We start from the raw sequence: 57,671 nt of genomic DNA, 5'->3' as shown, positions 1-57,671 counted from the left end.
TTCTCTTCATTGGGTTTGTTCTTAAAAAAAGCTCTATGTTCCCTACGGTTTTTTTTACCGAATTAGGAAGATTTGTTGTCAGGGTAGCACTGCCCTCTTATTTCTTTGTACGGATGTCACAAACAGATCTGGAAAGCATTTTGAGAGCAGTTCGTTTTCCGGTACTTGCTATAGTAGTATCATTAATAGCCACAAGTATCGGCTTCCTGGTTTTCAGGCTGCAGAGGATGGAGTCATCCGACAAAAAAGCCGGTATCGCACTCTCTGGCTTCGGTAATGCCAGCTATCTCCCTTTGTCAATTACTGAACTGGTACCCTTGAGCCTCCCACTGATTGCAGAAATTATCTCCATTGAATCTGCTATATTCTATATTGCTGCATTCGTTTTTATGTTCAGCCCACTGTTGTGGAGTTTTGGCATGCTCTTTATTTCAGGAGGGAGTTTAAAACAGCTGCATCGAGGATTTATCTCCCCTCCCATGATCGGGATAGCGGCAGGATTACTTGCCATGCTCCTGGGGATCGGACAGTACATTGATAGTCCGGGAAATGTTATTTCAGCAATTTTCCCTGCACTGAGCAGAATTGGCGACATGACCATTCCAGCTATTCTGATAGTACTTGGCTCAATGGCTGGCGGGCTGAGAATTCACGCAGAAAACCGACGGGAACTGCTCAGGCTCAGCCTTAATGTCTCAGGAGTAAGATTCATCGCCTTACCAGCTGTCTTTTTCCTGATTATTCACCCTCTGCTGACAGGCTGGGGCTGGTCAATCACAGAAATATGGGTTGTTTTTCTGCAGTTCACGACGGCTCCGGCAACCAACCTCTCTGTCATGGCTGCACACCATGGAGTTAATGAGGAACATACCACCTTCACACTGTTATTTACGTATATGTTATACCTGCTCGTATTCCCCATATACCTGCTTATTTTTCTGCAGCTCTATGGTTACGCCTGATCATACTTGTACTTGACTGGATGCTGCGCTAATATATGCCTATTATGATTAAAATAAATTCTCACTATCGAAAACTACAGTCGTCATATCTGTTTGTAGAAATAGCAAAACGGGTCAAGAGCTTTCAGGAAACAAATCCTGACAAGAATATTATCAAGCTGGGAATTGGTGATGTCACCCGTGCCTTGAGCCCAAGCATTATCAAGGCTTTCCAGGAAGCTGTAAACGAGATGGGCCAGGACAGCAGTTTCCGCGGCTACGGACCGGAACAGGGTTATGCATTTCTGAGGGAAGCAATTGCCGAGCATGACTATCTGAGCCGCGGAGCTCATATTTCTGCAGATGAAATCTTTATTTCTGATGGTGCAAAATGTGACACCGGAAATATTCTGGAAATTCTTGATCAGGATATACGGATCGCAGTACCCGATCCCGTGTATCCAGTCTATGTCGACAGCACTGTCATGAGTGGCCGAACCGGAGCAATTGACAACAAGCGTTACAGCGGCTTGACCTATCTTGAAGGAAATCTGGAGAATGGGTACGTACCAATGCCCGGAACTGACCTCAAGGCTGATGTTATTTTTCTCTGTTTCCCGAACAACCCTACAGGAGCAGTTGCCAGCCGGGAGCAGCTGACAGCATGGGTTGAATATGCTCATCAGAATGGAGCTCTCATTTTATTTGATGCAGCATATGAGGCATTTATTCAGAATCCTGATATACCTCACTCTATATATGAAATCCCGGGAGCCAGAGATGTAGCTATTGAATTCCGGAGTTTCTCCAAGACAGCTGGCTTTACAGGTACACGCTGTGCATTCACCGTAGTACCAAGCTCACTGCAGGGCCAGGATTCCGAAGGAAACCAGATTTCACTATGGGAACTGTGGAACCGAAGACAATCAACCAAATTCAACGGAGTTTCATACCCTGTACAGAAAGCGGCTGCTGCAATTTACAGTGAGCAGGGAAAGAAAGAAACCACTGAACAGATCAAATACTATCTGGAAAATGCAGCGATAATCAGAGAAACCATGGAGGCGGCCGGCTATACGGTTACCGGCGGAACTGATTCACCATATATCTGGATTTCAGTCGCGGGTGACAGTTGGGATTTTTTTGACAAACTGCTGAATGAAGCTGCAGTCGTATGTACTCCGGGTACCGGCTTTGGACGCGCCGGTGAAGGCTGCATCCGGATCAGTGCCTTTAACCACAGAGATAAAGTAATCGAGGCGATGGAGAGAATCCGCCCGATCTTATCGAGGTAGTCAGCACGCACCAGACAGCAGCAGTCAGATATGTTTTTCCAGCTCCAGTTCAGCCTCTTCCAGAAAGCGGCTGAACTGATGGTGCAACTGTTTGAAATAATGCAGGGCAGCGCCTTTCTGCCGCTCTGCACAGCTCTCCTCTACCATATGCGCAGCTTTCGCAAGGGGAATTGCCTCCAGGTGCCCAGCGCCGCCTTTCAGGCCGTGTGCCATTATTCTGGCATTATCAAACTGGCCAGCCCGTATGTCGCTTTCAATTGTTGACACCTGCTCACGTCCCCGCTCACAGAATGATTTAAGCACCCTGTGAAGCACATCTGTTTTACCCATGAACGTATCAAGAGCCTCATCGTAAGAGAAAACCAGTCCATCAGTCTCATCATTTATGTCAACAGCATTAGCACCATCAGATATATTGTCCGGATCTTTCTCCAGATATTCCCGAAGTAATGGATAAACATCCTTAGCCTTGAAAGGCTTCGGTAAATATCCGTTCATACCGGCTTTCAGGCATTTTTCGCGTTCTCCCTGCAAGGCATTAGCAGTCACTCCGATAATCGGCATACTCCGCCCGATGTTCCGGATTCTGGCACTTGCGTCATAACCATTCATTACCGGCATTTGCACGTCCATAAATACTATGTCGTAATCCTTACCGATGCATTTTTCTACAGCATCCAGACCATTCACCGCTGTCTCAACCTTCAAGCCGCAGTACTCCAGAATAGTGACGAAAAGACTTCTATTGACTTCATGATCCTCTACAATCAGCGCAGATGAACTCAAACGAGGTGCAGATCCCGAAAGATCCCGGACTGGTTCATCTGCACTTTCCTCGGTTGATTCAAGCGATGGTAGATCCAGTTCCTCCAGCAGTACGGACTGGGTTTTCTGCAGCAATTCACTTACACGCAATGGCTTGGTAATATAGTTATCAAACCAGCCTAGTCGCTTCATTTTGGCATCGGCACCAAGCTGACCGTTCGGCACCATAAGAATCAGACGTGTCGCATTTATCTCTGTGTCTGAATTAATATCACCAGCGATCTGCCAGCCATCCATTCCATCGAGCAGAAGATCGATTATTGCGAGATCATACGGCGCTCCGTCTGAAGCTGCCCTTTTCAGGCTTTCAAGCGCTGCAGTTCCAGTAGCAACTGAATCAGCATGCAAACCCCAGGAATTCATATACCTGGAAATAACACGTGATGATTCTCTACGGTCGTCAACGATCAGAACACGTTTACCAACCAGATCCGGTATATTCTGAAGGGGAAATGTCCGGATTTCAGCCGGGTTCATTGGAATTTCTACCCAGAAGACCGATCCGGTGTCAATTTTGCTCCGAACACCAATTCTCCCCTTCATAAGTTCCACGAGATTGCGGCAGATAGAAAGTCCGAGGCCTGTCCCTCCGAATTTTCGCGTTGTAGAACTATCTACCTGCTGGAATGCACGAAACAACTTATTGATCTGGTTTTCCGGAATTCCGATACCTGTATCTGCAACCTCAATCCTCAGCCAGTTGTTACCTTGCCCGGTTTGTCTGGCAGTTCTCACCCTGACTGATATTGTGCCGCTGGAAGTAAATTTAAGAGCGTTGCTGAGGAAATTGACTATTACCTGTCTGAGTCTCAGCGGATCACCATAAAAACGGCTCGGGATATCAGGTCCAAAGTCAACAACAAGCTCAATACCTTTCCTGTGAACATCCTGACTTACCATATCTGCAGCATCCTCTATGGTCTCATGCAGATTAAAATCAATTATCTCGAGATGAAGCTTCCCGGCTTCAATTTTGGAAAGATCGAGTACATCGTTTACAAGCGCTAATAATATATCAGCCGAGAATTGAATCTGGCCAGCATATTCACGTTGTTCTACATCAAGGCTGGTATCCAGCAACAGCTCAGACATTCCCATGATTGTGTGAATAGGAGTCCTGATCTCATGGCTGACATTAGCAAGAAAATCAGATTTTGATCTGGTTGCCTGTAGTGCCCGTTCGCGTTCCTGAATAAGCTTCTGTTCGCTCAGCTTCTGATGCGTGGTATCTCCAACAACAGCAAATACAAAAGGTGTAAGACTATCTGACTTGATACTGCTGATATTCAGGCTCCACCAGCCGCATCGCTCACCAATTTTATAGGAAACATCACTGGTAAAATTACAGGTACTGCTGCTCTGCATTGCGGACTTGAAAATATCCCTGAAAACAGGTCTGGAATCCGGATGAAGAAAATCCTCAAACACTGCCTGCTTGACTTCAGAGCTCGAGCAGGCAAGCAGCTCCAGCGCGCTTCGATTGGAATACAACACCCTGGTGTCGGATCCAAGCACAAGAACTCCTTGCGGCAGATAGTCAAAAATAAGCTGAAATTGCTCTCCGTACGCGCTCACCTATCCTCCATATGAATAATTACTGTCAGGAAAAATCAATCTGAAGAACTTCTACAGCTTTAGTCCTGAGCTGCTGAGGTTTCAATGGTTTGATCAGATAACTTTTCACACCATTCTGCAAGGCAGTAATTACCGCATCCTTGCGGGAGACTGCAGAAAAAACAATAACAGGGGGCAGCTCATCTGAACTGTAATTTTTGCGGAGATGCTGAAGAACCTTGAAACCGTCCATTTCGGGCATCATAAGATCCAGAAATACCAGATCGAAATTACTGAAATCAGCGTCCTCAATAAACCGCTTTCCATTATTGAACACCTCAACAAGGCACTTTGCGTCTTCAAAAGTTGACCGTGTCAGCTCCTGAATAACTGGATCATCATCTACGATTGCTACCCTGGCTCCGGATAGAATAGATTCGTTTATTTCAACCTCTGCCTTTTCCGTGGAGAAACGCATATTTATTGCTTCGGTTTTTCCACTGCGGCTACGGTTAATAAATGTTTCACTGTCCTGCTGCCCTGCCTGCAGAATTGGCATAGCTTCCGCCAGTGATCTTACAAGCTTCATTCCGGAAAAATCGGAGTTGTTATGCAGCATTTTTTCCACTACCGGGGACTGGGTCAGCATAACCACATTTCTGATTTTTGCACCGGAGCTTTCGATTACTGTTTCAAGCAGACTGCGAAGCTTGATTGAATCAGCAGAGCTTATATCAACACCGCTCAACATTATGAGTATGCGAGGACTGTTAATATTATAAAGATCCACGAGTTCACTGATCTTGAACTGAAGCAGATCAATTTTATCTACATTCAATCCCAATGCAACCTCCAGAAAAAGCATTCCGTCATTTACATGAGCTTCTATCAGAGACGGTGTATCATCAACACTGATATTCATTTTCAGATACAAACCAACGGCAGCAATAAATTCATCAAGTTTTATTGGTTTGAAGAAAAATTTCTTGACTCCATAACTGCCGATTTTCACAATATCCTCACGGCCTATCTTGGATGAAACCATAATCACCGGCACTTTGGCCGTATTAGGATCGGACATTTTTGCCTTAAGTACTTCTTCAGCGCTTATACGGCTCAGATGAAAATCCATAATAATCAGATCGGGATGAACCGAACGCATTTTCGAGATTGCATCTACTCCGTTTATGGCGAGTGATACAGAAATATCCAGTCGTTCCAGTTTTTGAGTTACAAATCGCCTGAATGGCTTGGACTCATCTATTAAGAGTACTTTCCTCATATAATTATTTGTACTTGTTCGCGAGCAGGATTTCAAGCTAATATGCCTTATGAGGCGATTTTATTTATTTCTCTTCCTGATTATAACAGGAATGATTTCTCCACAGCTGATTGCCGCCGAGCAGATAATGCCTCCTGCCGTCAGTTTTGACCTTGATCCAAGAATATTCGGTGCAAATCTTAATATCAACTTCGGGTTTCTATCAGAGTATACAGACAGCTGGACCCAGCTTCATACCAGAATTGGCGCTGCCTGGGAAAAAGAGGAATACCATCGCACAAGTGACGGCAGTCTCTACTTCGCGGAATCAGAAGCGGACATAGCCAGAACACAGCACAATAGATTCGAGGCAAACACCGGAATAGGTATTTTACAGGGAATAGGATGGAACACAGTTGCGAATCGTCCGGATATAATTCTCTATCTGTATGTTAACAGCAGTTATGATTACCATATTCAGGATGAAAACCTGGATCAACTGGTTTTTGAATCAGGATACCCGGACAGCGAATCAAGCCTGACCAACAGTATACGGGCAGGTCTGTATCAGGACAATATCAGAAAGCAAAACAGGGTATCCCAGGGGTTCTACAGAGAAATCGCAATAGAATATGGTCCTCGATGGCTGGCAAACACACTGTTTGGAGATGCAGAATATCTCAGACTGCATGGCCGATACAGTATTCATCAACCACTGTTTACACCAGGCTTGTATCTGGTGAATACAGTGTTTGCTGATGTACTCTGGGGCACAGAACTGAATGGCTCTACCGTCCCACTGAATCAGCGTGCACGCCTCGGTGGATTCAAGGGCAGACGGGGATTAGGAGGCACTGTAAGAGGTTTCGGAAAAGGTCGATTTGATGCAGATATCAAACTGGCAAACGGCCTGGATATTCGATACAGTTTCCCTGAGATCCAGGCTATACAAACCCGGATCAGTCTCATAGGATATTGGGATACAGGATACTACAGAGGCCTGAGAGGGATGCCAATTGCCGACGAGAGTGAAGAAAGTCTGGATAAACCGGCTGCTGGATGGCTGACATCCAATGGCATCGGTGCGGCGGTCACTATTCTCGATCAGGCAACTATTGCTGTATATCTCGACTATGCATGGTTCGGCCCGGTTGTGCATGAAAGCACAAGAATCCACCCCTTCTCGATAGGCTTCGGTTTCCATCTCTGAAGTTTTTATGCTATATTTCATTCATGAATGACCACACTGACAACAACTCCAGTCCGATTGAGGGACTGTCTGCAGGCCACAGTTTTATAAAGCTTCCGGATCTTGATTCGGTCGATTTTTCAGAACTGCTGAACACAGCAATAATATCTTCCTCTGGCTGGCGATTTATTGCTGCGCCAGACGGGGAAGAAGATGACTCCGAAGAACTTTCGGAAGCAGGTGCTGCTCTTGTCTGGCTGATGTCAAATGCTATCGCAGAATATTTTATTGAGAATCATGGTAAATCCTGCCGTTTGCTGCTAGCCTGCGACTCAAGACCTACAGGGGCATCAGCAGCAAGCATAGTCATGAGGGTATGTACAGCTCACTCTATTGATATCAGGTATGCATTTATCTGTGCATCCCCTGAATTGATGGCTTATGCATCTGCCGATCCGGAAGCGAACGGTTTCATCTATATTTCTGCAAGCCATAATCCAGTCGGTTATAACGGCTTCAAACTTGGAGGTTCGGGAGGAGGAGTATTTTCCGGTACCGAGTCAGAGATTCTCTCATCAAAGCTTTTCAGACTGGCTCAAGACCGACAGAGCCAGGTGAGCTACCTGGATGCGTATAATCAGGTATCTGCACAAAAAATCAGCGAATTACTCGAACAGTCACCAATATGGAAAAAAGCTGCCATGTCGGCTTATCACAACTGGACTAATATCATCGCGTTTGACAACAATGACAACCTGTCAAACCAGCTGCGGGAACAAATCTCCCGGCAACCCATTGGAATAGTACAGGACATGAACGGTAGTGCCCGCTGCTGCAGCATAGATGATGAGTATTTTTCCGGATTAGGCTGTAAAATACACGGACTCAATCCCGGTGTCAGAAATTTCACCCATGCAATAGTTCCTGAAGGTGATTCTCTTATTCCCTGCCAGAAAGAGCTGGAACGGGTACATGAGTCCGAACCTGAATACATAATCGGTTACGTACCTGACAATGACGGCGATCGGGGCAATCTGGTAATCCACGATGGAAAGAAAGCGCGAACCGTCGGAGGTCAGGAGGTATTTGCACTAGGCATGCTGGCAGAACTTACCTGGCTGGTGTACAGCGGACAGATCAGCTATGACAATCAAGGCAAACTGACTACACGCGCTGCAGTTGTCGTGAATTGCGCCACCAGCCTGAGAATAGATACTCTGTGTGCCATATTCGGAGTAGAAATTTTCCGTGCTGAGGTAGGTGAAGCAAATGTAGTAGAATTAGCAGAGAAGCTCAGAGCAAAAGGCTACATAGTCAGAATATTAGGAGAAGGATCCAATGGTGGTACAATTCTACACCCTGCCAGAATAAGGGATCCACTGAATACTCTGACCTCATTAATTAAATTCCTGCGCCTGCCGCCTAACCCTGTTGGAAAAACACCCTGGCTTATCTGGCGGGAGTTAAGAATGAGCTATGCTCAGCAGCAGTATGAAAATGACTACAACATGCCTGAAGAAGGCGACCTGAATGATGCGCTGAATAGTATACCGGTATTTCAGACGACCGGGGCATACGAGGATCGGGCTGTCATCCGTGGAACCAGTAAAAACCACGGCCGTCTGAAAGAAGAATATGAAAAGCTGCTTCTGGAATACTGGGAAAGAAATCACCAGAAGCTCCTCGAAAGATATGGATTTTTTACGTTCAGAGTCTTTAATACTGAGGGCACAGAGCTACGCGGTGGAATGGGTAAAGAATATCGCAGGGGAAATCAATCTGGTGGGTTTACGGTCTTATTCAAGGACTCGCAAGGTAAACCACTGGCTTTTTTCTGGATGAGAGGGTCAAAAACCGAACCTGTTTTCAGAATCATGACGGATATAGAATCCCGAGACCCCCGGGATGAAATTGATCTATTCAACGATCATCGAGAGATGGTCATGGCGGCTAATAAAGCAGCTATACAGGACGAGCAGGAGCAGACATGAGTTTACAGCCAAGATTTCCACTACATATCTATAATTCCAGAACCAGGAGCCGAGAAGAGTTTACTCCGCTCCATGATGATCACGTAGGGATGTATGTTTGTGGCCCAACGGTTTATGGTGATACTCATCTCGGTAATGCCAGACCGGCTATCACATTTGATGTCATTTTCAGATTTTTCACACTTTATGGGTACAAGGTGCGCTACATCCGCAACATAACAGATGTAGGACATCTTGAGGATGAACAGCGGGAAAGCGGAGAAGACAAGATTGCCAAAAAAGCAAGAATTGCCAAGCTTGAGCCAATGGAAATTGCACAGACATATACAAATCAATACCGGAGTCTGCTCTCACGCATGTCTGTTCTGCCTCCAAGCATTGAACCGACAGCAAGTGGGCATATTATCGAACAGCAGGATATTATCCAGCGAATAATCGATGCAGGATATGCCTATGAGAGTCATGGCTCTATCTATTTTGATTTGCATAAGTTCGCGAAGGATCACCCATACGGCGGTCTTTCAGGCAAAAACATGGAAGAACTCCTGTCAGGCACAAGAAATACCCAGGGCTTGCAGGAAAAAAAGAGCCCGCTGGATTTTGCACTCTGGAAATCCGCTGACACAGCCCACATCATGCGCTGGAAATCTCCATGGGGCATTGGATTCCCCGGCTGGCACCTGGAATGTACAGCAATGAGCACAAAATATCTCGGCGAAAGTTTCGATATACACGGCGGAGGACTGGATCTTCAGTTCCCTCATCACGAAGCAGAAATCGCACAGAACCGGGCTGCCTTTGGAAGCGATCCTGCCCGCTTCTGGATACATAACAACATGTTGACTATTGATGGTCAGAAAATGAGTAAGAGCCTTGGAAACTTCGTAACGCTGCATGAGCTCTACTCCGGGACGCACAAGCTGTTCCCCCGTAGATTCAGCCCGGTCAGCATCCGTTTTTTCATGCTGCAGGCGCATTACCGCAGTCCGATTGACCTCTCAGCAGATGCCCTGCAGGCTGCTGAAAAAGGCCTACATCGTCTGGCTGAAGGAAATCGTCTTGTTGCGGAAATCTGCGGTGAAAGAGCACTTGAAAAACTCTGTCCTGGTGATAATTACGGATTTATCAGCCTCAGCAGCAGCGGAAAGCTAGAATTCGAACTGGATGAACAGCTTCACGCGGCAGTATGGGATTCGGTTTTGAATGCTGAGAGCGAGGATACAGCTGCAGAAAAGAATGCAACGCCGGAAAGCAGCAGAAAGCACATAATTCTACGTATTGCAAGGTTCTACAAGCACATGGCTGAAGACTTCAATACTGCCAAAGCAATAGCCGATCTCTTCGAACTTGTACATATGGCAGGCAGAATATCAGCCGGTCAGATTCCTGCTCCGGATCAAGAATGTCTCAGACTATTATATGAGAGTTTCACAGTATTTTACCTGGGTGTGTTAGGCCTCGGCGGTGAACAGAATACCGAGAACGATAGAGTAGAACAGCTTGTCAGTATTCTGATTGACTTCCGCAATCAGGCAAGGGCCGATAAGGACTGGGCTGCCGCAGATAAGATCAGAGACACTCTCAAGGATCTTGGGATAACTATTCTGGACAGCAAGGAAGGAACCAGCTTCCGCTTGTAGGCAGGCCGGCTCATACGGAATTAAGACCGTCAGGTTTCATTCAAACGGATATGCTCATTCTCTGCTACTATGAAGCCCTCAGCAGTGAGGGCTTCGGCAGCTGCCTCGACACGGTATAATGGGAATCCGGTCTGCTCGGCAGCAATGCGAATGGTACTTACTCCTTCACGCTGCAGTAGCCGAAGAATTCGACCTCTCAGCTGACGCTGGGAGTTTTCGAAAGGGGCCTGTTTAATGTAGTGCCTGCTCCTTCTGTTGGGATTATCAGGCATCATCTTCATAGCTGCTCCCAGATCCATCAAGGCATAATACCATTCCCTGGGATTCTCCTTATCAAGCGAGGCTTCGATCAACGGTAAAAGCTGCTTGTCAGAAACATCAGAAACATCAGGATAATAGTAGTGCAGGAAGACCCTGCGGATATTCGTCTCAATAAATACGATCGGAAGATTATGAGCAAATGCAGTCAGGCTGCCTGCTGTATTCGGGCCGATTCCAGGCAGTTGAAGAAGCTCATTATATTCCAGTGGGAGCAAGCCCGAATAATCACTGACAATGATCCGAGCTGATTCAAGAAGAAATTTGGCACGGCGGTTATACCCGAGACCTGTCCAGAGCGCCAGCACCTCCGGCAAATGCGTCTGTGACAGAGAAAAGAAATCAGGAAACTGCTCAAGAAATGCTTCGTATTTGGGTAAAACACGAGCTGTCTGTGTTTGCTGAAGCATGATTTCGCTCAGGAAAACAGAGTAATGGTCCCGGGTCTCCCGCCAGGGGAACTTCCGTCCGTTCTCACTATAATAATCCCAGACCATAGAGCGGAAGTCAGAGAGGGAGAAGTTTCCATTCAGCTCAGGAATTACCATTTGATGATTTTCTTCGCTTCTCTGCTTTTCGCTGAATCCTGTTCCAGACTCCGGTAAGGCCCATTGCTTTTTTGGCCTCGATCAGCGTGTCTCTGGCTACTTCCCGCATTCTCTGGGTGCCTTCAAAAATCACCTCATCTACAAGGCCGGAATCAGCCTCAATCTTTACCCGTCTCTCCCTTATGGGATCGAGAAAATTATTGATTGCTGCTGCCAGTTTATCTTTTACTTCGACATCTCCAACTTTACCCTTGCGATAGCGGTCTTTTAGATCCTCAACTTCTTTCACATCCGGATTGAAGATATCATGGTACATGAATACCGGATTCCCCTCGACAGTACCAGGGACATCAGCACTCACACGATTCGGATCTGTATACATGGAACGGACCCTCTTCTCGACTGTTCTGGAGTCATCGGACAGCATAATTGTATTACCAAGAGACTTCGACATTTTAGCATTTCCATCGGTACCCACAAGGGTTGGAACCTCTCCAACCAATACATCCGGAACCGGAAAAACTTCACCATAGAGGTTATTAAAACGACGTGCAATTTCTCTGGTTAATTCGACATGAGCTACATTGTCCTTACCTACCGGTACGATATGGGCTCTTGGAAGAAGAATGTCTGCAGACTGCAGGACAGGATATCCAAGCAGCCCAAATGGCATTTCAGATAAATCTGCAGCTCTGGCCATATCCTTGAGACTGGGAAGCCGCTGCAGTCTTGGTACAGTGACCAGCATTTCAAAAAAAAGATTTAATTCATATACCTCATGAACAGCAGACTGAAGATATATGGTTGTAGATTCGGGATCGATACCGCAAGCCAGATAATCAGTCACCATTTCACGGGCGTTCTCACTAATTGCTTCAATATCTTTTTTATCAGATTTGGTTGTTAGAAGATGAAGATCCGCTATGAGGAAAAATGATTCATATTGACTCTGCAACTTGACCCTGTTTTTGATTGAACCTACATAATGACCCAAATGCAGCCGACCAGTAGGTCGATCTCCTGTCAGTAGACGCTTACTCATGATAGCCTCACTTATCTGCCTGTTGATTGTTGTGTTTATTGTTCATTCAGAGAAGCAGTTACAGCTGACTTCTCCTCATTATCATCCTGCAATTCCATCGTTTTGGCAACCGTTTTACCTGTTTCCATCAGTATGCTGATTCCCTGCAGGCTGGGGATATTGCCGCATATAATCTTGATAACCATTGTAAGTGGAACAGCCAGAAACATTCCGACTATACCCCAGAGCCATCCCCAGAACAACAGAGAAAAGATGATTACCACCGGACTGAGGTTCAGTCGATCACCCTGCAGCTTTGGATCAACGATATTTCCAATGATCAGCTGGGAAAGCCACATGATCGATAAAGCAATGATAATCGCCTGGGGCTCAGGATAAAACTGAACAACAATAAAAAGAAAACTGACAGCACTGATAATGATCGATCCGATATTTGGTATAAAATTGAATAAAAAGGTCAGAATCCCCCAGATTATCGCAAAATCAACACCGACAAGTCCAAACCCGACAGCAACTATTCCGCCAGTAAATCCACTGGTCAGAATTTTCAGACCGATATAGTGACCTACCTGCTGATTAATATGAATTGTCAGATCGAGTATTTTCTTTGAACGATTACCTTTTAATGCAGCTTCCATTTTGTCCCCTATATATGGAGCCTCCACAAGAATGAAAAGCAGAAACAGCATTACCATGACAAAACCGGAAAGAAAACTTATAAATCCCCCGGACAAGGAGAAAAGATAAGCACTGACTGTGCGTAGAATATTAAGCTCGGCCACTATTTCCTGGGGTATATCAAAATTCGCTGCAAGGGCTTCAATAATCTCGATAAATCTGCGCTGATAGCCGGGGAACTGTCTTAGAAGCTGCTGACCACTGGTATAAAGTATAAAACCCACGAGGAAACCAACACCAAGTATCAGTAAAAGAACAACACTAATTGCCAGGATCCTGGGGACATGAAAAGATGTAAGTTTGCGAATTATCGGATATACGGCAAAGGCCAGCAAGCCGGCAATTACCAGTGGAAGAACAAAAGAACCAATCATGTGCAGCACTGTACCGACAAGCACCAGGGCAATAATAGATAAAAGAGCAGTTTGCAAACGATGATTTTCCATATAAGTAAAATACCATGTTCAGCTTATAAACGTCTATGCATCTCTGTCTGAGACTTTTTCCACTGCATAACTTGACAATAGATGTCTGGAGAAGCTTAATATGATCATGAATGCAGACAACTTTGATGTTATAGTTATTGGTGGAGGCCCGGCTGGATTAATGGCTGCCGGCAGAGCAGCAGAAAATGGCGCACGGACTCTGCTGCTGGAAAAAAATCCGGCCCCCGGCAAGAAACTGCTGCTGACAGGCGGGGGGCGCTGTAATTTCACTAATGCTGAAACTGATCTCCATCGTCTTGCTGCCCGATATACCGGTGGTGAAAAAGCATTACTGAGCCCCTTTCATAAATTCAGTCCTTCTGAAGTGCTGCGCTTCTTTCAGGATCGCGGCATGGACTACAAGATCGAGGATAACCTAAGGGCCTTCCCTGTTTCAGATGACAGCCGTAGTGTACTTCGGGTATTACGCGAATATGCAGTCGAATCGGGTGTCACAATCCGCTGTAAACACCCGGTTGATTCACTCTTGATCTCAGAAAATAAATATCAAGGGGTCGTCAGTGGTGGAAAGCAGATTCATTCTGCAACCTGTATTCTGGCAACGGGAGGTCTTGCCCGCCCGGAGACGGGTTCGAGTGGTGATGGATTTAAATGGCTTTCTGCTGCCGGACATCGGATTATTCAGCCAGAACCGTCGCTGGTTCCAATTATTACCAGGGAAAAATGGATTGCAAATCTTAAAGGCCTCGCATTTCAGGAAGCCGGAATAAGTGCCGGGTCAGGAGAAAAAATGGAAGTGCGGGCAGTTGGCAAGATTCTCTTCACTCATTTTGGATTAAGCGGACCAGGCATCCTCAACCTTGCTAGTGAAATAAACAACATGGCTGTTGAAGCCAGAAGCCGGAAGATGCGGGTTCAAATTCATATAGATTTATTTCCTTATCTTGACCATGCTCAGCTTGACACAATAATCCTGGAAAAAATTGCCGCATCTCCCAAACGAAAATTTCTTAAAATTATGGAGGAAATTATTCCGTCCAGGCTGGCTATTGAGTTTTGCCGGCAGGGTTTAATGTCATCGGATCTTATCTGCAGCTCTGTCCCGAAGTCGGAACGTAAAAATATAGTACAGATCTGCAAGGATATTTGTCTCACCTTTCAATCTCTGCAAAATGAGGACTGGGCGGTTGTCTCCAGCGGTGGTGTACCGACAGAAGAAATAGATTTCAGAACCATGGAATCAAAAAAAATATCAGGATTGTATATTGTCGGCGATATGATTCATATTAACCGTCCATCGGGAGGTTACAGCCTGCAGTTATGTTGGTCGACTGGTAGCTGTGCAGGAGAAGCTGCAGCCAGAGCTCTGAATTAACTCCATTAGAGTCAGTCTGCCAACTCTAAAACCCTGCTCTTGAATCTTGAGCCGATTACATCATGAACATCATTCATGATCATAAATACATCGGGGTCTTCCTGACGGACAATCATTTTCAGAGTACTGGTCTGCTGGATATTACAGGCGACAAAAAGGATGTTCTTGCTTGTACCCGAATACCCTCCTTCCCCATAATAGATTGTACATCCACGATCAAGCTCGTTGTACACACGCTGTTTTATCCTCTGTTCGGCATCACTGGATGAGCAGATAATAGTAGCAGTCTTGGTTCGGGACAAACCTTCAGTTATCATATCTGCGAACTTGGCAGTCAGAAAGAGTCCAAAATAACTCCAGATTATTATATTCAGATCCCTGAAAACCACCCCTATAAATATTATGATAATGGTATCGATCATCAGGAATCCATTGCCAATGGATATACCGAAATATTTCTTCAGGAGAGCAGCAGGGATATCTGTACCGCCTGTTGACGACTTCGATCGAAACATAATACCGACTCCTACACCAAGCAGCATTGAACCGGCAATGGCTGCCAGGAATATCTGATCAGTCATTGCAAGTTCGGTATTTACAGTAAAAACTCCATCAACAGTATTGTATTCTTCAATGATTTCTCTCATTATTCCCATATTATAGAGAGATGCTGGAGACAGAATATCTGTCATCGCAGAGGTCGCAAAGAACCCTGCAAGAGTTCCCATTCCAAACTGCTTACCAATTAGCAGAATTCCCATCAGCCACAGAGGAATATTCATGAGCATCATACTCATGCCGGCATTCCAGTGGAATATATGGAAAAAAATCTGGCTTAACCCACCAACGCCACCGGGTGCTATTTTGTACGGCAGCAGAAACCACGATAATCCTATACCGCATAAAAAACTTCCGATAAGAACACCTAAGGCATATTTATGGAATTCAAGTATTTTTCTATATCGATTTATCTTCATTTCACCAATCCTCTATGCACAAAAAAAGCCTGCAGATCAATATAATCTACAGGCTTATTCCGGATTGGCCAATCCTTAGAAATGGATAGCCCATCCTTCAGCGGTTCTGGCAGCTTCCATAACTGCTTCACTGATTGTTGGATGTGCATGAACCATTGTTGCTATATCTTCTGGAAGCAATTCTGCTTTTTTTGCCAGAAGCAGCTCGTGTATGAGTTCGGTAGCAGCACTACCGACAACATGAGCACCAAGTATTTCCTTACTATCAGGATCAAATAATATTTTAACCAGACCTTCGGGTTGTTCTATTGCAACCGCCTTTCCAGCTCCACGGTAGGGGAACACAGCAGTTTTAAATGCAATACCAGCAGCTTTTGCCTTTTCTTCACTATATCCGAAACTTCCGATCTGAGGCTCACAGTACACAGCAGAAGGAATCAAGAGCGGGTCGATTGTTGGCTCTGGTGCATGTCCTGCTATATATTCAACAGCGATTTCCCCTTCCTTGCTGGCAACATGTGCGAGCAGTGGTGAAGATGTTACATCTCCGATAGCATAAATACTGTCAACAGATGTTTTGTAGAAATCACCTACCCGTATAAATCCACGGTCTATAGCAACACCGACCTCCTCAAGACCAAGGCCGGAAGTGTTCGGAGCTCGTCCAACAGCTACCAGAAGCTTTTCTGCCTTCAGGCTGCTCTCTTTACCATCTGAAGCCTGCAAGCTGATCTCGAGAGTTTTACCCTTCTTCAATCCGACTGCTTTTGTGCCTGTAAGCATTTCAATTCCGGCACGTTCGAATTCCCTTGCAATCACCCCGGCAGTCTCAGCGTCTTCCAGGGGCAGAATTCGGTCCATTAATTCAACTACAGTGACCTTCACACCAAAGGAGTTCATCACAAACGCAAATTCCATTCCGATTGCACCGGCTCCCATAATGACAATGCTCTTCGGCAGTTTTTCAAGCATCAGAGCACCAGTAGAAGAAAGAATCTGCTTTTCATCAAATTCAAAACCAGGAATTTCGCGTGGTCTGGAGCCAGTGGCGACAATGACTGCTCTTCCGCTAATCTTTTTCTCCCCATCGACAGTAACTTCATGAGGACCTGAAATTCTGGCTTCACCAGTAATATATTCGACCTTGTTTTTTTTCAGCAGGCTCTGAACACCTTTACTCAGTCGCTGTGCAGCCTGACGGGACTTTTGATATACCTTTGAATAGTCAAAATTACTCTCATCTATCTTTAATCCCATGCTGCTGAGATCTTCCCGATGCCGAAAGACATCTGCCTGATGGATCAGGGATTTAGATGGAATACATCCAATATTAAGGCAGACACCACCTGGTTTGTCTTTCTCGATAACTGCGGCTTTCAGTCCGAGCTGATTTGCACGGATAGCAGCTACATACCCGCCTGGACCTGCTCCGATGATAACAACATCATAATCATAATCTGAGTTTTTCTCGCTCATGTAATGCTCCTTAAAATAATACCCGCACCGGTGATTCGATCATTCGCTTCAGCTCATGAATAAACCTGCCGCTCAAAGCGCCGTCAATTACGCGGTGATCACAACTGAGACTCATTGTCATGGTTTGCGCAATCTTGATCTGATCGTTGTCATCTACTACCGGAGTCTTCTGTGTCCTACCTAATGCAAGAATGGCGGCACCAGGAGGATTAATAATAGCGGTAAACTCATCCACTCCAAAAGAGCCGAGATTACTTATGGAAAAGCTTGCCCCGGTATACTCTTCAGGTTGAAGCCGGTTTTCTCTGGCTTTATCAATGAGCTCCTTGAGTTCAGCATCAATCTGACCTACACCTTTTGCCGCACAGTTTCTGACGATCGGGGTAATGAGTCCGTTCCCGAGATCGACAGCAAGTCCAATATCTATACTACCGAAATAGCGTATGCTGTCTTCCTGCCAGGATGCATTAACTCCAGGATACCGCTTTAGTGCTTCTGCAGCGAACTTCAGCATGAAGGCATTAAAACTGACCTTGTCTCTGGATTCAGAGTTCAGCATATTACGTGCAGATATCAGAGCATCCATCTGCACCGTGGACTTCACGTAATAATGAGGTGCCGAGAATTTACTCTCACTCAGGCGCCGTGCAATTACCTTACGCTTTCCTGCGACTGGCTCATCACGATCGGTCATAACCGGAGCAGAACCGGCTGCCGATGCTCCTTCCTGCCGTGGACTGAGCTGTGCTGGATTAGCATCTAGAATATCTGCCTTGACAATCCGGCCCCCGGGGCCACTGCCCTTAATAAGCCTTAAATCGATATTACGCCCTGCGGCCATCTTCCTTGCCAGCGGACTGGCCTTGATACCGTGGTCTGAAGCCGCGGGAGGTCGGGTTTGCGATGTTTCCTTCGATGCTGATGCAGCAGACATAGGCTTATCGGATCCGGAAGACTCCTTCCTTTCGCTGGCTGCATCCCCGGCCTTATCGGCGACGGCTGCTTTTACACTGTCCGCTTCAGACTTTTCTTCCTTCTGCTCAGCCTTTCTGTCGGCCGCTGATTTCTGTGATTTCAGTTCTTTTTCCAGATCACTGATATCTTCTCCGCTCTCGCCGATTATTCCTATAGGATCACCAACTTTTGCCGAGGATCCTTCCCCAAGAATAATCTTCAGTAGGACACCATCCTGGGTAGACTCATAATCCATCGTAGCTTTATCAGTCTCTACTTCACACAGCACATCACCAGCAGTGACTTCCTCGCCTTCTTTCTTACTCCAGGCAACAATGCTTCCGTCTTCCATGGTTGGTGACAATGCTGTCATTAATATTGCTTCTGCCATCCTGCCCTCTCCTTACATTACCCTGTGCACAGCATCGATAATTTTCTCGATACTTGGCTGAACCGCGAGTTCCAGATTGTGATTATACGGCATTGGAACATCTTCACTTGCTACCAGTTCTACCTGGGCATCGAGATCATCAAAACAATTTTTGCTTATCATCCATCCAATGTGGGAACCAACACTGGCAACAGGCCAGGCTTCTTCAATTATTACTGCCCTGTTGGTTTTCCGTACCGTTGCAAATATAGCCTCTTCATCCAGTGGACGAAGGCTTCGAAGATCAAGAACCTCGGCATTTATGCCTGCCTCAGCAAGCTTATCAGCTGCTGCAAGAACGGTATGAGTAATCTTTCCATAAGTGATAAGACTCACATCCGAACCTTCACGCTTAACGTCTGCCTTGCCGATCGGAATAAGATATTCCTCATCCGGCACCTCACCAGTCATACCGTAGGTCATTTCGGATTCCATAAACATTACGGGATTATTGTCTCTAATGGCAGATTTCAGTAAGCCCTTGGCATCGTATGGAGTACATGGAAACAAGACCTTCAACCCAGGAACATGCGCATAATAGCTCTCGAATGACTGACTATGCTGCGAAGACAGATATTCAGCAGGACCATTCGGACCGCGGACTACCATTGGGATGCTTATCTGTCCACCGGACATGTGACGCAGCTTAGCTGCATTATTAATTATTTGATCCATTGCCAGTACGCCGAAGTTAAATGTCATCCATTCAACTATTGGCCGCAGCCCCATCATGGCAGCACCTACAGCCATTCCGGTAAAACCAAGCTCTGCAATGGGCGTGTCAATTACTCTTGGGTGCCCGTACTTGTCCAGCAGTCCCTTACTTACCTTGTAGGGACCATTGTACTCGGCCACTTCTTCACCGAGAAGGAATACCTTCTCATCTCTCGCCATTTCTTCATCCATCGCCTGACGAAGTGCTTCCCGAATTGATATCTCTGCCATCCTAAGCCTCCGCTAAAATATCTTCATACATGGTATGCAGAGCAGGTTCAGCACTGTTCTCGGCAAAATCTACTGATTCCTGCACACGCTCTTTGATCCCGACATCAAGTTTCTTGAAATCATCATCAGTGATGATGCCAATATCTGCCATATCTGCTTTCAGAAGCAGAATGGGATCCTGTTGTTTATATGATTCAAGCTCATCCTTGCTTCTGTATTTTGCAGGATCAGACATGGAATGTCCTTTGTAGCGGTAGGTTTTTATATCCAGCAGATATGATTGACCACTCTCACGAGCATCATCAAGTATTGCTTTCATTCTCTGATATGTTTCCACTACATCCATACCATTTATTACTTCAGATTTAAGGTCATAACCAGGAGCTTTCAGAGTAAAGTCGTCAATGGCGCTTGCTCTTCTAACCGAGGTACCCATGCCGAAACCGTTGTTCTCAACCACGTATATAACAGGAAGCTGCCATATCTTCGCCATATTCAGGGATTCATGAAATGCACCCTGATGAATAGCACCATCGCCAAAAAAACAAACAGTTGCTCCCTTGCTCTTTGTATACATCTGAAAGAAACCAACCCCGGTAGCAATAGGAATTTGTGCTCCGACAATACCGTTACCACCCAGGAAATGCTTCTCCATATCAAACATATGCATGGATCCGCCTTTGCCACGGGAACAGCCCGTGATTTTGCCAAAAAGCTCAGCCATTACGGATTTGGGATCCATGCCGAGTGCTATAGCATGTCCATGATCACGGTATGCAGTTAGAACATAGTCTTTATCTCTGTCCATCGCATGCGCAGTACCGACTGCAATACCTTCCTGTCCATTATACAAATGACAGAAGCCGCCGATTTTTTTCAGTCCATACATCTGTGCTGTTTTTTCTTCAAAGCGGCGAATAAGCAGCATGTCATGGAGCATTGTGTGCAGACGGTCAGCTCCCAACGCCTCAAGCGCCTCTTTTCTTTCCTTTTTCATTCCCTGCTCCTGTCTTATTGTAATTCAATATTCTCGATTGCCGTCTCCAGAACAACAACGTCTTCAGGATTAATATTCTGTTCCCAGAAACGCTGTAGCCTGCCGCCAAGCAGTTCAAGTACACCAGCTGTGACGGTCGGATTATCTATAACTGAAATATTCCCATCAACTGTTGCTGTCTTTACATTAGTCCTGAAGACCCACTGAATCTGTGGATTGACATTGATCTGTTCAATTTTGGCTGAATTTCTGTATGCAACACAAAACAAAGAACCAGGTCGGCTTGGCTCAGCCGCGACGGTCATCCATCGTTGTCTGGGCCTTCCATCAGCTCCAATTGAGGCAAGCACACCAATACCGGCCTCGTCAATCAGATCCAACAGCTCGTTTAACTGCTGTTTTTTAAACATTCTTCTAACCTCCATTAATAACTGCTGAGTTGCTTGTAACGCTTGTCAACTAATGTAACGAAATTACACGGGATATCAAAGTACTTTATTCCCTACTATTTCTATCATGTTTATTGCCAAAATGAACAGCCTTGTTGTATACTCCGCGAAAGTTAGTTATTATTATATGAGAAAATGAAACAAAAGCCTGGAGGAGGTATCGTGGCCAAGCAAAAATCCAGCAACGGATTCTTTCAGCGGCAGGACGTTATGAGGCGTGTTATTTACGCACTCATTCCAATTTACTTGTACTCAGTTCTTATGTACGGTTGGCGGGTGTTCACCATAAGTGCAGTTGTATTTGCATCAGGAATTCTTTCAGAGTACATCATGGAGCGCAGCAAAAAGAAAAAAGTCAGTGAAGCAGTGCTGGTAACCTGTGCACTACTTTCTCTGTCAATGCCTCCCATGGTGCCTCTCTGGATTGCATCTGTTGCAGCTGTCTTTGCAGTAATTATCGGCAAGGAAGTCTTCGGCGGTTTCGGCAGGAATGTTTTTAACCCCACAATTACAGGTCGGCTTTTTGTCTATATATCATTTCCACTGGCCCTTCAGCAGACCTGGATGAACCCCGGTCTTTTAGGCAGTGGTGGAAGCTATATGGTTGATGGGATATCTGGAGCTACCACTCTGCAGCATATTTTCGGCGGAGCCTATAATTCCATGTCTTCGCTACCAGCCTGGACTTCACCTTCGGCCCTGGCTGCCGGTGAAATACCTGGCTTGCTGAATCTGCTTCTCGGTATCCGACAGGGTTCCCTGGGTGAAGGACCGATAATCCTGCTCCTCGCAGCAGCAGTTTATCTGATGGTTACCAAGACTGCAAACTGGAAACTCATTCTTTCCACTTTTACCGGCGCATTTCTGATGTCAGCATTCCTTTATCTATCCGGACTGGTTCCAGGAGTGAATCCTTCAGGAAACGGTTTCAGCGGTTTCATGGGTTTTATGGCGCTCTATATGATGTCCGGTTCAATGATCTTTGTTACTGTTTTTATGGCAACTGATCCGGTAACCGGCCCCAACAAGCCAGCTGCACAATGGATATACGGTTTGATGATCGGTTCAATATCCATAATTGTCAGAACATTTTCCGGCTTCCCTGAAGGTACCAGTTTCGGGGTAATGGTAGCAAATACTTTTGCACCGCTGCTGGATGAGCTACTCCCTAAACCCGCAAAAAAAGCGAAGCGTAAGAAGGAGGCTAATAAATGAACAAGCAGAGCATGCTGTACACAATTTTGTTTACCTTTACGATTAGTTTTGTTCTGGTTCTGATTCTGGCTTTCAGCAATGAAGCCACCAGAGAACGAGTAGCACTTAATCTTGAACTCGCAAGAAGCAGAGCTGTCCTGACGGCACTAGGAATCAGCTTTGACGGTGATGAAGATGTGTTGAATAAAATCTCCGAGCTTGATTATGATAGCGATACTGGACTTTACTCAACCATGATAGATGATAAAACTGTTTATGCAGCGGAATTCTCCGGCGCAGGGGTATGGGGAACCATTCGGGGGTTTGCAGCATTCACAGCTGATCTTGGTCAGTTCATTGGGCTGGAAATTGTAGATCACAGTGAGACCCCAGGTCTTGGCGGACGCATTGAAGAACCAGTATATAAAGATCAATTCCGTGAAAAATTAATCCCCGAGGATAAAATATTCACCCTGAATCGAGCTGGAAACTCCGGTAAGGATTCAGGTCAGATTGATGCAGTCACAGGAGCTACCGGCACCAGCCGTGCTATGACACGCATTCTTAATTCAGAGCTGCAGCGATTTGCAGAGAAACTGGGAGGAAACTCATGAGTTCACAATCAGGACAGATCCTCAAAGATAATGTATGGACAAATAATCCGATCCTGATACAAATACTCGGCATTTGTTCAACACTTGCGGTCACAAACCTGTTAACCAATACATTTATTATGACGCTGGGAGTGATTTTCGTTACAGCTTTTTCCAACATGACGGTTTCAATACTGAAAAATCTGTTTCCCAGAAAAGTGCGAATGATTGTTCAGACCTTGATCATAGCTTTCTATGTAATTATTGTAGATATACTGCTTCGGGCATATCTGCCGGAGATCCATACGGCACTGGGTCCATACGTCGGTTTGATAATCACCAATTGTATTATTATGGGCCGCGCTGAAGCATTTGCACAAAGCAACCCTCCGCTCATTTCAATGTGGGATGGAGTATCTTCCGGATTGGGCTATATGGCGGTGCTAATGCTGATAGCCTTTGTCCGTGAACTGCTCGGATTTGGCAGCCTTTTCGGCATACAGGTATTACCGGATGCCTTCACAACCTGGACCATCATGGTAATGCCGCCAAGCGCATTTTTTGCAGTTGGTCTTCTTTTATGGGGCGTAAAATCCATTATGCTCCGCGATGAACATCCTTCTGCCCAAGGAGCAAATAAATGAGTCCTGACATTCCAATGTTATCGTTATTTTTTGCATCAATTTTCACCAGCAATATTCTTCTGGCCAATTTCCTGGGAATGTGTTCCTTCATTTCTATCAGCAAGGACATGACATCCTCAAATGGTCTTGGCATGGCAGTTACCCTGGTACTCACCATTACAGCAGGAATAAACTGGTTGATTCTTGAATTCGTACTAATGCCATTCGATCTTCTATATCTGCGGTTTATTATCTTCATTATTGTAATTGCCGCAATTGTGCAGATGCTCGAGATGATTATCGATCGAATTTCACCAGCTCTCTACATGAACCTTGGAATATTCCTGCCGCTTATCACTGTTAACTGTGCAATCCTGGGGGTTGCTCTGTTCATAGAAATCCGGCGCTACACTTTTTTTCAGTCGATCGTCTATGGATTTGGATCAGGGCTTGGCTGGTGGCTTGCAATAATGCTGCTGGCTGCTATCCGGAAAAAGACAGAAAAAGCGCCAGTTCCTGCAGGACTGCAGGGTCCAGGTATAACAATGATTGTCATCGGGCTGATGGCAATGGCATTCATGGGCTTCTCCGGAATGCTGAGCGTTCAATAGACACTCTGCAGCATACTGAGAACGAATAGAAAGGAGATGATATGAATCCCATGTTTTTTACAGCACCGCTTGCCATAGCCGGAATAAGCGCTTTCCTGGCGATGCTGATTTCTGCAACAGACAAAATTGTCAATAATTATGGTGAAGTAGTAATTGATATAAACAAAGGAAAAAAAGAGCTCGATGTGACTGGTGGGTCTAATCTGCTCAGTTCACTTGCCGAAACTGGTATCTACCTGCCTTCGGCATGCGGTGGCCGAGGAAGCTGTGGTGCCTGCAAGGTTATTGTCAACAGCGATATCGGCCCAGTACTGCCCACGGAGCTCCCTTATCTGACCAAAGAAGAGCTTGATCAGGGAGTACGTCTCTCCTGCCAGATCAAACTGAAAAGTGATATAGGGATCCAGATTCCTGATCAACTTTTCAACATCAAGAAACTGAAGGGGACCGTCACAAAGATGACCGACCTCACACATGATATTCAGGAAGTGTTGGTCGATCTTCCCGAAGGCGAAAGCATCAGCTACCAGTCAGGACAGTATATGCAGATTGAGGTTCCGCCGTATGACAAGATCAAGAGCCCCACTATGAGAGCGTATTCAATGTCATCGCATCCTGCTCAAAAGGGATCTGTTGAATTTCTTATACGACTTGTGCCTGGGGGTATTGTAACCACCTATGTTCATGATCACATGAAAGAAGGTGAAAAGCTCAATATAGTTGGCCCATTCGGAGATTTCTACGTTCAGGACACGGATGCTCCAATGATTTGTGTGGCTGGCGGATCCGGCATGGCTCCTTTTAAGTCTATTTTCAACGATATGATCGAAACGGGAAAAATAAACGACAGGGATGTCTGGTATTTCTTCGGCGCAAGAGCTGTCAGAGATATGTTCTATCTCGATTGGCTCAGGGAACTGGATAAAAAGTATGAGCATTTCCATTTTGTCGCTGCTCTCAGTGAACCAATGGAAGAAGATCATTGGGAAGGTGAAACCGGGCTGATCACCGAGGTTCTGGCAAAATACCTTGATGAAATTATTCCTGCAGACCAGGATAAGGAAGGCTATTTATGTGGAAGTCCAGGTATGCTTGACGCTTGTATGAGCGTCATGAGAAAATACAAAATGAAAGAAGAAAAAATATTCTTCGATAAATTCGCATGATGGATTTGAGGATGCAATTATGAAAATGACTCCGGAATTTACAAAAGCACAGGCTAATATGCAGCCTGGTGTGATCACCTCCACCGGCTTCCTAGGTAATGACAAGCGAAATCTAGCGGATATAATTGAGGCAGACCAGGAAACCATGGCAAGGATCGCTGTTGACTTCGATATTGCAGCCGCCAGAATGCGACACCTGATGGAAGAAGGGCGGAAAGGTTTAGGTGAACCAATTACAGTCGATGGTAAATGGATTGTCAGAACAGATGAAGCCAGAGGTTTCCTGCCCTCTCCTTTTGAGGATGGAATCTTCCGCAAAGTAAATGTAGAAGTCTGGGCACAGGGAGAAACAGAAGACTCCCAGCACAAGATCATTTATACCGAACTGTCACTTCACTTGTTTTCAAAATACCATTTCCTGCAGGGGAAGGGATCGCCTTTCCGTCTTGAGCCGGATGACATCAGGGATGTACTGAATCTATAGCCTACCCGGGCAAAAAAGGCAGCTTCTGAAAAAGCTGCCTTTTTTATTGGACATTAGCCTTAAAAGGAATATACTAAGTTTATGCTGCGTCAAATTTCTAGTATTGGATCATCTCATCAAGCAAGACTTCTGATCGTTGAAGATGAAAAAATTATCGCTCTGGACCTCCAAAGACGTCTTCAGAAATACGGATATGACATTATCGGTATTGCCCAGAATGGTTCCGAAGCTATTTCTTTCGCCGGTGAGACTCAACCGGATCTGATACTCATGGATATAATGCTGCATGGTGAGATCGACGGTGTTCAGGCTGCAACGCAAATTCACAAAGACTTGCAGATCCCGATTATCTTTCTCACAGCCTATGCTGATCAGAAAACACTGGAACGGGCGAAGGAAGCAGAACCCTTTGGTTATGTCCTGAAACCATTTAAAGAGCGTGAGTTATACAGTACAATAGATATTGCTCTATATAAAAGCGGTGTTGACAAGACATTACGACAGCATGACCGCTGGTTAAAGGCTCTGCTCAACAATATCGGTGATGGAATTATCGCTGCAGATACCAATGGTGTGATTGATTATATGAACCCTGTAGCCGAAAGAATCTGTAACTGGCATTTTGAGGAAGACAGCAATACAAAACTTCATGAGATTCTTGACCTGCACGATGCACAGACACGACTTCAGGTCTCAATTCCGGACGTCGGGAACCTATCGAGAAATGAGCCGATGTTTTTCGATAATCTACTGCTTATTAGTGCTTCCGGGGCTCATATCCATATTGAAGGCTCCTTTGCCGGTATTTATGATGACAACGATATCTGTGAAGGTATCGTTGTGGCTTTTCAGGATGTAAGCACAATAAAAACAATGTCCGACACTATTATGTATCAGGCCAGTCACGACAGCCTTACTGGTCTTATTAATCGTGATGAATTTTTTTCGCAGCTTAAACACGTAGTACATCGAAACACAGGTGCGCAGCCCGATCATCTTTTATACCTGGACATTGATCAATTCAAACTGGTCAACGACCTGTGCGGACACCTTGCAGGAGATGAACTTCTCAGACAGATATCCAAGGACATCTATCGTTTATTGCCATCGGATTATGCACTGGCTCGACTGGGTGGTGATGAATTCGGTATTCTTGCCAAAGCCTGCAGTCCTGATGAACTAATGGAATTCTGTGAGCAGCTTATCAATGCTATCAAACGGAAGTTTGCATGGAAGGAAAATACAATACAGATTTCGGTTAGTATCGGTGTTGTAACAATTAATGAACATTTAAAGGATCCCTACACTATTCTGGCAGCAGCAGACGACGCAACCTACCTCGCCAAGGAATCAGGAGGCAATACATATCGATTTTATCATACTGCTGATTTTTCCTTTCTGAAAAGACGAGGCGAAATGCAGTGGGCGGCAAGAATCACACGTGCCCTGGAAGAAGATCTTTTTATCTTGTATGAACAGCCTATTGTATGTTTGAAGGACAGGAAAATTCTGAAACATGAAATTCTTCTCAGGCTGCAGGAACGTGATGATGAGATAATTTCTCCTCAGGTCTTTATTCCTGCTGCGGAGCGTTACAACTTGATGCCGGCTATAGACCGCTGGGTAATTGAGCATACGTTCAGATATATAAGAGAAACCTCTTCGCAGGACAAGTATGCAATAAACCTCTCCGGTGCATCCATCGCAGATCCGGATATTTCCAGATACATACTGGATAAAATCAATGAATACGGCATTAATGCCGAGCAGATCACTCTGGAGATTACTGAAACTACTGCGATTGAAAACCTGAGTATGGCCATTCAGTTTATAGGATCAATGCGGGAGCTTGGGGTGAGCTTTGCCCTCGATGATTTCGGAAGCGGGTTTTCCAGCTTTACATACCTCAGGAATCTTCCCGTACAATACCTCAAGCTTGATGGATCATATGTCAAGGATCTACTTGAAGATCCGGTAAGCCGACAGATGGTTGAGTCGATAAACGGGATCGGTCATGTCCTGGGAATGCAGACTATCGCCGAATATGTCCGTTCAGAGGAACTTCTGGAGGCGCTTACACTAATTGGAGTTGATCATGGCCAGGGTTACGAAATCCAGAGACCAGCACCCCTAACATCGAAGGAAAGCATTGGGATGAGGTGATTACCTAAATCATCGACTCCGGATCAAGCATCCTGTCGCACTCCTCAACACTGACACCTTCGTCTTTGCAGAGAACGTCTCGCAATGTTCTTTTTTCCCTTTGAGCTTTCAGAGCGATTTTCGCAGCCCGGTCATATCCGATTTCTGCCGCTATTTTGGTAATCAGAGCCAGGCTGCTCTCAACCTGCTCTCGGCAGTTATCTGCATTGGCTGTAATACCGGCCACACAACGCAAATTCAGGCCCTTGCAGGCATTTTTCAGCAGCCTCAGCGACTCTATTGTCTCATATGCAATCAAGGGAAACATTATGTTAAGTTCGAGTGGGCCCTGGGATGCAGCACTGTTCACTGAAGCGGATTTGGCCATAATAAAAACAGAAATCTGCTGCACCGCCTCAGGTATGACAGGATTTATTTTTCCTGGCATAATTGATGATCCCGGCTGAAGCTCTGGAAGGTTTATCTCACCGAACCCTCCATTAGGCCCGCTGGACAGCAATCTTAAATCAATGGCCCAACGCTGCAAACTGACTGACAGTCCCTGCAACGCTCCCATGAGAAATACCTGGGGCAGACGGGAGTTCATTTCTGCTGCAGGCACATCTGAAGCCTGAACGACTGTGCCTATCTTTCCGGAAATATATTCAGCAGCTCCAGCGGCAAACCGGGGATGTGTATTCAATCCGCTCCCGGCAGCGGTACCTCCGAGGGCGAGAACCGAAAGGGCTGTTTCACAATGCTTGACAGCAACAAGGGATTGCTTAAACTGTCTGGCTGCAGCCCTGAATGCATCACCCAGACGCACAGGAACTGCATCCTGCAGGTGCGTTCTTCCCAGTTTTACAATAGGATCGAACTGATCAGCTTTCTGCAGCAAAGCAGCGGCGAGTGATTCAACCTCTCTGTACAGACCGGGCAACTCTGACAGACAGGCAATATTTATAGCTGTTGGAATTACATCGTTGGAGGATTGACCGAGATTAACCTGATCATTGGGGTGGAGTGTAATCCCCTGTTCCCTGGCTGCAATGCCGGCAATGACTTCATTACAATTCATATTCCATGAAGTACCGGAACCAGTCTGAAAAACCTCAACCGGAAAAGCCTCGGCATAAGCACCCTCCCAGATACGCAAGCCTGCAGATTCAATTGCCTGCGCTGCTTCAGAACCCAGCAGACCTAGTCCGAGATTTGAAGCTGCCGCAGCGGCTTTTACGAGGCCCAGAGACCTGCGCAGGGATTCAGGCATAGTATAACCCGAAAAATCAAAATTATTGACGGCACGCTGCGTCTGAGGGCCCCAGAGGGCATCTGCAGGAACGATCACCTCACCCAGTGAATCCTTGTTGACTCTGTTTTCTATAGAAGTAGTATCATATATATCTTGCATTAAAGAAAACCGTTTCCTTTTCAAAATGAGCTTGTGCATGAAGAATGCTTAAAGGTCTGGAAAAATAATAACCTTGTATGAAATCACAGTTACTTCGCTTGAGAAAGTCAAACTGCTGTTTGGTTTCAACACCCTCCGCAACCACACGCATGTTCATACTATGTGCCATGGATATTATTGCAGTAACGATAGCAGCCTGGTTCTCTCTCAACATGAGATCCCGTATAAAGCTGCGATCTATCTTCAATTGATCGACCGGTAGATTCTTTAAATAACTCAGGCTTGAATAACCAGTCCCGAAATCATCTATTGCGATCTGCATACCTGCGTTCTTCAACCGCCGAATAATAGAAACAGATTCAGAAATATCGCGCATAATACTGTTCTCGGTAATCTCAATGGTAACATTTTCAGGAGGTAATTCAGTTTCATTCAGAATTCCCAGAAGATTTTCTACAAGATCCGGTTGCATAAACTGACGTGCGGAAAGATTAACCGCAACGCTTGCCTGTACAGTGCCCATCTTCAGCCATTGTGCATATTGCATACAGGCTTTTCGGAAAACATATTCACCTATTCGGTAAATCAGGCCATTTTCTTCTGCTAACGGTATGAAGTGACCAGGAGGTACTTCACCGTAATCCGGATGAAATAACCGTGCTAAAGCCTCACTCGAGGATAGCTTACCGGATTCCATATCGATAACCGGCTGGTAATATACCTGAATAAGATCATTTTCAAGGCTTGAACGCAGGATATCTTCGAGTTGTATGCGCTGCTGTACTCGTTCATTCAGTTCAGCAGTATAAAAGCAATAACCGCCCTTCTGCTGTGTTTTTGCCTGAATAAGTGCCAGGTCAGCTCTGGAAAGCAGTGATTCAGGGTCAGTACCATCATTCGGGAAAAGGCTCATTCCGACCGTTGCTCCCAGATAGATATTAGATCCCTTGAGCAGGAAAGGATGTGCGAGTGCTTCAATTATTGTTGCAGCTGCCACACGGGCATCTTCTGTGGATGAAATATCAGGCAGCAATACCGTGAACTCATCACCGCCGGTTCTCGCGGTCGTACAGCCAAGACTGACAGCAGAGCAGATTCTCTGTGCAGCAAGCTGAAGCACACGGTCACCAAAACAATGTCCCCATCCATCGTTAATTTTCTTGAAATCATCAAGGTCAATTACCAGAAGAGCGAGAGACCTGGTTTTCATGGTAGCAGTCTTGATAGAACGCTCCACATACTCCTGCAATAATGCACGGTTGGGGAGGTCAGTCAGGCCATCATGTTGGGATACATGCTCCAATTGAGCTTCGACCTCTCGTATCCGCGACACGTCACGAAAAAGATAACAGTAATAAACCGAGCTTCCATTCTGGATATTCAGTACAGTTGAATGCGAAGAGAAAGCAACTCCATCCTCTCGCATGCCGTAAAACTGACCAACCCATTTTCCAAAGGCCTGTATCTTCAACATGATATCGTCAATAGCTGTAATTCCGCTCTTATGTTCGAGCATTCTATGGATACGCATTTTTACAAGAGCTGACTTGCTGTACCCACTCATCTTTTCAAAAGCGGTATTAGCAAATAGTATCTGATGATTTGCATCAGTTACTACAATACCTTCACTGCTGTACAGAAAAAGTGAGTCGACAAATCCCGGTAGTGTAGCTTGTGATACAAGTTGGCTGATCATGCTGGCTCATATTAAACTGCAGATGATGAACCGTCAAGCAAAGTGGAAACAGAATCTTGTTGCATATCATGCCTATAGTGATTACGATATCAATTATGACTGATGTTATCCACGACTTTGAATCGAAAAAACCCGTCACCTCTTCGATTGTCCTACTGGGAATCAAGCACGTCGGTAAAACCACACTCGGGCAGGATTTCGCCTCAAGACACAGAATGGCCTGGATGGATCTTGATGACATGATTCTGGATCGTGCCAGGGAAGTTCATAGCCTGGAGTGCAGTACAATCCGTGAAGTCTACATTCAGTTAGGAAAACAGCGTTTTCAGGAACTGGAAACCTCGTCGGCCCGCTATCTCAACATCAATCAGGGCAGGAGGATGGTGGTGTCGACCGGAGGTGGTATTGCAGACAATCTTCCCGCTCTCCACGAGCTGGCGAATATCGGTGTTCCTGTATACCTGTATGAAGAAGAGTCCGTATTATTCCACCGGATTATGAGTAGAGGCTTACCGCCGTTTCTGGATGCAAAAGCACCTGATCAATCATTTCATGAACTATATATCCGTCGCGATCGCATATACCGCGAGGCTGCCTCACTTGTTGTCGACCTTCAGGGCCGTGATGTATCGGATGCTCTTGCTTGTTTTAATAGTGCCGTATACTCATATCTCGTGAAAAATTGATTTTCAGACAAATCGGCATTGTGGAATACCTTAATTAAAAAAAGCCGGCCCTGAAAGCCGGCTTCTACAAAGAATCTGCTGTCTATTCTTCCTCTACTTCGAAATCTTCTTTTTCTGCACCGCAAAGTGGACATACCCAATCCTCGGGAAGAGCCTCAAAGCTTGTACCTGGTTCAATATTGTTATCAGGATCGCCTTCTTCCGGATCATAGATATATCCGCAAACAACACATACATACTTGTTCATTACCAACTCCTTCTTATTCTTTATCTTCAATTTGCTGTTTTTTCAATGCGTTTTGCAGCATAACCGCTAATCCGAGAGCCACAATTGCAATCGGCCACCAACGAATTACGAATTTCGCAAAACTCATTTCAATGAGGTCTAAACTAAACAATAAAAAGAGCAATGACAAGCCGATGAGAACCAGCGCAGGAATCACATATATGATTTTTGCATCGCTTTTTTTTTGTAATCCATAAAACAATAAAGCAAGAGCAAGCACTGTCAAGAACACAGGCCAGAGACGTTCGAGCACAGCCCAGGACATCACAGTGTTCAGAAGCACCAGGACCACACCACACAGTAGAAAAAAGACACCCATAAAAATAGCGCCTTCACTTGACTTGATAATATACCCTCTATAAAGAAGGTAAGTACCTGTCAATAAAATCAGTCCGGGCCACAGAGATGCCAGCGTCGGCAATATGCCTGTGGTGAACAATAAAAGCACAGAACCACCAAGTGCTGCTCCAAAACCTAAAAAGAAAAATTTGCCTGACATGATACGCTCCAGGTAAATACTACCAGTTTATTAGTCCGGGTGCAAACCATACCATCGATAATCATACTTGCAATCAGCAGAATTTCGAGGTAGTGTTTCCTCATGAAGATTCCTTCTCCTATCCTGAAAAACAGGTTTTTTTATACAATACTCTACTGCGTAGGTATAACACTTCTCTTCTCGTGCACTCCTGATACCAATACTGCAAGTGTAACCTATTCGGACACGATTCAGCAACTCAAACAATTATTAAATGCTGCTGAAAGTAATCCTGAAGAACAGGCCGTCATAGTTGATCAACTCATGCAGCAGTATCGTAAGGATGGCCTGACATCCGAAATTCCACATTTGCTGACCGGCTTTGTCAGCACACATCCGAATACCTCATACAATGCGTACTTTCTTTTTCTTACAGCCGAACACCTGAGGCAATCAAACGACAATGCATCAGCGATCCTTTATTACTACAGAGCTGTCTACCGCCACCCGGATGTCGAAATACAAGGAGAATCTGTCCACTATCGTTCTTTGAATATGCTGATCCAGCTGTCATCCAGCCCGGAGGAGCAGCTTCAATATTATGACACACTCCAAAGCAGGTTTGCAGGTAAGATTGACCCAGGTATTCATCATTATTTCAAAGCCAAGATCTATGAGAAGGTTGGCGACTATGATTCGGCCTTCCGTGAATACCGCAACTTTATCAGCTACCCTGATACCAGAATTCCAGGCCAGCCGAATGCTTATCAGCAGGTTCAGAAAATGCTTGCCTTCCAGAACAGCTCGAGAGACTGGACCTATGAGAATCTGGACGACCTCGTATCAGAAATACAGACCGCAATTGCAACCAGAAATCATACGCGGCTGGTACGCAGTAGAGCAAAAGTCAACTTTTTTGCCATGTCATGGAAACAGGATGAGGCAGACCCAAACGCATCCGCTGGTTTCGAAATCGGCCCTTTTCTTGCAAGAAACAGAATCCGCTTTGCTGCAGAGCTTGAACCTAGATCCACGGCTCAGGAAGCCTACCTTTGGACCAGCGGCTGGGAACCACGAATTCCAACATGGTACCTGTATTTCAGAAAAATCGATTTTCCGGCTGACCCGAAGGTTCATGGGAACTGGGAATGGGCAGGTATATATTTCGGTGAACTACTCTAGTCCACCTGCCGATAATACACTATGACCAAAGCTGCATCACGACTACAAACACTTTTAGCTGCTGCCTGCTGTTTCTTTTTGACTGTTCCGGCTGTTGCTGGTGATCACGTACGTTATCATATTGACTGGGAAGAAATGCGGCTGACGATACATGCAAGTGCTGTTATCCCGGATGCAGGCAGAAACAGTCCTGCCGCACCCCAGAGAAGTGTCAGGCAGCTGGAACAACAAGTGCCCGAATTTCTCTTTCAGGCATTGCAGCAGGTCCCGCTAAGCAACGGTGAACTGGTATCCGGTAATCAATTACTTATGAACCGGATTCTTTCGGATATCGAGAAAATTGATTCCAGTGGAACCTATGAATACTCGCGCGTTTCCGCTGATCTGCGTTCTGTAAGCATTCAGCGCCACTACCCGCTGGCCCAGATTATCTCTTCCAGATACATACAGCATGATGTTCCGAGGCCCATACCTCGTAGACTCGGCTGGTCTCCTTCCTCTGAATATACCGGACTGATCATCTATGCAGCGCACACGGATGCAGCAGCTGCCTTGTTTCCGCGATTATTAAATCAGGATGGTCAGGTTATTTTTGACCGCAGTATGAACCACCCGGAACGATTACGAGAGGAAAACCTTGTACAGTATGCTTCAAATCCGGAATCATCTGCTATTCCGGCAAGGGTAGGATTGAATCCTAAAATGATCACGGCTTATGAAGCAGCCACATCTGGATCATCTGACCTGATAATTCACAATAATGATGTGCACGCATTACTGCGGACACCGAGCATCAGATCAGCAATGCAGGCAGGCCGAATAGTAATTATTTTATCAGATGAATCTCTGTCCGTACATTATTGACTTTCATCAGCTCTTGCCGGCATCATAGGCACATGCATAATCATCGCTTTTTTCATGCTTTCAGAAATCAATCTGTATTCAGAATACTTACAGTTACTGCAGTTCTGCTGATTATATCCAGCTGCAGCCGCAATCCTTCTGCAATTATCCTCTGGTCCGAGAATCCCGAGGAACTTCCTCATGGAAGCCTTCTCTCGGTCGTTTCACAAGGCCAGGATTCCTCAATCGTGTTCGCCCTTGACGATTCAGAGCAGAGAAATATTTCTGTGCACAACTGGCGGATCCGGATTTTTGAAGATGAAGACGAAGCACGGGCTTTTTATGAGTCATATAAAGACTATGCAGGAACAAGTGCAGTATCCAAACGCAATGCCCTGCCCGTACGTGCAGCAGCCAACTCAAGCGGACGAATTGTCTATCGTCTGCATTTTGATGAAGAAATCAAGATACTGGATCAAGGTGAAGAGCCTAGTGTAGAAGGCGGCATGGAAGACTTCTGGTACAGAATACTCACCCACGGCGGCGTTGAAGGTTATGTATTCGGCTTTCATCTACAGCTGGTTGATCCAGGGGCAGTTATTACCGAAGAGCGTGAAGGTTTACTTGATGAACAACTGCAGCATCTGCTGCTTTCGGATTGGAGACCTCTTGAATACCTGGAAATGATTCGAAACCAGCGGATTCGCCCGGAGCGTATAAGCGCTCGAAATGGACTGTTTTTTGATACCGATGAACAGCGAATTGATATAGTAACACATAGTAATTCATGGATTTTCGCGTATGACAGCATTCAGACACTCAACAGCAGGAGCTATCTGTTCACTGGTGCGGATATAACCGTTCAGTTCAGAGAACACTCAGATATCCAGGTACAATTTCCGGATGGAGGACGTCAGAATATCGAGCGCTTTGTAATCCTTGAAGAGGATCTCAGGGAAATTGTAGATGCGGAGTTTAGCCGCAGAGATAATATATTCAGACGCCTGAAGGAACAAGGCAACCAACTGGACAGCACTGCCTATGGAACAATAGTATTTCAGGAAGCCGGTTTCACCTGGGAAGGTTTCCAGCGACTGCAGCCTCGAATAATTCCATCGACTGCAGGCAATGAGGGCAATATTGATTTCGGGTATTATATGAGCCGGAATTTGAGTACTATGTATGATGGAGTTATGGGGCTGAGTTTCAGCAATACCAGGGAACAGGTTGTGTTTCTGTACGAACTGGTTGGTGACGGCCTTAGGTTAACCCATGCTCCGGAAAATACAATCAGAGACAGAGTCGTGGAATCAGTCAGCCTATCACCGACAATTCTGTTCTTTACCTATTCAACAACCGTAGAGGAAGACCTGTATCAGGATACAACCCCGAGCGACGATTCAAACGGCAACAGCGACTGATGTCTGAATATCACCTCCAGGTAAGCGAGCTGTCACACAGCTTCGGCGGCCAGGTACTGTTTGAAGATGTACATTTTACAATGCGGTCTGGTGACCGCATTGCGCTTGCAGGATCAAACGGAAGCGGTAAATCAACATTTATGAAGTTCCTTGCCGGGAGCATGCAGCCAGACACTGGTGTAATTGTACTGAGCAAACACGCCAGGATTGCCTATCTTCCACAGGAAGGTGTGGCTCTGCATACTCATTCTGTATATTCAGAAGCTGAACAGGTATATTCACACATAGTTCAGCTGATTGAACGCAGACAGGAAATTGCAGACTTCATGGCCGCCGGCAATCATAATGAATCATTGCTTGAAGAATACGGTTCGTTGCAGGAGCATATTGAAAACTCCGGCTATTACAGCCGTGAATCAGTTATAGAATCGACCTTGACGGGCCTCGGATTCAACCGGGAGGATCTGCAGAGAGCATGTTCTGAGTTCTCGGGTGGATGGAGGATGAGAATTGCCCTGGCCAAGCTTCTGATAGATCGACCGGATTTCATACTTCTGGATGAACCGACAAACTACCTGGATATTGAAGCCAGACAGTGGCTGGAAAACTGGATGCAGCGTTTCGAAGGCGGTATCCTGTTGGTAGCTCATGATCGCTATTTCCTCGATACAACAATGAAGCAGGTCGTCGAACTTTTTCAGGGAAATCTGCGGAGATACCCGGGAAGCTATAGCCGCTATGAGCAGGTACGGACAGAAGAAATTGTACAGCTAACCCGTGAGTATGAAAAACAGAAAGACGAGATATCCAGACATGAAGATTTTATACGCCGATTCCGGTACAATGCACGGAAAGCAAAACAGGTACAAAGCCGCGTTAAAATGCTGGATAAAATCGACACCATTGAGTTACCTCCGCATCTCAAGCCAATCGCTATTCCTATGCCCACTGTCCCGCATAGCGGGAAAGAAGCCCTACATCTGGAAAATCTGAACAAGTCATACGGCCAGCTAAGAGTACTGAACAATCTTGATCTTCATATACAGAGGGGTGAATGCATTGCACTTACGGGGCGCAATGGAATGGGTAAAAGTACATTACTCAGAATCATTGCTGGACAGGATCAGAAATACGATGGGCAGGTTATTCTCGGAAGCGGTGTACGCACGGGATTCTATGCACAGGAGTCAGCATATTCACTCCCTCCAGACCTCAGTATCCTGGAATACCTTGAACAGAGTGCACCTCCGGATCGAATTGGCAGTGTCCGTGATCTTCTTGGAGCATTCCTGTTCCATGGAGACTCGGTCGAGAAACCTCTCAAAGTCCTCAGCGGTGGAGAACGCAGCCGGGTAGCCTTGCTGAATGTTCTTCTGCAGCCAGTCAACTTCCTTCTGCTTGATGAGCCAACAAACCACCTGGACATAATTTCACAGGATGTACTGGCAGATGCTCTACAGAGATACAGCGGAACAGTCATTGTAGTCTCACATGATCACGATTTTCTCGAGCGGGTTGCGAGCAGAGTTTTTGAACTCGGACCGGGAAAACATCGCAATTTCCCGGGAGATTACGCATATTACCGCCATCGTCTGGCTGCAGAAGCACAGGATACTTCTTCAGGTGAAGAAACAAGGCCTGGTTCTCAGGTAACGGAACAATCAGCAAATGAGCAAGGCACTACAGACTATCATGAACAGAAAAAACGAAGATCCCTGCAACAGAAACTGGAGAAAGAAGAAGCTCGGATCCTCAAGGAAATTGAAGTTTGTGAAAATACAATCTCTATGCTCCAGGAAAAACTTGCGAAACCGGAAGTCTACAGCGACGGAGAACAGGCAAGAGAAACCCAGATAAAAATCAGTGATGCCCAAAGTCAGCTAGAAAAGCTGACCGAAGAATGGGAATCAACAGAGAGTGAACTCTCAGCTCTGAATTGATCTTTTTTTTATTTTGTCCCGTCTCTTGTCTTGAAGCCCGCCTCCGGCTTACAATACGGCATGCAAAGAATTATATCCTGGAATGTAAATGGGATCCGGGCTGCCCACAAAAAAGGCCTGCTTGATTTTGTACAAAGCGATGCTCCGGACATTTTGTGTCTACAGGAAACAAAAGCCGAGTTTGACCAGCTACCTGCTGAACTTCAGGAGGCGGCCGGATACAAAAGCTACTATGCATCTGCGCAACGCAAGGGGTACAGCGGTGTATCGATCTGGTCCAGAGAAGAACCGGCCGAAATCAGGCTTATGAACGCAGCCGAATTCGATGCCGAAGGAAGAGTCCTATGTGCTACCTACGACCGCAGTACTCCGCTGACAGTAATAAATGCTTATTTTCCAAACAGCCAGGAAAAAGGTAAGCGGCTTGATTATAAGCTTGCTTTCTGTCAGGCAATGCTGGAACTGTGTAATGATTTCAATGAAAAGAATCACGAACTTGTACTCTGCGGTGACTACAATATTGCACATACAGAGATAGACCTTGCGAATCCCAAACAGAACACAGAAAACCCGGGATTTTTGCCCGAAGAACGGGAATGGATGAGCAGTTTTTTGGGTGCAGGATACATAGATACGTTTCGGGAGTTTACCCCGGAAGGTGGCCATTACTCATGGTGGTCGTACCGTTCAAATGCCAGAGCGAGGAATATCGGCTGGAGAATCGACTACCACTGCATCAATCCCTTACTGAGGAAAAAACTGGAATCAGCGGCAATTCTGCCTGAAGTGATGGGATCAGATCATTGTCCGGTAAGCCTGACCCTGAATCATTGACTTTTACGACTACTGTTAATATTCTGCCAGAGAGGAACCAATGAGAATCCGCTATAACGCACCGGTTACTTTAAGCTTTTCGTTGACGGCAGCATTGATATTGCTACTCAATGCAAGCCTGCTTCAGGGATTGACATGGAATTTTTTCACTGTCCGTTCGAGTATGAACTTCAGGAATCTGCTGGACTATTTCAGATTATTCAGTCATGTTCTAGGTCATGCCGACTGGTCTCATCTCCTGGGTAATCTTGCTATTTTACTGCTTATCGGACCGATTCTGGAAGAAAAGTACGGTGGGATGCCTCTGCTGTTCATGATAGCTCTGACTGCGTTCATAACCGGTATTGTCAATGTAATTATTATGCCGAGTGCATTGCTTGGTGCAAGCGGTATTGTTTTTATGATGATCCTGCTGGTTTCTTTTACAAATATACGAGGTGGTGAAATCCCCCTCACCTTCATTCTGATACTTGTACTTTACCTGGCTCGTGAGCTGTTCAGTATATTTCAGGATGATAACATCTCTCAGCTTGCGCATATTTTAGGCGGCAGCTGCGGCAGCATTTTCGGATTTCTCCGTGCGGATAGACACACATAGCATATGCAATGGAGAGATCCCGGAAAGCCAGACAGAAGACAAGAAGGAATACAAATGGAAATATTTGATAAGCTGAATGCAAAAGTAGCCCGACACGCAGAAGTAGAAAAACTCATTTCTGATCCAGAGCTGCATAAGGATCCAGCTCGTTTCAAGGATCTCATGCGGGAACATTCTCAGCTCAGTGATCTCGTTCAGGCATTTGAAGAGTACAAACAGGCCAAAGCAGACCTTGCAGATAATCAGGAACTTCTGTCAGAAGAAAAAGACCCTGAAATGAGGGAGATGGCCAAAGCAGAACTACTTGAACTCGAGACAAGAATAGAAAAATTATCAAAAGATCTACGGCTTCTGCTGGTACCGCGCGACCCGATGGATGAAAAGAATGCAATAGTTGAAATCCGGGCTGGTACGGGCGGTGATGAGGCTGGACTTTTTGCCAGTGACCTATACAGAATGTATGCCCGTCTTGGTGAAAAAAGAAACTGGAAGATCGAATTTCTTTCAGTCAGCGATAGCGAAATCGGAGGATTCAAGGAAGTAGTATTCTCCGTTTCCGGAAAGAACGCATACGGTACTTTGCGTTTCGAGAGCGGTGTACATCGTGTCCAGCGCGTACCTGCAACAGAATCCGGAGGAAGAATTCACACCTCTGCTGTAACAGTTGCTGTACTACCCGAGGCAGAAGACACTGACATTGTGCTCAATGACAATGAGCTCAAAATCGATGTTTTCCGCTCAAGCGGTCCGGGAGGGCAGTCCGTAAACACTACTGATTCTGCAGTCAGAATAACACACCTCCCGACCAATACTGTGGTTATATGCCAGGATGAGAAGAGTCAGCTGAAAAACAAGGCAAAAGCACTGCGCGTGCTTAAAGCACGTCTCTATGAAATGGAAGAGAAAAAAAAGCATGAGGAACGGGCAAGTTTCAGAAAAAATCAAATTGGGAGTGGAGACCGGTCTGAAAGAATCCGTACATATAACTTTCCCCAGAACCGCTTGACTGATCATAGAATCAATCTGACTCTGTATAAACTCGATTCGGTTATGCAGGGAGAGCTGGAAGAGATACTGGAAGCATTGCAGATCAGCTCCAGAGAAGAACAACTGCAGGATGCATAGATAAAACAATGACAATCCGGGAAGCTCGTGAACAACTACTATCTGAGATATGCAGTGAGACTTCTATCCTTGATCTTTCTGTTCTAATCGCTTATGCCTGCGGAATAGCCCGTGAGCAGCTTTATATCGAGCCCGAGCGTGAACTCAGCAGCAGCGAAGAATCAGATTTACGCAGCTATTGCCGACGCCGGTCAAGCGGTGAGCCGATTGCATATATTACCGGAAAAAAGGAGTTCTACGGCAGAGACTTCATGGTTGACAAAAGAGTCCTGATTCCCAGACCTGATACAGAGATCCTGGTAGAGACAGCACTTAATCTAATAGCTGCACTTCAGTCTGAGCATTTCAGCGAACAGATCGAGGTTCTTGATCTATGTTCAGGCTCTGGCTGTGTTGGAATCACAATAGCTGCAGAGACCCGGAGTAACAAAGTAGTTCTGTCAGACATCGATAGTCAGGCTCTGGAAATCAGCAAAATTAATGCAGAAACACTTCTGGCTCCTGACTTACGACCAGGTATTATTCAGAGCAACTTGTTTGAATCAATTAAAGATCGCTTTCATCTGGTTGTCACCAATCCCCCATACGTAAGAGATGTTGAATACAAAGATCTTGTTATGCAAAAATGGAAAGAGCCATACCATGCCCTTGTGGCAGAGGATGAAGGACTGTCCATCATTCGACGTTTGATTAAAAATGCAATACATTATATTTACCCAGGTGGGTATATTGCCATAGAAGCTGCGGATTGGCAGGCAGATACCATCTATTCAGAGCTGCATAGATTTGAGTATTCTGAAATCAGTCACGTAAAGGACCTGTCAGGAAACAGGAGAGTAACAACAGCAATGGCTCCCGCCAGACAGTAGTACCGGAGGGTACATGATCAAAGACCTTGAAGGTTTTGCAAAAATATTAACCCCTTACTCAGATGAGGATCAAAAGGCGATTCTTTCTGCGGCGCAGGTCTGCATAAAACTACATAAAGGACAGGTCAGGGAAAGCGGAGAAGAATACTACACCCACCCCTTTCAGGTAGCCGAAATACTTGTTGGAATCCACATGGATACAGCTGGTATACAGGGGGCTCTGCTGCATGATGTGCTGGAGGATACTGCTATGTCACGGCAGGAACTCCGTGATCAATTCGGAAAAGATGTTGAACAGCTGGTGTACGGTGTTACCAAGATCAGTCTCGTCAAGGCAAAGAATAAAAGTGTACAGGAAGCCGAGACGATCAGAAAAATGCTCTTTGCAATGGTCAAAGATATCCGTGTAATCTTGATTAAACTCGCAGATAAACTACATAATATGCGAACACTGGGCTTCAAGACACAACAGCGACGCATCGCCATTGCCCAGGAGTGCCTGGACATATATGCTCCGCTCGCAGGCCGCCTCGGAATCAGCTGGCTGAAGGATGAACTTGAAGATCTCTCCCTGAAATATATAAACCCTCAGGCCTTTGCTCAGATCAAGGCATTTGTAGCCCAGAAAAAACAGGAACGGGGAGCATATCTCGATCGTGTAAGAATGGCGATTTATGATGAGGCAGAAAAAGCAAATTTCCCGATTTCTGTTGAAACCCGAGCCAAACACTTTTATTCAATCTACAATAAAATGAAAAGACGCAGCAAGGATCTGGACGAGATTTACGATACTCTGGGTATCCGTATTCTGTGCAAAACCACCACAGACTGTTATGCACTGCTTGGCCTGGTTCATCAACTCTGGATGCCGATTGAAGGCAGGTTCAAGGATTATATCGCCATGCCAAAATCCAACCGCTACCAGAGTCTCCATACCACTGTTATGTGTTTCGGCGGGCGCTTGATAGAGATTCAGATCAGAACGACAGATATGCATAATACAGCTGAATTCGGCGTAGCTGCCCATTGGCTCTATAAGGATACCAGCTCAGGAGAAACTCTGCCCAGTCATGATCTGGCAATTATTCACAGAGTACGCGGCCTGAACGGACTGAAAATAACCAGCAATGAATTCCTTGACGAAATAAAACGCGAAATACTCAAGGGATCAATTTATGTATTCACTCCCAAAGGTGATGCTGTTCAGCTGCCGAAGGGATCTACCGCTATAGATTTTGCCTATCATATTCATAGTGAAATAGGTGATCATATTTCCGGAGCAAAAGCCGATGGTGCTATTATCCCACTCCGGGAACCCCTGAGAAATACCCAGGTCATTGAGGTCATGACAAGCCCCCATGCCCATCCTCATGTACACTGGCTGCGCTACGTCAGGACCACAAGAGCCAGAAGCAGGATACGGCATTGGCTGAACAAGCATGATGAAAACCTCATTCTTGATAAAAGTATAGTTGCCAGAAAACGAAGCAACGATAAAATAGAAAGCACTCCTCCACCCGACACAGGCAAGGAACAGGATAATGCTCCGGATAATCTCACCGTTATGGACAAAAATAAAGTAGGTGTCCGAATCGGTGATGAGCGTAATCTCATGATCCGCTTTGCTAACTGCTGCCACCCCAAAACCGGTGACCCGATTGTAGGATATATTTCGAGAGGACGTGGAATAATTGTTCATCACCGTGACTGCAAGAACCTGAAGAACATATCCGAAATCGAGCAGCGAACAATCGAGGTTGAGTGGGAAACAGTATCGCCTAAAATAACCTGCAGACTGCAGGTGACGGCAAGAAAAACACCGCATTTATTCTCTGAAATCGAAGGCGCTATCAGGAAGGTTCAGGGACATCTGATCGAAGGCCGCATTGATGACAGTGATTCCGGTAATACCGATGCCCGATTCACCGTGGAAGTTGAAAATGAGTCGGACATGGATCCTATAATCAGGGCAATAAGGCAGATACCTTCAATACTTACAATTCATAAACTTGACTCCATTAATCATCATTAAGTATCTTGATAACAGCAAGAGCTAAAAAAGGAGTTCTCATGGCCGAAATAACTTTTAAATCGACACCAGTACATACCAGTGGAAATCTTCCTCAGCCTGGAAGTAAAGCTCCGGATTTTCTTCTTACTGATAATAACCTGAAAGATTACAGTCTGGCAGATTTAGGAAAAGGAAGAAAGGTGTTGAATATCGTCCCCTCTCTTGATACAGGAGTATGTGCGACATCTGCAAAACGCTTTGAGCAGGAAATTACTAACTTCCCGGAAGTCAAACTCATTACGGTAAGCTGTGATCTTCCGTTTGCACAAAAACGGTTCTGCACTGAAGCATCATTATCACAGGGAATCACTCTGAGCCAGATGAGGAACAAGGATTTCGGAAAGGTATATGGAGTTGAAATGACAGACGGTCCACTCAAGGGTATTTTTTCCAGGGCTGTAGTTATTATTGATGAAAATAATATTATTACCTATACCGAACAGGTACCAGAAATAACCCGCGAACCTGATTATCAAAAGGCCCTGGCTGCGTTATAATTAAGCCATGTCGCTGAATATAGTCCTGGTGGAACCGGAGATCCCTCAAAATACCGGAAATATCGCCCGTACATGCACTGCCATAGGTGCCTGCCTGCACCTGGTTAAGCCAATGGCCTTTACCATAACAGACAAACATGTCAAACGTGCTGGGCTGGATTACTGGGACATGCTTAGTCTTCAGTATCATGATTCTCTTGCGGAATTCATGGCCTCGGTAGACCCTGAGCACTGCATATTTGCAAGCACCAAGGCATCTACTATCTATTCAGATGTTTCCCTTAGTGATCCTTGTTATCTGGTCTTCGGCAAGGAAACGGCCGGTCTGCCTGAAGAACTCCTGGAGAAATATATACATCGTTCAGTACGAATTCCAATGAAAACTGAAGCCAGATCATTGAATCTTTCCAATGCTGTTGCGATCATGGCGTATGATATAATGAGACGTATTGATTTTCAGGGACTCAAAATCAAGGGAAAACTTGGATTATAAGAAAAGGAAGAAATTATGCAGCATTCTATACTCTTTATCGGCTATGGCAACATGGGATCGGCATTCGCCTCGGGAATCAAGAAAAAATATCCCGAATATCAGATACTGGTAATGGATCCCAGTAATGAAGCATGCCAACGTGCAAAGGACAGTCTGCAGGCAGAAATAATTCCTGTAGAGAAACCAGACAAAATTGCTGAATACAAGCCAAGTGCCATCTTCCTGTCGGTTAAACCCCAGCATTTTCCCGAAGCTGCAACCCGGATTGCAGCCTATATTGGAGATAGTCTTCTGATATCTCTAATGGCCGGCATCACAATCAGCACACTGCAGGACAAGCTTAGAAGTATAAAGGTGATTAGATGCATGCCGAACCTCGCAGCAGCTTACGGAATGTCTGTCACATCTGTATCTGCAGACCCGGTAACCGATGCACAGGACGTAGCATTTGCATGTTCATTAGCAGAGTCAGCTGGTATGGCAATTGAAATTCCGGAAGATCTCATTGCAAGTATCATAGGTATATCCGGAAGTGGAATTGCCTTTGCATTCCAGTTTATTCATGCTATGGCCCTGGCTGGCACTGAATCAGGTATCGCTTACCCCCGGAGTCTCGACATTGTGCTTCAGACAGTACAAGGTGCCGCAGAGTCAATCAGACAGAGTGGTACACAGCCAGCCGAGTACATTACAAAAGTTTGCTCACCAGGCGGCACTACAATAAGTGGAATTGCAGCCCTGGAGAAATCAGGCTTCACGAACTCTGTAATGCAGGCCGTGCGCAGTGCAGCAGACAAGAGCCGGCACATGGAAAAAAACAGGATTTAATACAGAAAACTTCCACCAGTTAATGCTCAGAAAAATACCTTGCTGTATTAACTGGTGGAGGCTCAGTGAAAAAAAACCATATTACCAGATCACTTACCAGATCCCTGTTATTTTTATTGTTGATTTTCATTTTATTCTCATGTGCCAGTACATATGACCAGAGAGGGAAAATCAGCTCCACATCAGCTTCAACACTCCATGGGATGGTGTATTGTGGAAACGGTCAGGCAGTAGGTAATGCCGAAATCAGAATTGATCAACAAGGAAAAATCCGTACAGTTTATAGTGATACACTTGGAAGGTTTCTGCTTCCGGATGTAAGACCAGGTATATTCAATGTCTTCGTCTCGAAAACAGGCTATCTGGATATTGAAAAGACCGATCTTCTGCACGACCGCTCGCGAATTCTGTATATCAATATGAAATCGTGGCAAAATATGATTTCTCTTGTTTATTCACACCTTAAACAGGGGAATTTTGAGGCAGCGGATGAAATACTACCGCTTGTAAAATCCTCTGCACCAGAAGAGTGGCTCCCGATATATGTTGATATAATAAGCAGACTTCTCCGCAATGATATAGTTTCAGCAGAAAAACTAATGACAGATCTCCATGAGGGAACTCAAGAAAAAGAGTTGCGTAAATACATAGATCAACAGCATCAGAGGCAGAAGGCAAGCCAATATGAATAGTAATAGACTAACAGCAGTTCTGGTTCTATGGCTATGCCTCAAGTTTATCTCAATTAACCCTGTACATTCCATGGATCAGGTTATGGATTCAGACATTCGAATTCAGAGTATGTCTTTTCAGAATCAGCCTCTCAGAGACATTCTGTATATGTTCAGTCAGGTCGGTGGTATCTCCATACTTAGCGATGAAAGTGTATACGGATATGCAAGCTACAGCTTCACCGAAGCTCCATTCACGTCTGCCCTTAAGGCATTTCTTCTGAGTAATGAGTTATACTACAGAGTTCATGAAGGTATTGTTTTTATTAGTGCAATACACTGCAGCATTTCCGAGTCGGGAAACATCAATCTGTCAGCTCGTGATGTAGCAGTAAAACTCGTATTCGAATCGCTGAGCAGGACTTCAGAAATACCAATAACATATACCGGTAATCCGGATATTGCAGTTAACATTCATGCCGTTGATCTACCACTTGCGGTATTGATCGAGATAATCAGTCAACAGCTTCCTGAGACTGCAGTTCATAAGCTTAAATCACACTATCTGATTACTTCAGTCCATGTTATCCCCGATTCCAATCCAGGCATTACATACGAAAACGGGAAATTCTCCATACAGATACAACAAGCAAGTGCTAAAAAATCATTACTTCAGCTGTTCGAGCTGGCGGGATATGAATACAGCTTCATGACCCGACGTGATGAAACAGTGATCGATATAAACATTCAGAATCGCAGCTTTGCAGATGCACTCGAAATATTATCACGTGAAGCCGGTTACCTCTACATAGAAAGAGATCAGACCATATATATATTCGATACCCATACCCGCGAACACCAGAATATATTTGTAGATCATGTAATTTATCAACCTGAACACCTCAGCTCTCAGCACTTGATCACCTTGATTCCTCACAGTCTGTCAGCAAATGTACAGATCAGGAATGATTCCGAGCAGAATCGACTTGTGATCAGCGGTTTACCTGCTTCGGTAATATCAGTGATAGATATAATCAAAAAGCTTGATACAACTGAAGATACATTTCCACTCAGGAAGATTCAGCTTGAACACGTACCTGTTGAGGCAGTCATAGCAAACTTCCCTGAGGATCTACTTGTCTATCGCCCCAGAAAGCTGAGTTTCCTTGACAACATAATTCTCTTCTCGGCTGATGATTCAGGGTTCAGACGCGTAAAAGACTATGTAGATCTCATCGATAGAGGATCTGAACCGGCCTATATAGAGCTTCAGTATATTCATGCAGAAGACATACTATCTAATCTCCCCACAAGATTCAGGCATACAGAAATCAACATGACGGCACATGAAACAATAATAACTGTAAATGCCCCTGAGCATGAGCTCGAATCCTTTCTGACATATCTGGAGCAGGTTGATGTGCCAAAAACACAGATAAAATACCAGATGCTTATAATTCAGTATCAGCATGGACAATCACAGCGGAGTGAAGGAGAATCAAATATTGGATATGATCTCCTTAATCTCAAGGCTGGTTTACCACAAGTCGTTGCGGTCCTCGGAAGCCTGCTGAATTTGAATTTCGATGTTATTACCCATTTCGGGATCAGTTTTGCAGCCAAATTAAGCGCATCACTCCAGGACAATTCAGCTGAAATATTTGCTGATACAACCTTGCATGGAGTCAGCGGTGAATCAATTCATTTCAGGAATACAGATACCTTTAGATACATCGATCGTGAACCTGGTGATGATAAAACCATTAGTTATAGCGGTGTAACCAGAGAAATCACTTCCGGGCTGCTAATTGACTTGAATGGAAGACATTCAGGGAATGGCATGATCACAATCGACATACAGGCAACAGTAAGCAAAAGAGGAACTGATACCAGACACGGCGATCCACCTCCTACATCAGAAAGAATCGTCAGAAGCAGGGTGCAAACGCCTATTGGACAACCCATAATAATCAGCGGACTGATCCAACGCGATATAATCTCTCATGAAACCCGAATTCCGGTTATTAGCAGGATACCCATCATTGGACGGCTATTCAGAAAAAACCTGGATTCCCTGGAAGAAACCGAGATGGCTATCTACATTGTCCCCTACATTGAGAATCTGAAACAGGATCAGTCATTTGATCAGGATATGCAGCGAAAACTGTTTGAACTGCTGCCAATGGCTTCAGGAATAGAATATGGCAGCAATTGAACAATATATACCACTGCCGGAAAGACAGTACCATCGAGGTTTTATCCAGGGGCAAAGAGCAATCAAGCTTCGTTCCAGTGAAGAGGAAATAATTATAGGTATGTGTGACAGCGAAAACACACAGCTGAAGCAGCGGCTTATTCGCTACCACAGACTGCATGAAGCAGATAAAAGAACTATTCGATTCCTGAAAATCAATTCGAAAGAATTACAGTCACTCCTGAGTTATACCGCACAACAGATCAGTGCTGACCGGGACGACAGTCGTGATGCAGCTTCCATATCAATATTCGGACCACACAGTAAAGATCGAATCATGAAGGACCGGGGAACATCTCAGTTGAATGTGATTGATGATGATGCCCCTGTAATAAATCTGATTAATAATATTTTCCTTGAAGCAGTTCGGAGAAATGCATCAGACATCCACATAGAATCAGGACGCTGCGGAATGATAGTCAGATTCAGAATGGACGGAATCATGGCGCATGAACGAACCATACCAGATTGTTTTGCCTCTGCGGTGAGCGCCAGAATAAAAGTAATGGCCCATATTGATATTATTGAAAGAAGACTGCCACAAGATGGTCGCATGAGCCTTACTAATATCGAAGGAGTAATCGATGCACGATTATCTGTAATCCCGACGATTGAAGGAGAGTCAATTACGATTCGTCTATTTCACTTCAACAATAACCCGCCAGAACTGACAGAACTCGGTTTCAGTAATTCAGATATATCTGAATTACGTAGAAGCATTCACAGGCCAAATGGCTTAATCATTGCAGCAGGTCCAACCGGGAGTGGAAAGACAACAAGCCTGCATGCACTCTTACGTGAGCTTTCCACCGGTGAGCGCAAAATTATTACCATCGAGGATCCAGTTGAATACCGCATACCAGGAGTTCAACAAATTCAGATTCATCATAAGATTGGATTAAGCTTTCCGGTCATACTCAGGCATGTTCTAAGACAGGATCCAGATGTGATAATGATCGGAGAAATGAGAGACAGCGAAACAGCTGGCTTAGCTATAAATGCAGCCTTGACTGGTCATCTTGTACTTACGAGTCTTCATACCGGTGATATAGAGCAGGTGCTATCCAGACTAGAGGAACTTGGAATAAATAAGGAATTATCTCGGCAGGTTATAAACACCGTGCTGTCACAGAGGCTAGTACGGAAGCTCTGTCCTCATTGCAGACAGGAGTATGAAGTAAGCCTGACTGAACAGAAAAACATCAATCTGCTTTCTCCACAGCAGAGAGTGAAGAACACTGTGTATAGTCCTGGTATCTGTACTGATTGCGAGAACACCGGCTATACCGGGCGGACCGCCCTGCTTGAATTACGCTCGGATTACAGCAGTCAATCGTATGCTGAAATTAACAGAAGCAGCCTGATCAGTTGCGGAATTCAGTGCCTTAATGATGGACTTACCAGTCTCGAAGAATTATCTCGTGTTTTAGGTATTCAGATATGAAAGAATACCGTTGTACATTTATTGAACCTGGAGGGCTGAAGTCTCGAGGAAGGGTCTTCGCACATTCTGAGGTCTCAGCAAGACTTGAACTGAGTAGCACAGGCTGCACCATTCTACATATGGCAGAAATACAGCATCTTCCTGCTGTATTTCAAAAGAACAAGTTAAATAGAAATGCGATGATTCATTTAACCGGGACACTAAGCAGCCTGCTAAAAAGCGGACTAGAGCTTCAGATGTCGCTACTCGTAGCCCTGCGGTCAGCACACAGAAATGACAGACATGCGATCAAGCAAATTATCAGCAACATACAAGCTGGGACTACTTTTTCAGACGCCTTGAGTATGCTGCAGATTGCTGTACCCGATTTCTTTATCCAGCTGCTACGTACCGGAGAAAAAAGTAATAATCTACTACCCGTAATAATCGAGCTCAACAAGTACCTCCAGAATCAGAAAAAACTGAAGGATACTATATCTGCATCACTTGTGTACCCTTCTATGGTATTGATAATCGGCATAGTCAGTTTCAGTATAATCCTGCACATTCTCCAACCACAATTAGCACAGCTATCCAGATTCACCGGCATGACTGAAACAGAGGTATTAATTGGAACCAGAATAAATACTATGACTGAACTACTGAGTTATGGTTTTATTTCCGTAAGTATCTTGGTTTTGCTTACTCGATTATGTAAATATTTTCCAGAAAGGATTCGCTGCTATGCTGGGAGCATAATCGATAGACTACCGGTTGCAGGCAGCATGACTATGGTTTCAGAACTATATAACTGGTCCCATATTATGAAAATCCAGCTCGAAGCAGGCATAGGAATAGAGACTGCTGTATTTAACTCTATTTCAGGCTGCAGTAGAATTCACCTACGACAGGAAATCCAGAAAATATACGAAGCTATTATGAGAGGCAGGTCAGTAGCATCAGCTTTTTCTTCCGGTATATTTCCAGACTTCATTCATAACCTGCTGTATGTAGGCCAAAAATCCGGTCATCCGGAAATAGCAATAAATCAAATTCACGCATACTTCCAGGATAAGGTCGAAAAAAACAGAAAGATTTTTTGGGGTTTGATCGAGCCATTATTCATATCAATTACCGGTCTTATACTGGCAGCATTTATATATTCCATTATTCTACCCATTTTTGGGGTCTACGGGGAGCTGTTATGAAAAAGCTATATCAGCAAGGGGCGGATGGTTTCACATTCATTGAAACAATTATTACCATTTCTATTATCATACTCCTGTCTGGATCAGTAGGATTCAGTGCTTTCCGTTTTCTGGATAAGGCCAGATTCGCATCAGCTACTGCTCAAATCGAAATTTACTCCGCGGCACTACAGTCGTATTATCTGGACAATGGCCATTTCCCCAGCACAGAGCAAGGTCTATCTGCCCTATGGGAAAAGCCCTATCTTCATCCGGTGCCTGGTAATTGGTTCGGGCCATATATTGATCGCCCCATAGATAAGGATCCCTGGGGCAATGAATACCAATACCTGAGCCCAGGAATAAATGGAGAGGCATTCACGGTTATCAGCCCTGGACTTCAGCCATGATTCAACTACTTCTGAAAATAACAGGTGTTAAAAACATTGAAGGAATACGCAGAGCAGCACCGGGGTTTGTACTGCTGGATATTGTTACAAGCTCGGTGATTCTGGTATTAAGTGCAATAATAATCTGGTCCGGAATTTACGGAATGCATGTATTCAGCAGCCGAATGAAACAGAACATGATAGTCGAACTGGAATATCGGTACGAGGCTCTGCAATTGATTTATCCGGAGTTGTATTATGGAAATTAAGAAAGGTGCGGACGGATCAGCACTGATCGAGACCGTAGCTTCAACTGCACTTGGGATTATACTCATAACTGCAGCACTGCAAATGTTCATTTTCCTTGCTGTTACCTTAAGAAACACGGAAAACCGAATTTCCAATATGAGCAAGGCCCAGCACATAATCATGATATTAGAAAAAAGCATGAGCGATATTCTGATACCATTCTGGGAAGATCAGCCAGAAATCAGAGTCATCCAAATTGATTCGGATTCCAGACAATTATCTATTCCATGGTACAATGGCAGACCTCAAAAATATCTTGAACTCAAATGGAATAGTATGGAAATGGAGATTATGACTGACCATGGACTCCATCGCTATGAGCTTCCATCTAATTTCATAATTGAAACAAACAGTTTGTTCTCTGGAAGCCTTTCATTAAAATTCGCAATGGATGAAACAGTAACTACAGTAATCTTTCCATTCGGAGGGAGAAGTCTGCAATGAGAACTGGAGGAATGTTATCTGCCGCACTATTCATGATTATGCTGGGATCATTTATTTCAATAGAATCTTTAAGTCAGAGGTATTCATATCTCAGATATAAATCCTCCGGGAATTCCGTGGTTAGCGAACTTATATCTACCACATCTGAAATTTTCATGAAGTACGATATATATGAATTACTCGGACAGAATCCTGAAGGATTACAAAAATATATAACTGACGATATTTCAATTCAATTTAGTGATTTATCATCTCATATCAATCCCCATTGGGTTTCAGAGAATTTTCTGTATAAGTACTGCACTTTGTTACTTGAAGAAGGAATGACAGTGGAGGGCTTCGTTGAGTATCGCAAACAAATAACCCCTGGTCTGGATATTGAAACTGATTATGCTGGATGGTTCACACAGGAAGCATTTAAATACATATTCAGCCCCTACTCATATCCACCACAGGGAGCAGAGGATTCATATCCGCTTTTTAATATCAATACGGTAAATGAAAAGATCCTTTTGCTGATATTCAGCGCTCACGAAGAAACCAGAGGTAAAAAATTCGAACTCGCACGTAAGATTAGAGAACTACAGGGAAACATAGCAATAGATCTTTCTGAACTGCATTCCATACTAAAAATTAATAAACAGCATGAACTGCTGGAACTATTTTCAGAACACAGCAATTTCTGGAGGCTTTATGTCAAAAAAGGAAAACAAAATCTTCAGTTTATACTGGAAACAGTCGAGCAAAAAAACTCAATCAGAATTGCTGGATTCAGATTTCTTGAAGATTCATCCAATGAACAGCTATGAAATACTTATGCTAACTATTCCGTGCGCAGCAAAACGACACATGAGGCAAGCAGTTAAATATTCTCTGCATGATCACTTTCCTGACGGGAAAAACAATATACTATTTGAATATCGAAAAATATCACATGACGACAGTAACGTAAGAATTGCAGTAGTTGTGTATCATAGACCAGATGATGTTCCCGCTTTCGGCAGCATACTCTCAGGACTCCTGGCTATAAAAACAGCAAATGATCTTAAAGCCGGACAGAAGCAGGGAGCTTCGGTCATTGTTGCTTGTGGATCTGAGTCAATTCATATCAGCTTTGACAGTAAAGCTTTCATTTCATCTGTGGAACAAATACCTGAACAGCAGCGAATAGACCCTGACTGTGCCGTGTTTACGAATGTTGAATTAAACAGAAATAATCTGGTTTTTTGCAGAGCACGTGTCCATACACTGAAAAGAAAACTGGAACATGAAAATCTGAAATGTATCCTGACAGGAATCGCAGCTTTGCTATTCAGCCTAAGCTGCATGAGCATAGGATTCTGGATCAGAGCCACTATAGACCTGAATCTTAAATCCGAACCGATATTACAGGAGCAGATTGAATCTATAAATGAACGAATTGAATCGTCAATCAATGAAATTATACACCTGGAAAACGATATTCCCCGCACCGGATTTGCCTTTTTACTGGCTCATCTTTCTACATTCATACAGGAAAATTCACATATTTCCGAGTTTCGGGCTGATGCCAATGGATTCAGCATCATGGTCACCGGCAGCACAGCAGGCAGCAGTCATGCTCAAATGCTGGAATCCAGTCCAGCACTTCATGAAATTCGTCTCCGGAATTTACGCTTGCTGAATAATGGAAAGGAGTCTTATACCATCGAAGGGAAATACCGGATATCCGCATCAGTCCCCTATGAGGCCCATAAATGAACAGATTAATAACTCCACTTCTATATCTTACGGCTACCTTCTGCATGATGCTATTCCTGACTCACTCGATTGAAACTGCCGACCTTATTCGTCACAAAAAAAATCAGATCAATATATCAGAATCCCTCGTATGGTGTATCGAAAGATATAACATGCTTGAACCTCATATTTCTTACCTGAGAAATAAACATTCAATCAAAAAGACAAGATTGCAGTTTTCAACTGCTGATCATTCAATACCTCATGGTGGCAAGGGTATTTTCAGTTTTCTTTCAGAAGTAACTGATTATCTCCGTAAGTATGATCTCACAGTGAAGAGTCAAAGAATTGAGACTACAAACAGTCATCAAAACCAGATCTTTCTGGAGGCATCCGGATCGGCGGAGAACATATTAGCTATGTATATGAATATCGAGGAGATGTTATTCCCCAACATGCTCTCAGATGTACATTTAAAAAACGGGACCGATAACAATCGATCCCTGGATATTGCTATCAGGATCAGATATGACCAATAGAATCAATAAAATTTCTTGTTCAATAGCTCTCCTGCTGCTGTTAGGTATTTCAGCATCCTTTGGATTCGGTATTATACTGAATGCATTGAATTTCGAACCGTCCGAAATTCAATCTACCGCACAACTCCGCTATCTGGAAAATATTCTGAATAAATCAGAAATCCGACTGCACTCTGTAGTTGAAACATCGGATATCAATAGAATGATACCTATATTCTTCTCATCTCAGGATACAGACAAGATATCCTTGCCCTCACATAACAGCACTGAGCACAGTATCAGCACACTTCAGGAGGATCATCGAACCATCGTCAAGGACAGATTTTCTCCCGTCGGCTCAATGAAAATGGATAATGATACAGAATATATAATTCTACGGGATATGTTCACAGCAGGATTTTTGATTCTCGATGTATTAAAAAGCGGAAATGCGCTCGTACTGATTACAGAGAACGAGTCATTATATCTGGTTGAAAACGATACATGGTATTTTATTCAGTGATGCTCATAAGACACCTCTACACTACTGTGCAGATTCTTCTTTGTGCACTTATCATCTACAGCGACATACGCTGGAAAATCATTCCCTATATTTACAGTTTAGTGGGGATTGCATTGCTGCCTCTTTTCCGGGCTATTGTATACGGGACTTCGATTGCAGTTATCGCAGTAGAAATAATCTTGTGTTATATATCATTTTCAGTGCTCAGAATTTTGACCGGAAGGGGTTTCGGTAAAGGGGATGTTCACCTGGCAGCCTTCAGCGCAGCAGGCTTCGGGGCCTATACTGCGCTTATTTCTTTTGTCCCAGCCCTTTTCTCAGCAGCAATATACGCGCTGCTTATGCTTGCGACCGGGAAAAAACAACAAAATGCTCGTATTCCCTGGGCCCCTTTCTATTTAACAGCGTGCCTGCTTGGTTCTATTATTTATTTTCCAGTTGATTTGATTGATCTTGATGCTCTGAACGCAATCCCCATAGCATTCAGCTCAATGTCGAGCTTCAGAAGCTTTTTCTGAGAACTGCCAAGACTGATACCTTGATCAGCAATCCTACCGAGGGTATAACGCTCTACAGCTGTAAGACAGAATTCCTGAATATCCTCATTCGACTCACCTTCCAGGATTCTACTTTCTGCTTCGCACTGAAGCCCTTGTAAAAGGGTAAATCCTCTCCATAACTGTTCCAGACCCATATCACTTGATTTGGGAAGTCTTCCAAAATGAGTAGGGTATATATTGGCACAGCCGAGCTGATGTATAAGTTCTGCACTCTGACGGGATAGTTCAGCATTAAAATCGGTCGGTGGGCTTGTAGGAAGCAGAAACAAGCCATGTGTCTGAAGCTCAGGATAAGCAACGCCATATGCATCGCCGGTAAAAACACTGTCTGAAACAGGATCAACTATAACCATATGGTGTGATGCATGCCCTGGTGTATGCAGAAATCGAAGAAGGCACCCCTCCCAATCAATTTCCTGATTGTGTTCAACACTGACTGCCCTGGTCCGGTCTACCGGGCTGACATTACCATATAGTTCATTGAAACGGGCATCCCCGTATACCTGTCTTGCACCGGAAATCAATCTTGCCGGATCAAGAACATGCCTGAGTGCACGGGGGTGACACAGGAATTTGGCATTCGGGCAAGCCTTCATGAGTGCTCCGCTGCCGCCGGCATGATCAAGATGAACATGTGTAATGATCACCAGATCAACAGCGTCTGGAGAAAGACCATATTGACGGAGTGTATCAAGCATCACCGGAACAGCAAACTCTGTATTATTTTCGATAAACATCGCCCGGTCACCACGGATCACAAGATAAGAGGCAGCTATTTCCTTGGCTATATATGCACAATCAATCGTTATGACTTGATGATTCATAGCAGGATTTAATTATTCTCTTCAAAATCAAATGGATGAGGACTTTCACCAATTACCTCATCCAGACTTGGAAACATGTTTCTTAGAAGTTCCATGTCCTGCTCTGTAACCATAGTCTCTCGGTCTCTGGCTAAATCAGTGCCAGCAGCTGCCAATTTATTAAGAAGGCTGTATATAATGTGACTGAAAATTTTAAGTCCAGCATGAGGCAGTGTATTACAGAAAGTGAATAGACTTTCACGTGTAGTATATACCAGTGCCACCGGATTTTTAGCTATGGCACTTGCGGTCCTTGCAACATCCAGAAAGATACTGGCTTCCCCGAATACATCATTAGTTTCCAGAACGCTCACAGTAATTTCAGAGCCGTCACTGACACGCTTCAGTATATCAACTGCTCCACGAATAATGATATAGAGTTCATGATCCATACTTCCCTGTTCAAGGATCCTTTGCCCGGTCTCAAATTCCCGAAGTTCACAAATTTCGACAAAAGACCTCAGCTCTGAGTCGGTGAAGTACTGGAACATATCAACGTTCCGTAAACGAGTATAAATTGTATCAAAGACATTATCAGAATGCGCCATGCGATAATAATAGCATTGTATTAGAATGAATACCAATCCTTTCTGAGAATTTACTTATGTACTCACAATCTTTTTTTTTATATAATCCTTATATGAAATCACTCAGATATTTACTGCTTCTCACTTTCGTGTTTTTATTACTTTCAACACTCTCATGTACAAGAGAATCAACAAGTTTAAAGTTAGGCATGATGCCTGCTGTGGATATAGCTCCTTTTTATCATGCCCAGGACAGTGGCATATTTGAGTCCCTTGGACTGGAAGTCGAACTGGTTTTATTTACCAACGCTCAGAACAGACAAACTGCATTACAGACAAACCAGATTGACGGGGCAATGACTGATTTGGTTGCACTGGTTACCCATGCTGCAGGGGATTTTCCATTAACCGGAGTCCTGGCGACTGAAGGTATATTCCCAATGCTGACGGCTGTTGCTGACAGGTTTTCATCGACGGAATCAGATGATTACCAGTTTCCACCTAAAATAGGACTCATGGAAATCAGTGTCGTGAATTATGTAGCCGAACAATACATGCGCCAGTTATTTGAAATTGCGAACTATGAGAATATATATATTACAGAGATACCAGCCCGTCTGGAAGCTGTCAGAAACAAGCAGATAGATGCCGGAATTTTTCCGGAACCGGTCGCAAGCATTGGTGAAATGACAGGGCTGACAAAAATAGTTCACAGTGATATCCCCGCAGAAACCCTGGACATTATTGCTTTCACTGACAAAGCAATCAAAGAGAAAAGGGCTGCTATCCACCTACTTGTCCAGGCATATACGCAGGCATCAAACGAGCTCAATTCGGATACTGATCTGACTCGTGAGGTTTTGCTTAGACATATTCCCAATC

At 44.7% G+C, this 57,671-nt stretch carries 56 protein-coding genes (2 of these 56 running past the window's edge); 39 read left to right on the top strand and 17 right to left on the bottom strand.

Annotation, left to right across the window (positions count from 1 at the left end):
- Together ACYQ2L_RS10480 and ACYQ2L_RS10475 are read left to right on the top strand one after the other, a co-directional pair.
- Positions 1-962, top strand: partial view of an AEC family transporter gene (locus ACYQ2L_RS10480; RefSeq protein WP_460055128.1) — the 3' portion only. The gene continues 52 nt to the left of window position 1, outside the view; the window shows 962 of its 1,014 coding nt (coding positions 53-1,014); its start codon lies beyond the left edge, outside the window; the stop codon is at positions 960-962.
- A gap of 44 nt (positions 963-1,006) precedes the next feature.
- The gene (locus ACYQ2L_RS10475) at positions 1,007-2,236 is read left to right on the top strand and encodes an LL-diaminopimelate aminotransferase (RefSeq protein ID WP_460055126.1); all 1,230 of its coding nucleotides are present in this window, start codon (positions 1,007-1,009) and stop codon (positions 2,234-2,236) included.
- Positions 2,237-2,260: 24 nt separating this feature from the next.
- Here ACYQ2L_RS10475 and ACYQ2L_RS10470 read toward each other — a convergent pair whose 3' ends face one another.
- Together ACYQ2L_RS10470 and ACYQ2L_RS10465 are read right to left on the bottom strand one after the other, a co-directional pair.
- Complete coding sequence (locus ACYQ2L_RS10470) at positions 2,261-4,636, bottom strand: response regulator (RefSeq protein ID WP_460055123.1); 2,376 nt, start codon at positions 4,634-4,636, stop codon at positions 2,261-2,263.
- Between the two features lie 25 nt (positions 4,637-4,661).
- Positions 4,662-5,897 carry a response regulator gene (locus ACYQ2L_RS10465; protein WP_460055121.1) on the bottom strand — a complete coding sequence of 412 codons (1,236 nt, stop codon included), beginning with the start codon at positions 5,895-5,897 and terminating at the stop codon, positions 4,662-4,664.
- A gap of 91 nt (positions 5,898-5,988) precedes the next feature.
- Here ACYQ2L_RS10465 and ACYQ2L_RS10460 point away from each other — a divergent pair, with 91 nt between their 5' ends.
- Genes ACYQ2L_RS10460 through cysS form a run of 3 tightly spaced genes read left to right on the top strand, consistent with a single transcriptional unit; the run spans position 5,989 to position 10,696 of the window.
- On the top strand, positions 5,989-7,086 hold the full coding sequence (locus ACYQ2L_RS10460) for a BamA/TamA family outer membrane protein (RefSeq protein WP_460055119.1): 1,098 nt from the start codon (positions 5,989-5,991) through the stop codon (positions 7,084-7,086).
- 23 nt (positions 7,087-7,109) lie between these two features.
- Positions 7,110-9,056, top strand: a complete 1,947-nt coding sequence (locus tag ACYQ2L_RS10455; RefSeq protein WP_460055117.1) for a phosphatidylglycerol lysyltransferase — start codon at positions 7,110-7,112, stop codon at positions 9,054-9,056.
- A complete protein-coding gene (cysS, locus tag ACYQ2L_RS10450; RefSeq protein WP_460055114.1) occupies positions 9,053-10,696 on the top strand; it encodes a cysteine--tRNA ligase in 1,644 nt (547 codons plus the stop codon). The genes ACYQ2L_RS10455 and cysS overlap by 4 nt, the downstream gene beginning before the upstream one ends.
- A 29-nt stretch (positions 10,697-10,725) precedes the next feature.
- On the opposite strand, the gene ACYQ2L_RS10445 is transcribed toward cysS, so the two are convergent.
- From ACYQ2L_RS10445 to ACYQ2L_RS10435, 3 genes are read right to left on the bottom strand one after another with little or no spacing between them, the layout of a single operon-like run.
- A complete protein-coding gene (locus ACYQ2L_RS10445; RefSeq protein WP_460055111.1) occupies positions 10,726-11,562 on the bottom strand; it encodes an HhH-GPD family protein in 837 nt (278 codons plus the stop codon).
- A complete protein-coding gene (gene trpS, locus ACYQ2L_RS10440) occupies positions 11,549-12,607 on the bottom strand; it encodes a tryptophan--tRNA ligase (protein ID WP_487247728.1) in 1,059 nt (352 codons plus the stop codon). Before trpS ends, ACYQ2L_RS10445 begins: the two co-directional genes overlap by 14 nt.
- Positions 12,608-12,639: 32 nt before the next feature.
- Entirely contained in the window at positions 12,640-13,728 is a 1,089-nt protein-coding gene (locus tag ACYQ2L_RS10435) for an AI-2E family transporter (protein WP_460055105.1), read from the bottom strand.
- Between the two features lie 100 nt (positions 13,729-13,828).
- On the opposite strand from ACYQ2L_RS10435, the gene ACYQ2L_RS10430 reads away from it, so the two are divergent.
- On the top strand, positions 13,829-15,103 hold the full coding sequence (locus ACYQ2L_RS10430; RefSeq protein WP_460055100.1) for a BaiN/RdsA family NAD(P)/FAD-dependent oxidoreductase: 1,275 nt from the start codon (positions 13,829-13,831) through the stop codon (positions 15,101-15,103).
- Positions 15,104-15,114: 11 nt separating this feature from the next.
- On the opposite strand, the gene ACYQ2L_RS10425 is transcribed toward ACYQ2L_RS10430, so the two are convergent.
- From ACYQ2L_RS10425 to ACYQ2L_RS10400, 6 genes are all read right to left on the bottom strand, one after another.
- Complete coding sequence (locus ACYQ2L_RS10425; RefSeq protein WP_460055097.1) at positions 15,115-16,080, bottom strand: YitT family protein; 966 nt, start codon at positions 16,078-16,080, stop codon at positions 15,115-15,117.
- A gap of 75 nt (positions 16,081-16,155) precedes the next feature.
- A complete protein-coding gene (gene lpdA / locus ACYQ2L_RS10420; RefSeq protein WP_460055095.1) occupies positions 16,156-17,556 on the bottom strand; it encodes a dihydrolipoyl dehydrogenase in 1,401 nt (466 codons plus the stop codon).
- A 10-nt stretch (positions 17,557-17,566) separates the two neighbouring features.
- Positions 17,567-18,901, bottom strand: coding sequence for a pyruvate dehydrogenase complex dihydrolipoamide acetyltransferase (locus tag ACYQ2L_RS10415; RefSeq protein ID WP_460055092.1), 1,335 nt, complete (start codon positions 18,899-18,901; stop codon positions 17,567-17,569).
- A 12-nt stretch (positions 18,902-18,913) separates the two neighbouring features.
- Positions 18,914-19,885, bottom strand: a complete 972-nt coding sequence (locus ACYQ2L_RS10410) for a pyruvate dehydrogenase complex E1 component subunit beta (protein WP_460055090.1) — start codon at positions 19,883-19,885, stop codon at positions 18,914-18,916.
- Position 19,886: 1 nt separating this feature from the next.
- Entirely contained in the window at positions 19,887-20,882 is a 996-nt protein-coding gene (gene pdhA / locus ACYQ2L_RS10405; protein ID WP_460055087.1) for a pyruvate dehydrogenase (acetyl-transferring) E1 component subunit alpha, read from the bottom strand.
- A gap of 14 nt (positions 20,883-20,896) precedes the next feature.
- Positions 20,897-21,292, bottom strand: a complete 396-nt coding sequence (locus ACYQ2L_RS10400) for a pyridoxamine 5'-phosphate oxidase family protein (RefSeq protein WP_460055084.1) — start codon at positions 21,290-21,292, stop codon at positions 20,897-20,899.
- A 201-nt stretch (positions 21,293-21,493) separates the two neighbouring features.
- Between ACYQ2L_RS10400 and ACYQ2L_RS10395 the strand changes: the two genes are divergently transcribed.
- The 7 genes from ACYQ2L_RS10395 (at position 21,494) to ACYQ2L_RS10365 (ending at position 28,165) form a co-directional block, all read left to right on the top strand.
- A complete protein-coding gene (locus tag ACYQ2L_RS10395; RefSeq protein ID WP_460055080.1) occupies positions 21,494-22,546 on the top strand; it encodes an RnfABCDGE type electron transport complex subunit D in 1,053 nt (350 codons plus the stop codon).
- Positions 22,543-23,139 (top strand): RnfABCDGE type electron transport complex subunit G, encoded by a 597-nt coding sequence (locus ACYQ2L_RS10390; RefSeq protein ID WP_460055076.1) that lies wholly within the window; start codon positions 22,543-22,545, stop codon positions 23,137-23,139. Before ACYQ2L_RS10395 ends, ACYQ2L_RS10390 begins: the two co-directional genes overlap by 4 nt.
- Complete coding sequence (locus tag ACYQ2L_RS10385; protein ID WP_460055072.1) at positions 23,136-23,762, top strand: NADH:ubiquinone reductase (Na(+)-transporting) subunit D; 627 nt, start codon at positions 23,136-23,138, stop codon at positions 23,760-23,762. Before ACYQ2L_RS10390 ends, ACYQ2L_RS10385 begins: the two co-directional genes overlap by 4 nt.
- Entirely contained in the window at positions 23,759-24,352 is a 594-nt protein-coding gene (locus ACYQ2L_RS10380; RefSeq protein WP_460055069.1) for an NADH:ubiquinone reductase (Na(+)-transporting) subunit E, read from the top strand. Before ACYQ2L_RS10385 ends, ACYQ2L_RS10380 begins: the two co-directional genes overlap by 4 nt.
- A 41-nt stretch (positions 24,353-24,393) precedes the next feature.
- The gene (locus ACYQ2L_RS10375; protein WP_460055066.1) at positions 24,394-25,518 is read left to right on the top strand and encodes an NADH:ubiquinone reductase (Na(+)-transporting) subunit F; all 1,125 of its coding nucleotides are present in this window, start codon (positions 24,394-24,396) and stop codon (positions 25,516-25,518) included.
- A gap of 19 nt (positions 25,519-25,537) precedes the next feature.
- Entirely contained in the window at positions 25,538-26,002 is a 465-nt protein-coding gene (locus ACYQ2L_RS10370) for a hypothetical protein (protein ID WP_460055063.1), read from the top strand.
- 81 nt (positions 26,003-26,083) lie between these two features.
- Positions 26,084-28,165 carry a two-component system response regulator gene (locus ACYQ2L_RS10365; protein ID WP_460055060.1) on the top strand — a complete coding sequence of 694 codons (2,082 nt, stop codon included), beginning with the start codon at positions 26,084-26,086 and terminating at the stop codon, positions 28,163-28,165.
- A 4-nt stretch (positions 28,166-28,169) separates the two neighbouring features.
- Here the strand turns inward: ACYQ2L_RS10365 and ACYQ2L_RS10360 are convergent, their stop codons facing one another.
- Both ACYQ2L_RS10360 and ACYQ2L_RS10355 read right to left on the bottom strand, forming a co-directional pair.
- The gene (locus ACYQ2L_RS10360) at positions 28,170-29,555 is read right to left on the bottom strand and encodes a lyase family protein (protein WP_460055057.1); all 1,386 of its coding nucleotides are present in this window, start codon (positions 29,553-29,555) and stop codon (positions 28,170-28,172) included.
- Positions 29,539-31,251, bottom strand: a complete 1,713-nt coding sequence (locus ACYQ2L_RS10355) for a sensor domain-containing protein (RefSeq protein WP_460055054.1) — start codon at positions 31,249-31,251, stop codon at positions 29,539-29,541. Before ACYQ2L_RS10355 ends, ACYQ2L_RS10360 begins: the two co-directional genes overlap by 17 nt.
- Before the next feature lie 95 nt (positions 31,252-31,346).
- Between ACYQ2L_RS10355 and ACYQ2L_RS10350 the strand changes: the two genes are divergently transcribed.
- Complete coding sequence (locus ACYQ2L_RS10350; RefSeq protein WP_460055052.1) at positions 31,347-31,937, top strand: shikimate kinase; 591 nt, start codon at positions 31,347-31,349, stop codon at positions 31,935-31,937.
- 82 nt (positions 31,938-32,019) lie between these two features.
- Here the strand turns inward: ACYQ2L_RS10350 and rd are convergent, their stop codons facing one another.
- Both rd and ACYQ2L_RS10340 read right to left on the bottom strand, forming a co-directional pair.
- Complete coding sequence (rd, locus tag ACYQ2L_RS10345) at positions 32,020-32,184, bottom strand: rubredoxin (RefSeq protein WP_460055050.1); 165 nt, start codon at positions 32,182-32,184, stop codon at positions 32,020-32,022.
- 13 nt (positions 32,185-32,197) lie between these two features.
- Positions 32,198-32,722 (bottom strand): LiaI-LiaF-like domain-containing protein, encoded by a 525-nt coding sequence (locus tag ACYQ2L_RS10340; RefSeq protein WP_460055048.1) that lies wholly within the window; start codon positions 32,720-32,722, stop codon positions 32,198-32,200.
- A 102-nt stretch (positions 32,723-32,824) separates the two neighbouring features.
- Here ACYQ2L_RS10340 and ACYQ2L_RS10335 point away from each other — a divergent pair, with 102 nt between their 5' ends.
- From ACYQ2L_RS10335 to ACYQ2L_RS10220, 24 genes are all read left to right on the top strand, one after another.
- Positions 32,825-33,883, top strand: a complete 1,059-nt coding sequence (locus ACYQ2L_RS10335) for a tetratricopeptide repeat protein (protein ID WP_460055045.1) — start codon at positions 32,825-32,827, stop codon at positions 33,881-33,883.
- A gap of 21 nt (positions 33,884-33,904) precedes the next feature.
- Positions 33,905-34,747 carry a hypothetical protein gene (locus tag ACYQ2L_RS10330; RefSeq protein ID WP_460055043.1) on the top strand — a complete coding sequence of 281 codons (843 nt, stop codon included), beginning with the start codon at positions 33,905-33,907 and terminating at the stop codon, positions 34,745-34,747.
- 32 nt (positions 34,748-34,779) lie between these two features.
- The gene (locus ACYQ2L_RS10325; protein WP_460055040.1) at positions 34,780-36,147 is read left to right on the top strand and encodes an SH3 domain-containing protein; all 1,368 of its coding nucleotides are present in this window, start codon (positions 34,780-34,782) and stop codon (positions 36,145-36,147) included.
- The gene (locus ACYQ2L_RS10320; protein WP_460055038.1) at positions 36,147-38,087 is read left to right on the top strand and encodes an ABC-F family ATP-binding cassette domain-containing protein; all 1,941 of its coding nucleotides are present in this window, start codon (positions 36,147-36,149) and stop codon (positions 38,085-38,087) included. The genes ACYQ2L_RS10325 and ACYQ2L_RS10320 overlap by 1 nt, the downstream gene beginning before the upstream one ends.
- Positions 38,088-38,147: 60 nt before the next feature.
- Positions 38,148-38,921: an exodeoxyribonuclease III gene (locus ACYQ2L_RS10315; RefSeq protein WP_460055035.1), complete on the top strand. Its 774-nt coding sequence runs from the start codon at positions 38,148-38,150 to the stop codon at positions 38,919-38,921.
- Positions 38,922-38,961: 40 nt separating this feature from the next.
- Positions 38,962-39,519 (top strand): rhomboid family intramembrane serine protease, encoded by a 558-nt coding sequence (locus ACYQ2L_RS10310; protein WP_460055032.1) that lies wholly within the window; start codon positions 38,962-38,964, stop codon positions 39,517-39,519.
- 54 nt (positions 39,520-39,573) lie between these two features.
- Positions 39,574-40,644, top strand: coding sequence for a peptide chain release factor 1 (gene prfA, locus ACYQ2L_RS10305; RefSeq protein ID WP_487247726.1), 1,071 nt, complete (start codon positions 39,574-39,576; stop codon positions 40,642-40,644).
- Between the two features lie 8 nt (positions 40,645-40,652).
- Positions 40,653-41,513 carry a peptide chain release factor N(5)-glutamine methyltransferase gene (gene prmC, locus ACYQ2L_RS10300; RefSeq protein ID WP_460055030.1) on the top strand — a complete coding sequence of 287 codons (861 nt, stop codon included), beginning with the start codon at positions 40,653-40,655 and terminating at the stop codon, positions 41,511-41,513.
- A gap of 13 nt (positions 41,514-41,526) precedes the next feature.
- Positions 41,527-43,545 carry a RelA/SpoT family protein gene (locus tag ACYQ2L_RS10295; protein ID WP_460055027.1) on the top strand — a complete coding sequence of 673 codons (2,019 nt, stop codon included), beginning with the start codon at positions 41,527-41,529 and terminating at the stop codon, positions 43,543-43,545.
- 38 nt (positions 43,546-43,583) lie between these two features.
- Positions 43,584-44,081 carry a thiol peroxidase gene (gene tpx, locus ACYQ2L_RS10290; RefSeq protein ID WP_460055023.1) on the top strand — a complete coding sequence of 166 codons (498 nt, stop codon included), beginning with the start codon at positions 43,584-43,586 and terminating at the stop codon, positions 44,079-44,081.
- Between the two features lie 7 nt (positions 44,082-44,088).
- Positions 44,089-44,574: a tRNA (cytidine(34)-2'-O)-methyltransferase gene (locus ACYQ2L_RS10285; RefSeq protein WP_460055020.1), complete on the top strand. Its 486-nt coding sequence runs from the start codon at positions 44,089-44,091 to the stop codon at positions 44,572-44,574.
- Positions 44,575-44,589: 15 nt separating this feature from the next.
- Positions 44,590-45,402: a pyrroline-5-carboxylate reductase gene (proC, locus tag ACYQ2L_RS10280; protein ID WP_460055018.1), complete on the top strand. Its 813-nt coding sequence runs from the start codon at positions 44,590-44,592 to the stop codon at positions 45,400-45,402.
- A 65-nt stretch (positions 45,403-45,467) separates the two neighbouring features.
- Positions 45,468-46,094 (top strand): carboxypeptidase-like regulatory domain-containing protein, encoded by a 627-nt coding sequence (locus ACYQ2L_RS10275; RefSeq protein WP_460055014.1) that lies wholly within the window; start codon positions 45,468-45,470, stop codon positions 46,092-46,094.
- Positions 46,087-48,288, top strand: coding sequence for a type II secretion system protein GspD (locus tag ACYQ2L_RS10270; protein ID WP_460055010.1), 2,202 nt, complete (start codon positions 46,087-46,089; stop codon positions 48,286-48,288). Before ACYQ2L_RS10275 ends, ACYQ2L_RS10270 begins: the two co-directional genes overlap by 8 nt.
- Positions 48,275-49,771: a GspE/PulE family protein gene (locus ACYQ2L_RS10265; RefSeq protein ID WP_460055007.1), complete on the top strand. Its 1,497-nt coding sequence runs from the start codon at positions 48,275-48,277 to the stop codon at positions 49,769-49,771. Before ACYQ2L_RS10270 ends, ACYQ2L_RS10265 begins: the two co-directional genes overlap by 14 nt.
- Before the next feature lie 119 nt (positions 49,772-49,890).
- Positions 49,891-50,958: a type II secretion system F family protein gene (locus tag ACYQ2L_RS10260; protein ID WP_460055004.1), complete on the top strand. Its 1,068-nt coding sequence runs from the start codon at positions 49,891-49,893 to the stop codon at positions 50,956-50,958.
- A complete protein-coding gene (gene gspG / locus ACYQ2L_RS10255; RefSeq protein WP_460055001.1) occupies positions 50,955-51,347 on the top strand; it encodes a type II secretion system major pseudopilin GspG in 393 nt (130 codons plus the stop codon). The genes ACYQ2L_RS10260 and gspG overlap by 4 nt, the downstream gene beginning before the upstream one ends.
- Positions 51,344-51,595: a hypothetical protein gene (locus ACYQ2L_RS10250; RefSeq protein WP_460054997.1), complete on the top strand. Its 252-nt coding sequence runs from the start codon at positions 51,344-51,346 to the stop codon at positions 51,593-51,595. The genes gspG and ACYQ2L_RS10250 overlap by 4 nt, the downstream gene beginning before the upstream one ends.
- Positions 51,585-52,079 carry a hypothetical protein gene (locus tag ACYQ2L_RS10245; RefSeq protein ID WP_460054994.1) on the top strand — a complete coding sequence of 165 codons (495 nt, stop codon included), beginning with the start codon at positions 51,585-51,587 and terminating at the stop codon, positions 52,077-52,079. Before ACYQ2L_RS10250 ends, ACYQ2L_RS10245 begins: the two co-directional genes overlap by 11 nt.
- Positions 52,076-52,888 (top strand): hypothetical protein, encoded by an 813-nt coding sequence (locus tag ACYQ2L_RS10240; RefSeq protein WP_460054991.1) that lies wholly within the window; start codon positions 52,076-52,078, stop codon positions 52,886-52,888. Before ACYQ2L_RS10245 ends, ACYQ2L_RS10240 begins: the two co-directional genes overlap by 4 nt.
- 40 nt (positions 52,889-52,928) lie before the next feature.
- Positions 52,929-53,819: a hypothetical protein gene (locus ACYQ2L_RS10235; protein WP_460054988.1), complete on the top strand. Its 891-nt coding sequence runs from the start codon at positions 52,929-52,931 to the stop codon at positions 53,817-53,819.
- Positions 53,816-54,337, top strand: coding sequence for a hypothetical protein (locus tag ACYQ2L_RS10230; RefSeq protein WP_460054985.1), 522 nt, complete (start codon positions 53,816-53,818; stop codon positions 54,335-54,337). Before ACYQ2L_RS10235 ends, ACYQ2L_RS10230 begins: the two co-directional genes overlap by 4 nt.
- Positions 54,327-54,839, top strand: coding sequence for a hypothetical protein (locus ACYQ2L_RS10225; protein ID WP_460054983.1), 513 nt, complete (start codon positions 54,327-54,329; stop codon positions 54,837-54,839). The genes ACYQ2L_RS10230 and ACYQ2L_RS10225 overlap by 11 nt, the downstream gene beginning before the upstream one ends.
- Positions 54,821-55,357, top strand: coding sequence for a prepilin peptidase (locus tag ACYQ2L_RS10220; protein WP_460054980.1), 537 nt, complete (start codon positions 54,821-54,823; stop codon positions 55,355-55,357). Before ACYQ2L_RS10225 ends, ACYQ2L_RS10220 begins: the two co-directional genes overlap by 19 nt.
- Here the strand turns inward: ACYQ2L_RS10220 and ACYQ2L_RS10215 are convergent.
- Positions 55,267-56,223 carry an MBL fold metallo-hydrolase gene (locus ACYQ2L_RS10215; RefSeq protein WP_460054978.1) on the bottom strand — a complete coding sequence of 319 codons (957 nt, stop codon included), beginning with the start codon at positions 56,221-56,223 and terminating at the stop codon, positions 55,267-55,269. The genes ACYQ2L_RS10220 and ACYQ2L_RS10215 overlap by 91 nt on opposite strands.
- Before the next feature lie 8 nt (positions 56,224-56,231).
- Positions 56,232-56,810 (bottom strand): Crp/Fnr family transcriptional regulator, encoded by a 579-nt coding sequence (locus ACYQ2L_RS10210; RefSeq protein WP_460054974.1) that lies wholly within the window; start codon positions 56,808-56,810, stop codon positions 56,232-56,234.
- Positions 56,811-56,902: 92 nt separating this feature from the next.
- Here ACYQ2L_RS10210 and ACYQ2L_RS10205 point away from each other — a divergent pair, with 92 nt between their 5' ends.
- Positions 56,903-57,671 carry the 5' portion of an ABC transporter substrate-binding protein gene (locus ACYQ2L_RS10205; RefSeq protein ID WP_460054970.1) on the top strand. The gene runs 167 nt beyond the window's last position, so the window shows 769 of its 936 coding nt (coding positions 1-769); the start codon lies at positions 56,903-56,905; the stop codon falls past the right edge of the window.

Source organism: Spirochaeta dissipatitropha (assembly GCF_054657935.1).
The sequence above is the reverse complement of the archived record's forward strand: the minus strand, read 5'-3'. Positions and strand labels throughout refer to the sequence as shown.

Bases quoted from the DNA above. Each gene is read 5' to 3' on its own strand.
- ACYQ2L_RS10320 (WP_460055038.1), top strand. From the start codon at position 36,147: ATGTCTGAATATCACCTCCAGGTAAGCGAGCTGTCACACAGCTTCGGC.
- ACYQ2L_RS10435 (WP_460055105.1), bottom strand. From the start codon at position 13,728: ATGGAAAATCATCGTTTGCAAACTGCTCTTTTATCTATTATTGCCCTG.
- lpdA (WP_460055095.1), bottom strand. From the start codon at position 17,556: ATGAGCGAGAAAAACTCAGATTATGATTATGATGTTGTTATCATCGGA.
- prfA (WP_487247726.1), top strand. From the start codon at position 39,574: ATGGAAATATTTGATAAGCTGAATGCAAAAGTAGCCCGACACGCAGAA.
- ACYQ2L_RS10355 (WP_460055054.1), bottom strand. From the start codon at position 31,251: ATGATCAGCCAACTTGTATCACAAGCTACACTACCGGGATTTGTCGAC.
- ACYQ2L_RS10390 (WP_460055076.1), top strand. From the start codon at position 22,543: ATGAACAAGCAGAGCATGCTGTACACAATTTTGTTTACCTTTACGATT.
- ACYQ2L_RS10310 (WP_460055032.1), top strand. From the start codon at position 38,962: ATGAGAATCCGCTATAACGCACCGGTTACTTTAAGCTTTTCGTTGACG.
- ACYQ2L_RS10380 (WP_460055069.1), top strand. From the start codon at position 23,759: ATGAGTCCTGACATTCCAATGTTATCGTTATTTTTTGCATCAATTTTC.
- ACYQ2L_RS10330 (WP_460055043.1), top strand. From the start codon at position 33,905: ATGACCAAAGCTGCATCACGACTACAAACACTTTTAGCTGCTGCCTGC.
- ACYQ2L_RS10370 (WP_460055063.1), top strand. From the start codon at position 25,538: ATGAAAATGACTCCGGAATTTACAAAAGCACAGGCTAATATGCAGCCT.
- ACYQ2L_RS10215 (WP_460054978.1), bottom strand. From the start codon at position 56,223: ATGAATCATCAAGTCATAACGATTGATTGTGCATATATAGCCAAGGAA.
- cysS (WP_460055114.1), top strand. From the start codon at position 9,053: ATGAGTTTACAGCCAAGATTTCCACTACATATCTATAATTCCAGAACC.
- ACYQ2L_RS10295 (WP_460055027.1), top strand. From the start codon at position 41,527: ATGATCAAAGACCTTGAAGGTTTTGCAAAAATATTAACCCCTTACTCA.
- ACYQ2L_RS10335 (WP_460055045.1), top strand. From the start codon at position 32,825: ATGAAGATTCCTTCTCCTATCCTGAAAAACAGGTTTTTTTATACAATA.
- pdhA (WP_460055087.1), bottom strand. From the start codon at position 20,882: ATGAAAAAGGAAAGAAAAGAGGCGCTTGAGGCGTTGGGAGCTGACCGT.
- gspG (WP_460055001.1), top strand. From the start codon at position 50,955: ATGAAAAAGCTATATCAGCAAGGGGCGGATGGTTTCACATTCATTGAA.
- ACYQ2L_RS10235 (WP_460054988.1), top strand. From the start codon at position 52,929: ATGAGGCAAGCAGTTAAATATTCTCTGCATGATCACTTTCCTGACGGG.
- ACYQ2L_RS10465 (WP_460055121.1), bottom strand. From the start codon at position 5,897: ATGAGGAAAGTACTCTTAATAGATGAGTCCAAGCCATTCAGGCGATTT.
- ACYQ2L_RS10455 (WP_460055117.1), top strand. From the start codon at position 7,110: ATGAATGACCACACTGACAACAACTCCAGTCCGATTGAGGGACTGTCT.
- ACYQ2L_RS10360 (WP_460055057.1), bottom strand. From the start codon at position 29,555: ATGCAAGATATATATGATACTACTTCTATAGAAAACAGAGTCAACAAG.
- ACYQ2L_RS10400 (WP_460055084.1), bottom strand. From the start codon at position 21,292: ATGTTTAAAAAACAGCAGTTAAACGAGCTGTTGGATCTGATTGACGAG.
- ACYQ2L_RS10210 (WP_460054974.1), bottom strand. From the start codon at position 56,810: ATGGCGCATTCTGATAATGTCTTTGATACAATTTATACTCGTTTACGG.
- rd (WP_460055050.1), bottom strand. From the start codon at position 32,184: ATGAACAAGTATGTATGTGTTGTTTGCGGATATATCTATGATCCGGAA.
- ACYQ2L_RS10225 (WP_460054983.1), top strand. From the start codon at position 54,327: ATGACCAATAGAATCAATAAAATTTCTTGTTCAATAGCTCTCCTGCTG.
- ACYQ2L_RS10375 (WP_460055066.1), top strand. From the start codon at position 24,394: ATGAATCCCATGTTTTTTACAGCACCGCTTGCCATAGCCGGAATAAGC.
- ACYQ2L_RS10265 (WP_460055007.1), top strand. From the start codon at position 48,275: ATGGCAGCAATTGAACAATATATACCACTGCCGGAAAGACAGTACCAT.
- ACYQ2L_RS10285 (WP_460055020.1), top strand. From the start codon at position 44,089: ATGTCGCTGAATATAGTCCTGGTGGAACCGGAGATCCCTCAAAATACC.
- tpx (WP_460055023.1), top strand. From the start codon at position 43,584: ATGGCCGAAATAACTTTTAAATCGACACCAGTACATACCAGTGGAAAT.
- ACYQ2L_RS10425 (WP_460055097.1), bottom strand. From the start codon at position 16,080: ATGAAGATAAATCGATATAGAAAAATACTTGAATTCCATAAATATGCC.
- ACYQ2L_RS10245 (WP_460054994.1), top strand. From the start codon at position 51,585: ATGGAAATTAAGAAAGGTGCGGACGGATCAGCACTGATCGAGACCGTA.
- ACYQ2L_RS10340 (WP_460055048.1), bottom strand. From the start codon at position 32,722: ATGTCAGGCAAATTTTTCTTTTTAGGTTTTGGAGCAGCACTTGGTGGT.
- ACYQ2L_RS10365 (WP_460055060.1), top strand. From the start codon at position 26,084: ATGCTGCGTCAAATTTCTAGTATTGGATCATCTCATCAAGCAAGACTT.
- ACYQ2L_RS10270 (WP_460055010.1), top strand. From the start codon at position 46,087: ATGAATAGTAATAGACTAACAGCAGTTCTGGTTCTATGGCTATGCCTC.
- prmC (WP_460055030.1), top strand. From the start codon at position 40,653: ATGACAATCCGGGAAGCTCGTGAACAACTACTATCTGAGATATGCAGT.
- ACYQ2L_RS10415 (WP_460055092.1), bottom strand. From the start codon at position 18,901: ATGGCAGAAGCAATATTAATGACAGCATTGTCACCAACCATGGAAGAC.
- ACYQ2L_RS10250 (WP_460054997.1), top strand. From the start codon at position 51,344: ATGATTCAACTACTTCTGAAAATAACAGGTGTTAAAAACATTGAAGGA.
- ACYQ2L_RS10315 (WP_460055035.1), top strand. From the start codon at position 38,148: ATGCAAAGAATTATATCCTGGAATGTAAATGGGATCCGGGCTGCCCAC.
- ACYQ2L_RS10230 (WP_460054985.1), top strand. From the start codon at position 53,816: ATGAACAGATTAATAACTCCACTTCTATATCTTACGGCTACCTTCTGC.
- ACYQ2L_RS10475 (WP_460055126.1), top strand. From the start codon at position 1,007: ATGATTAAAATAAATTCTCACTATCGAAAACTACAGTCGTCATATCTG.
- proC (WP_460055018.1), top strand. From the start codon at position 44,590: ATGCAGCATTCTATACTCTTTATCGGCTATGGCAACATGGGATCGGCA.
- ACYQ2L_RS10240 (WP_460054991.1), top strand. From the start codon at position 52,076: ATGAGAACTGGAGGAATGTTATCTGCCGCACTATTCATGATTATGCTG.
- ACYQ2L_RS10410 (WP_460055090.1), bottom strand. From the start codon at position 19,885: ATGGCAGAGATATCAATTCGGGAAGCACTTCGTCAGGCGATGGATGAA.
- ACYQ2L_RS10460 (WP_460055119.1), top strand. From the start codon at position 5,989: ATGATTTCTCCACAGCTGATTGCCGCCGAGCAGATAATGCCTCCTGCC.
- ACYQ2L_RS10220 (WP_460054980.1), top strand. From the start codon at position 54,821: ATGGTATTTTATTCAGTGATGCTCATAAGACACCTCTACACTACTGTG.
- ACYQ2L_RS10445 (WP_460055111.1), bottom strand. From the start codon at position 11,562: ATGGTAATTCCTGAGCTGAATGGAAACTTCTCCCTCTCTGACTTCCGC.
- ACYQ2L_RS10385 (WP_460055072.1), top strand. From the start codon at position 23,136: ATGAGTTCACAATCAGGACAGATCCTCAAAGATAATGTATGGACAAAT.
- ACYQ2L_RS10350 (WP_460055052.1), top strand. From the start codon at position 31,347: ATGACTGATGTTATCCACGACTTTGAATCGAAAAAACCCGTCACCTCT.
- ACYQ2L_RS10430 (WP_460055100.1), top strand. From the start codon at position 13,829: ATGATCATGAATGCAGACAACTTTGATGTTATAGTTATTGGTGGAGGC.
- ACYQ2L_RS10325 (WP_460055040.1), top strand. From the start codon at position 34,780: ATGCATAATCATCGCTTTTTTCATGCTTTCAGAAATCAATCTGTATTC.
- ACYQ2L_RS10260 (WP_460055004.1), top strand. From the start codon at position 49,891: ATGGCAGAAATACAGCATCTTCCTGCTGTATTTCAAAAGAACAAGTTA.